This window comes from Paenibacillus marinisediminis (assembly GCF_054343325.1).
This window is the reverse complement of record NZ_JBTGUH010000019.1, coordinates 1-57,671: the sequence shown is the minus strand read 5'-3', so window position 1 is coordinate 57,671 and position 57,671 is coordinate 1. Positions and strand designations below refer to the sequence as shown.

Annotated in this window: 54 protein-coding genes (1 of these 54 running past the window's edge); 19 read left to right on the top strand and 35 right to left on the bottom strand. The window is 49.4% G+C overall.

Going from position 1 to position 57,671, the window contains the following annotated elements; all coding sequences use genetic code 11:
* From ACXX53_RS22600 to gatC, 10 genes are all read right to left on the bottom strand, one after another.
* A protein-coding gene (locus ACXX53_RS22600) for a glycosyl hydrolase family 18 protein (RefSeq protein ID WP_458570956.1) crosses the window boundary here: on the bottom strand, positions 1 to 209 show its beginning. Its footprint begins 1,528 nt before the window's first position; only the first 209 of its 1,737 coding nucleotides appear in the window; its start codon is at positions 207 to 209; its stop codon lies off the left edge, out of view.
* Positions 210 to 345: 136 nt separating this feature from the next.
* A complete protein-coding gene (gene perR, locus ACXX53_RS22595; protein ID WP_458570955.1) occupies positions 346 to 768 on the bottom strand; it encodes a peroxide-responsive transcriptional repressor PerR in 423 nt (140 codons plus the stop codon).
* A 151-nt stretch (positions 769 to 919) separates the two neighbouring features.
* On the bottom strand, positions 920 to 2,104 hold the full coding sequence (locus tag ACXX53_RS22590) for a DUF4097 family beta strand repeat-containing protein (RefSeq protein WP_458570954.1): 1,185 nt from the start codon (positions 2,102 to 2,104) through the stop codon (positions 920 to 922).
* 23 nt (positions 2,105 to 2,127) lie between these two features.
* Positions 2,128 to 2,766 (bottom strand): hypothetical protein, encoded by a 639-nt coding sequence (locus ACXX53_RS22585; protein WP_458570953.1) that lies wholly within the window; start codon positions 2,764 to 2,766, stop codon positions 2,128 to 2,130.
* 93 nt (positions 2,767 to 2,859) lie between these two features.
* Complete coding sequence (locus tag ACXX53_RS22580) at positions 2,860 to 3,468, bottom strand: RNA polymerase sigma factor (RefSeq protein WP_458570952.1); 609 nt, start codon at positions 3,466 to 3,468, stop codon at positions 2,860 to 2,862.
* 143 nt (positions 3,469 to 3,611) lie between these two features.
* Positions 3,612 to 4,334, bottom strand: a complete 723-nt coding sequence (locus tag ACXX53_RS22575) for an MgtC/SapB family protein (protein WP_458570951.1) — start codon at positions 4,332 to 4,334, stop codon at positions 3,612 to 3,614.
* Positions 4,335 to 4,391: 57 nt separating this feature from the next.
* Positions 4,392 to 4,868 (bottom strand): GNAT family N-acetyltransferase, encoded by a 477-nt coding sequence (locus tag ACXX53_RS22570; RefSeq protein WP_458570950.1) that lies wholly within the window; start codon positions 4,866 to 4,868, stop codon positions 4,392 to 4,394.
* A gap of 178 nt (positions 4,869 to 5,046) precedes the next feature.
* The gene (gatB, locus tag ACXX53_RS22565; RefSeq protein ID WP_458570949.1) at positions 5,047 to 6,489 is read right to left on the bottom strand and encodes an Asp-tRNA(Asn)/Glu-tRNA(Gln) amidotransferase subunit GatB; all 1,443 of its coding nucleotides are present in this window, start codon (positions 6,487 to 6,489) and stop codon (positions 5,047 to 5,049) included.
* Positions 6,490 to 6,507: 18 nt separating this feature from the next.
* The gene (gene gatA, locus ACXX53_RS22560) at positions 6,508 to 7,965 is read right to left on the bottom strand and encodes an Asp-tRNA(Asn)/Glu-tRNA(Gln) amidotransferase subunit GatA (RefSeq protein WP_458570948.1); all 1,458 of its coding nucleotides are present in this window, start codon (positions 7,963 to 7,965) and stop codon (positions 6,508 to 6,510) included.
* A 21-nt stretch (positions 7,966 to 7,986) separates the two neighbouring features.
* On the bottom strand, positions 7,987 to 8,274 hold the full coding sequence (gene gatC, locus ACXX53_RS22555) for an Asp-tRNA(Asn)/Glu-tRNA(Gln) amidotransferase subunit GatC (protein ID WP_458570947.1): 288 nt from the start codon (positions 8,272 to 8,274) through the stop codon (positions 7,987 to 7,989).
* Positions 8,275 to 8,463: 189 nt separating this feature from the next.
* On the opposite strand from gatC, the gene ACXX53_RS22550 reads away from it, so the two are divergent.
* Positions 8,464 to 8,703: a DUF3949 domain-containing protein gene (locus ACXX53_RS22550; protein ID WP_458570946.1), complete on the top strand. Its 240-nt coding sequence runs from the start codon at positions 8,464 to 8,466 to the stop codon at positions 8,701 to 8,703.
* Positions 8,704 to 8,778: 75 nt separating this feature from the next.
* On the opposite strand, the gene ACXX53_RS22545 is transcribed toward ACXX53_RS22550, so the two are convergent.
* The 4 genes from ACXX53_RS22545 to ACXX53_RS22530 form a co-directional block, all read right to left on the bottom strand.
* A complete protein-coding gene (locus ACXX53_RS22545) occupies positions 8,779 to 9,249 on the bottom strand; it encodes a threonine/serine exporter family protein (RefSeq protein WP_458570945.1) in 471 nt (156 codons plus the stop codon).
* Positions 9,225 to 9,998, bottom strand: coding sequence for a threonine/serine exporter family protein (locus ACXX53_RS22540; protein WP_458570944.1), 774 nt, complete (start codon positions 9,996 to 9,998; stop codon positions 9,225 to 9,227). Before ACXX53_RS22540 ends, ACXX53_RS22545 begins: the two co-directional genes overlap by 25 nt.
* A 172-nt stretch (positions 9,999 to 10,170) precedes the next feature.
* A complete protein-coding gene (locus ACXX53_RS22535; RefSeq protein ID WP_458570943.1) occupies positions 10,171 to 10,551 on the bottom strand; it encodes an ATPase in 381 nt (126 codons plus the stop codon).
* A gap of 103 nt (positions 10,552 to 10,654) precedes the next feature.
* Positions 10,655 to 11,872: a M24 family metallopeptidase gene (locus ACXX53_RS22530; protein ID WP_458570942.1), complete on the bottom strand. Its 1,218-nt coding sequence runs from the start codon at positions 11,870 to 11,872 to the stop codon at positions 10,655 to 10,657.
* A 333-nt stretch (positions 11,873 to 12,205) separates the two neighbouring features.
* Here ACXX53_RS22530 and ACXX53_RS22525 point away from each other — a divergent pair, with 333 nt between their 5' ends.
* Genes ACXX53_RS22525 through ACXX53_RS22505 form a run of 5 tightly spaced genes read left to right on the top strand, consistent with a single transcriptional unit; the run spans position 12,206 to position 16,685 of the window.
* Entirely contained in the window at positions 12,206 to 12,880 is a 675-nt protein-coding gene (locus ACXX53_RS22525) for a response regulator transcription factor (RefSeq protein WP_458570941.1), read from the top strand.
* A complete protein-coding gene (locus tag ACXX53_RS22520; protein WP_458570940.1) occupies positions 12,877 to 14,265 on the top strand; it encodes a HAMP domain-containing sensor histidine kinase in 1,389 nt (462 codons plus the stop codon). The genes ACXX53_RS22525 and ACXX53_RS22520 overlap by 4 nt, the downstream gene beginning before the upstream one ends.
* Before the next feature lie 59 nt (positions 14,266 to 14,324).
* Positions 14,325 to 15,236, top strand: a complete 912-nt coding sequence (locus ACXX53_RS22515; protein ID WP_458570939.1) for an ABC transporter ATP-binding protein — start codon at positions 14,325 to 14,327, stop codon at positions 15,234 to 15,236.
* Entirely contained in the window at positions 15,236 to 15,952 is a 717-nt protein-coding gene (locus ACXX53_RS22510) for an ABC transporter permease (protein WP_458570938.1), read from the top strand. The genes ACXX53_RS22515 and ACXX53_RS22510 overlap by 1 nt, the downstream gene beginning before the upstream one ends.
* 1 nt (position 15,953) lies before the next feature.
* Positions 15,954 to 16,685, top strand: coding sequence for an ABC transporter permease (locus tag ACXX53_RS22505; RefSeq protein WP_458570937.1), 732 nt, complete (start codon positions 15,954 to 15,956; stop codon positions 16,683 to 16,685).
* Between the two features lie 821 nt (positions 16,686 to 17,506).
* Here ACXX53_RS22505 and ACXX53_RS22500 read toward each other — a convergent pair.
* Both ACXX53_RS22500 and ACXX53_RS22495 read right to left on the bottom strand, forming a co-directional pair.
* A complete protein-coding gene (locus tag ACXX53_RS22500; RefSeq protein WP_458570936.1) occupies positions 17,507 to 18,130 on the bottom strand; it encodes an MBL fold metallo-hydrolase in 624 nt (207 codons plus the stop codon).
* Between the two features lie 39 nt (positions 18,131 to 18,169).
* Positions 18,170 to 18,736, bottom strand: coding sequence for a thioredoxin family protein (locus ACXX53_RS22495; protein ID WP_458570935.1), 567 nt, complete (start codon positions 18,734 to 18,736; stop codon positions 18,170 to 18,172).
* Between the two features lie 232 nt (positions 18,737 to 18,968).
* On the opposite strand from ACXX53_RS22495, the gene ACXX53_RS22490 reads away from it, so the two are divergent.
* Positions 18,969 to 19,424 (top strand): cupredoxin domain-containing protein, encoded by a 456-nt coding sequence (locus ACXX53_RS22490; protein ID WP_458570934.1) that lies wholly within the window; start codon positions 18,969 to 18,971, stop codon positions 19,422 to 19,424.
* A 62-nt stretch (positions 19,425 to 19,486) separates the two neighbouring features.
* Positions 19,487 to 19,798: a dehydrogenase gene (locus ACXX53_RS22485; RefSeq protein WP_458570960.1), complete on the top strand. Its 312-nt coding sequence runs from the start codon at positions 19,487 to 19,489 to the stop codon at positions 19,796 to 19,798.
* Positions 19,799 to 19,858: 60 nt separating this feature from the next.
* Here the strand turns inward: ACXX53_RS22485 and ACXX53_RS22480 are convergent, their stop codons facing one another.
* The 3 genes from ACXX53_RS22480 to ACXX53_RS22470 all read right to left on the bottom strand — a co-directional run bounded on the left by ACXX53_RS22480 (position 19,859) and on the right by ACXX53_RS22470 (position 24,550).
* The gene (locus ACXX53_RS22480; protein ID WP_458570933.1) at positions 19,859 to 21,922 is read right to left on the bottom strand and encodes an O-antigen ligase family protein; all 2,064 of its coding nucleotides are present in this window, start codon (positions 21,920 to 21,922) and stop codon (positions 19,859 to 19,861) included.
* 152 nt (positions 21,923 to 22,074) lie between these two features.
* Positions 22,075 to 22,743, bottom strand: a complete 669-nt coding sequence (locus ACXX53_RS22475; protein WP_458570932.1) for a PilZ domain-containing protein — start codon at positions 22,741 to 22,743, stop codon at positions 22,075 to 22,077.
* Positions 22,744 to 22,870: 127 nt separating this feature from the next.
* Positions 22,871 to 24,550, bottom strand: coding sequence for a diguanylate cyclase (locus tag ACXX53_RS22470; protein ID WP_458570931.1), 1,680 nt, complete (start codon positions 24,548 to 24,550; stop codon positions 22,871 to 22,873).
* A gap of 306 nt (positions 24,551 to 24,856) precedes the next feature.
* Here ACXX53_RS22470 and ACXX53_RS22465 point away from each other — a divergent pair, with 306 nt between their 5' ends.
* Positions 24,857 to 25,324: a GNAT family N-acetyltransferase gene (locus tag ACXX53_RS22465; protein WP_458570959.1), complete on the top strand. Its 468-nt coding sequence runs from the start codon at positions 24,857 to 24,859 to the stop codon at positions 25,322 to 25,324.
* A 55-nt stretch (positions 25,325 to 25,379) separates the two neighbouring features.
* Here the strand turns inward: ACXX53_RS22465 and ACXX53_RS22460 are convergent, their stop codons facing one another.
* The 5 genes from ACXX53_RS22460 to yyaC all read right to left on the bottom strand — a co-directional run bounded on the left by ACXX53_RS22460 (position 25,380) and on the right by yyaC (position 29,690).
* Positions 25,380 to 26,564, bottom strand: a complete 1,185-nt coding sequence (locus tag ACXX53_RS22460; RefSeq protein ID WP_458570930.1) for a class I SAM-dependent methyltransferase — start codon at positions 26,562 to 26,564, stop codon at positions 25,380 to 25,382.
* 27 nt (positions 26,565 to 26,591) lie between these two features.
* Positions 26,592 to 27,290 carry a DUF6483 family protein gene (locus ACXX53_RS22455; RefSeq protein ID WP_458570929.1) on the bottom strand — a complete coding sequence of 233 codons (699 nt, stop codon included), beginning with the start codon at positions 27,288 to 27,290 and terminating at the stop codon, positions 26,592 to 26,594.
* A 291-nt stretch (positions 27,291 to 27,581) separates the two neighbouring features.
* Positions 27,582 to 27,785 (bottom strand): hypothetical protein, encoded by a 204-nt coding sequence (locus tag ACXX53_RS22450; RefSeq protein WP_458570928.1) that lies wholly within the window; start codon positions 27,783 to 27,785, stop codon positions 27,582 to 27,584.
* A 501-nt stretch (positions 27,786 to 28,286) separates the two neighbouring features.
* Complete coding sequence (locus tag ACXX53_RS22445; protein WP_458570927.1) at positions 28,287 to 29,087, bottom strand: alpha/beta fold hydrolase; 801 nt, start codon at positions 29,085 to 29,087, stop codon at positions 28,287 to 28,289.
* Between the two features lie 54 nt (positions 29,088 to 29,141).
* Entirely contained in the window at positions 29,142 to 29,690 is a 549-nt protein-coding gene (yyaC, locus tag ACXX53_RS22440) for a spore protease YyaC (RefSeq protein WP_458570926.1), read from the bottom strand.
* A 145-nt stretch (positions 29,691 to 29,835) separates the two neighbouring features.
* Here yyaC and ACXX53_RS22435 point away from each other — a divergent pair, with 145 nt between their 5' ends.
* Positions 29,836 to 30,057, top strand: coding sequence for a DUF1128 domain-containing protein (locus ACXX53_RS22435; protein WP_458570925.1), 222 nt, complete (start codon positions 29,836 to 29,838; stop codon positions 30,055 to 30,057).
* A 107-nt stretch (positions 30,058 to 30,164) separates the two neighbouring features.
* On the opposite strand, the gene ACXX53_RS22430 is transcribed toward ACXX53_RS22435, so the two are convergent.
* Complete coding sequence (locus ACXX53_RS22430) at positions 30,165 to 30,887, bottom strand: copper homeostasis protein CutC (protein ID WP_458570924.1); 723 nt, start codon at positions 30,885 to 30,887, stop codon at positions 30,165 to 30,167.
* 16 nt (positions 30,888 to 30,903) lie between these two features.
* Positions 30,904 to 31,899: an asparaginase gene (locus ACXX53_RS22425; RefSeq protein WP_458570923.1), complete on the bottom strand. Its 996-nt coding sequence runs from the start codon at positions 31,897 to 31,899 to the stop codon at positions 30,904 to 30,906.
* A 113-nt stretch (positions 31,900 to 32,012) separates the two neighbouring features.
* Between ACXX53_RS22425 and ACXX53_RS22420 the strand changes: the two genes are divergently transcribed.
* On the top strand, positions 32,013 to 32,732 hold the full coding sequence (locus ACXX53_RS22420; protein ID WP_458570922.1) for a phosphatase PAP2 family protein: 720 nt from the start codon (positions 32,013 to 32,015) through the stop codon (positions 32,730 to 32,732).
* A 299-nt stretch (positions 32,733 to 33,031) separates the two neighbouring features.
* A complete protein-coding gene (locus ACXX53_RS22415; RefSeq protein ID WP_458570921.1) occupies positions 33,032 to 34,231 on the top strand; it encodes an MFS transporter in 1,200 nt (399 codons plus the stop codon).
* 60 nt (positions 34,232 to 34,291) lie between these two features.
* On the opposite strand, the gene ACXX53_RS22410 is transcribed toward ACXX53_RS22415, so the two are convergent.
* Together ACXX53_RS22410 and ACXX53_RS22405 are read right to left on the bottom strand one after the other, a co-directional pair.
* A complete protein-coding gene (locus ACXX53_RS22410) occupies positions 34,292 to 35,185 on the bottom strand; it encodes an endonuclease/exonuclease/phosphatase family protein (RefSeq protein WP_458570920.1) in 894 nt (297 codons plus the stop codon).
* A gap of 198 nt (positions 35,186 to 35,383) precedes the next feature.
* A complete protein-coding gene (locus ACXX53_RS22405; RefSeq protein ID WP_458570919.1) occupies positions 35,384 to 36,433 on the bottom strand; it encodes an S-layer homology domain-containing protein in 1,050 nt (349 codons plus the stop codon).
* Positions 36,434 to 36,723: 290 nt separating this feature from the next.
* Here ACXX53_RS22405 and ACXX53_RS22400 point away from each other — a divergent pair, with 290 nt between their 5' ends.
* The 3 genes from ACXX53_RS22400 (at position 36,724) to ACXX53_RS22390 (ending at position 40,593) form a co-directional block, all read left to right on the top strand.
* The gene (locus ACXX53_RS22400; RefSeq protein WP_458570918.1) at positions 36,724 to 37,329 is read left to right on the top strand and encodes an undecaprenyl-diphosphatase; all 606 of its coding nucleotides are present in this window, start codon (positions 36,724 to 36,726) and stop codon (positions 37,327 to 37,329) included.
* Positions 37,330 to 37,690: 361 nt separating this feature from the next.
* A complete protein-coding gene (locus ACXX53_RS22395) occupies positions 37,691 to 39,526 on the top strand; it encodes an HSP90 family protein (RefSeq protein WP_458570917.1) in 1,836 nt (611 codons plus the stop codon).
* Complete coding sequence (locus ACXX53_RS22390; protein ID WP_458570916.1) at positions 39,523 to 40,593, top strand: hypothetical protein; 1,071 nt, start codon at positions 39,523 to 39,525, stop codon at positions 40,591 to 40,593. Before ACXX53_RS22395 ends, ACXX53_RS22390 begins: the two co-directional genes overlap by 4 nt.
* A 440-nt stretch (positions 40,594 to 41,033) precedes the next feature.
* Here ACXX53_RS22390 and ACXX53_RS22385 read toward each other — a convergent pair whose 3' ends face one another.
* From ACXX53_RS22385 to ACXX53_RS22355, 7 genes are all read right to left on the bottom strand, one after another.
* Positions 41,034 to 43,226 carry a DEAD/DEAH box helicase gene (locus tag ACXX53_RS22385; protein WP_458570915.1) on the bottom strand — a complete coding sequence of 731 codons (2,193 nt, stop codon included), beginning with the start codon at positions 43,224 to 43,226 and terminating at the stop codon, positions 41,034 to 41,036.
* On the bottom strand, positions 43,223 to 44,542 hold the full coding sequence (locus ACXX53_RS22380) for an ATP-binding protein (protein ID WP_458570914.1): 1,320 nt from the start codon (positions 44,540 to 44,542) through the stop codon (positions 43,223 to 43,225). The genes ACXX53_RS22385 and ACXX53_RS22380 overlap by 4 nt, the downstream gene beginning before the upstream one ends.
* 7 nt (positions 44,543 to 44,549) lie before the next feature.
* On the bottom strand, positions 44,550 to 46,205 hold the full coding sequence (locus ACXX53_RS22375; protein WP_458570913.1) for a TerB N-terminal domain-containing protein: 1,656 nt from the start codon (positions 46,203 to 46,205) through the stop codon (positions 44,550 to 44,552).
* A gap of 731 nt (positions 46,206 to 46,936) precedes the next feature.
* Positions 46,937 to 48,781 (bottom strand): nuclease domain-containing protein, encoded by a 1,845-nt coding sequence (locus ACXX53_RS22370; RefSeq protein WP_458570912.1) that lies wholly within the window; start codon positions 48,779 to 48,781, stop codon positions 46,937 to 46,939.
* A complete protein-coding gene (locus ACXX53_RS22365; RefSeq protein ID WP_458570911.1) occupies positions 48,765 to 50,792 on the bottom strand; it encodes a hypothetical protein in 2,028 nt (675 codons plus the stop codon). Before ACXX53_RS22365 ends, ACXX53_RS22370 begins: the two co-directional genes overlap by 17 nt.
* Positions 50,782 to 52,176: a hypothetical protein gene (locus ACXX53_RS22360; protein ID WP_458570910.1), complete on the bottom strand. Its 1,395-nt coding sequence runs from the start codon at positions 52,174 to 52,176 to the stop codon at positions 50,782 to 50,784. Before ACXX53_RS22360 ends, ACXX53_RS22365 begins: the two co-directional genes overlap by 11 nt.
* A 109-nt stretch (positions 52,177 to 52,285) precedes the next feature.
* Complete coding sequence (locus ACXX53_RS22355; RefSeq protein WP_458570909.1) at positions 52,286 to 53,071, bottom strand: nucleotidyltransferase domain-containing protein; 786 nt, start codon at positions 53,069 to 53,071, stop codon at positions 52,286 to 52,288.
* Between the two features lie 131 nt (positions 53,072 to 53,202).
* Here ACXX53_RS22355 and ACXX53_RS22350 point away from each other — a divergent pair, with 131 nt between their 5' ends.
* The 4 genes from ACXX53_RS22350 to ACXX53_RS22335 all read left to right on the top strand — a co-directional run bounded on the left by ACXX53_RS22350 (position 53,203) and on the right by ACXX53_RS22335 (position 57,473).
* Positions 53,203 to 54,528, top strand: a complete 1,326-nt coding sequence (locus ACXX53_RS22350; RefSeq protein ID WP_458570908.1) for a helix-turn-helix transcriptional regulator — start codon at positions 53,203 to 53,205, stop codon at positions 54,526 to 54,528.
* A complete protein-coding gene (locus ACXX53_RS22345) occupies positions 54,503 to 55,336 on the top strand; it encodes a WYL domain-containing protein (RefSeq protein ID WP_458570907.1) in 834 nt (277 codons plus the stop codon). The genes ACXX53_RS22350 and ACXX53_RS22345 overlap by 26 nt, the downstream gene beginning before the upstream one ends.
* Before the next feature lie 234 nt (positions 55,337 to 55,570).
* Positions 55,571 to 55,891, top strand: coding sequence for a phasin family protein (locus ACXX53_RS22340; RefSeq protein ID WP_458570906.1), 321 nt, complete (start codon positions 55,571 to 55,573; stop codon positions 55,889 to 55,891).
* Positions 55,848 to 57,473, top strand: a complete 1,626-nt coding sequence (locus tag ACXX53_RS22335; RefSeq protein ID WP_458570905.1) for an ABC1 kinase family protein — start codon at positions 55,848 to 55,850, stop codon at positions 57,471 to 57,473. Before ACXX53_RS22340 ends, ACXX53_RS22335 begins: the two co-directional genes overlap by 44 nt.
* Positions 57,474 to 57,671: the final 198 nt, after the last annotated feature.

The following is a 57,671-nucleotide window of genomic DNA, read 5'->3' as shown; positions in this document are numbered from 1 at the left end:
GTCATTTCACCATTCCAAGAAATCGGTTGTTTGACCGAAGTATCTGGTGCCGCATACTCGAAGTTAGGCATCCACTCTTTCCATCCTTGCCAAGCCGCAACCGTTAGCAGGCATACCCCAAGAAGAATAAGCAGGTAGCCGCGTTTCCGTGAACGCTTCAAACCTTTATTCGACTTCGATCTGCGTTTCTTATCTCTCCCGTGCTTCATGTCATCCTCCTTATTGTCAGGTTCTATCTATTATCGTTTATTGATAGTATCCATACATACCAAGCGAATTACATGAAAAAACGCGCAGCTCACCGCTGCGCGTCCAGTTTCATTAATGAATGACCTGCATGCTGTCTTATTTAGCACACTCCTGACATACTCCATAGACTTCCATTCGATGACCGTGAATATGGTAACCTGTACGTTCAGCTGCCTTCTGCTCGATTTCGCCTAATGCAGGCATTGAGAAGTCTGCAATCTTCCCGCACTTTTCACATATCGCATGGTAATGATCCGACACATTCGCATCAAAACGGCTGGAACTGTCTCCGTATGTCAACTCATGAACTAAACCTGCTTCGATAAACATCTTCAGGTTGTTGTACACAGTAGCAACACTCATGCTTGGAAACTTAGGCTCCAATGCTCGATATATCTCATCTGCAGTCGGATGGGTCATGGATTCCATCAGGTATGCTAATATAGCATGACGCTGCGGTGTGATACGTACGCCGGACATCTTCAGATGTTCCAATGCATGTTGTACCCGAGTCGTCATCCTGACCACCACCTTTATCAATATTATTTCTTAACGTCGGGTAACGTCATTACATTATAACAATTCTCAGGAAATAATTCCTTTACGTCCATTGTACGTCTGTCTTTTAAATTTTGTCAATGTAAACTTCAATAATTGTATTTTTAACTCATCAGGAACGAGAATGGAATGTTATATCCCCATTAGCATCAACATTCAATTCATAAAGACCAGTGCCGAGTACGCCGTTCATAGTGTATTCGCCTATCTCTAATGGGAATGTACTGGTGATTTCCCCGAAGGAATTGCGAGCGTGAACACGTGCATTGATGTCATCTGGAAGCTGGATGGCAACATCACCCGCCAAGGCTGATACGTTCCAGTTGCCTGCCATAATCGTTGAATCACAATCAATGTCTCCATTTAACGACTCCATAGTTACTTCGCTATTAGCTTCATGGAGTGTCAGATCGCCGCTCTTCGTCGACATTTGTACTAAACCAGTGATCTCAGAAGCTGAGATGTCTCCATTTGACGTTGTGAATACGCCGTTTCCTTGAACTCGCTTCATCTCGATATCTCCATCATATGTTTCGAGCTTCGTTGAGCCTTTGACATCAGTTCCTTTGATGTCGCCTTTTGAGGTCTGCGCCTTAACGTCGCCGTGCAGCTCCTGGATGTTGATATCACCATCACTCACCTTAATGTCGATCGGAACAGATAAGTGAGCAGGCACTATAACTTGAATATCAACTCTTATCTTCTCATTCTGCTTAAGCAGTCGATCAAGTCCTTCAGCTTTCACTGTCCACTGATTTGACTCGGCATTCTTAACTACGCGAAGCTCAATCTGATCTGCTAACTGTTGACCACTATCCTTGGACTTATCATACACCGTGACAAGGCTAGTAAGCTCCAATTGCTGCACATTGCCGCTCTTTACATATATATCTCCTTGAGAATGACTTATGTTCAAAGCCGATATATCCGAGGTCATCTGCTCCGTTACAAGAGGACGTTCATACTGGACTCCATCCAGCAGAACCATCTGTTTCATCATCGAGAAATCAAACTGAACACTACGCAGCCAGTCAATAAACATATTAGGTTGTGCTGCTGTAAATACGAATGCTGAGATAAACACAGCCGCAAACATACCGATTACATCAAGCTTCCATTTGCGTCCCGACTTGATCAAGCTAAACCAAATGACCTCCAGTCCCCAGCTGATGAGAACAAGAGGCCACCAAGACAATAGAAGGGTTATATAATTCGTGTGCAGAAACTGATCAAGCAGCAATAGCACACCTACACTTACGAGAAGCAACGCCGCAGTGATACGCCCTACTTTTATCATAGGCACACGTCCCTTCTTATTGATCAAGGTTTCTTGCGCGACTCTTTAAAGAGAACGAACAGCCCGCCGATGATTAGCAGCAGCGCTCCTAGAAATGAGCCTGCATCATTAAACAACCAGCGCAGCCAACTCGGATCAAAAGCAAACAAGAGCAGCATAATACCGATCAGGACAAGGAGTATACCGAGCCATGGTCCTTGTCTAACTGTGCCTGTCGTTCCATACAGCGTCTGCGTGTTCACTTTATCCGTATGCTGCATCGTATCGAATAAGTTGAAGAAATAAATGACCGGCATCAATAAGGAGAGCAGGACGATCAAAGGTACATTAGCCCCCATATTGGAAGTGAAATAAACAATTGCAACGATATCCAGCGCTAAGAGCATCATCATCAACAGCCCGCGCTGCATTAATCCAAGATAAAAATGACCGAGGCCTGGAAATAGCGCTGACAGCATAACCGCAACGAACTTGCTCTTGCGCGGAGGCTTCTGATTCATAAAAGGCGGTTCTTGAACATGATAATACGGCGCATTCGGGTCACCTTGCCAGTTCGGATTGCGTCGTGAATCACGCTGCATGCGCTCCAATTCTCTAAGACGTTCATTCATAAATGGATCGTTCTTATCGTCTGAACTAGAGAATGATCGATAATCGTTCATTTGTGCTCGCCCCTCCTCCACAAATAATATAGTTTCGCTCAAAATATTGCTGCGTCAAGTGTTCCTGCCCATATGCCTAACAACCACTCCGACTCAGCTCAGATCCGCAGTCTGCATCCATGCTCGCTTAAACAACGATTTCGCACGATATAAACGAGTTTCAACTGTCCGAACCGGCATAGCCATTTGCTCCGCGATCTCTGCGTACGAGCGCTCTCGCATATGGTACAGCACCATAATCGAACGATATTTGAGCGGTAATTGATTCAACGTATCCTGCACTTGCTGGCATTGTTCATGCTGAATCGCGCATTCTTCAGGCAGATCGCACCAGTGAGAAACACTTGTCTCAGGCATAAAGTCCGTTACATCGCGGTTGCTCAGATCAACTTGGAGATTAGGCTTCCATTTTCGAATAGAGTCAATGAGTTGATTCCGAGTCAATCGGTACAGCCAAGTTGTAAACTTAGCTTCTCCGCGATACGTATGCAAGGAACGATATACTTTCAACCACACATCCTGTGCAATATCTTCCGCCAGATACTTATCTGTCACAGAACGACAAATACAAGTTAACACAAAATGTCGGTGTCTTTCCACCAATTCGTGAAAAGCATCTTCATTTCCTTGTTGAAATTCGATTACCAAGCTTTGATCCGTTTTCCGAGAACTTATATATACACTATTGTGTTTCACATTCATTGCATCCTTTCCATGACCTATCTATGGTGTCTAATCCGTGCTTTCCTATTGGATAGTCTTATTGTACGGCGGAAAGAAGATGCAAAGAAACCTTCCTGAGTCTAGGAAGGTTTCACAGACTTTAGTCTAGGTGCAGCTGGACTTTATTCTACTATGACCATGCTGATTCCCTTCAATCGTTCCAACTCATCTACTAATGTAAACACTTCCATGCTCTTCGGCAAAATTAACGTCATCTTGACTTCTCTGATCGAATGCGCATCACCATAGTCATGTTCAACGATCTTGTGGAACATCGTCATCTTCTTGACGGCTATCCCATTTAGTTGCATGCAGGTATTGATGTTCTGAATAACGTTAGAGGAGTCGTCCGTTTCCAGCGTTAACATCTTCAGCTTCTTCCCGTTGAAGTAACGCTTCTCCAGCTTACTGAACACAAACAAGTTAACAAGCACTAAAATAGTCGTAATAATAGCAGCATAATAGAATCCTGCACCCACTGCGAGCCCGATGGCAGCAACTACCCATAATGAAGCTGCGGTAGTCAAGCCGGCGATCGATTTACCTGTGAAAATGATAGTTCCCGCACCCAGAAAGCCGATACCTGTAATGACCGCGGTAGCAAGTCGCGCTGGATCTACTCGTACGTTGCCTTCGGATACGAATTGAGAAAAGCCGTATATGGATAGCAGCATAATTAAGGCTGATCCCAGGCAAACCAGAATATGCGTACGGAGACCCGCGGGATGATTCGCCTGTTCCCGCTCCAAGCCAACAAGACCTCCCAGCAGCATAGCTAATAAAAGTCTAAGCGTAAGCGTAACGTTGTCAATAACCCATGGATTTACTGCAGCCTCTGAAACCATAGCACTTCCGGAACCTCCCCCTATAGATAGAAACCTCCAACTATGAATTGTTAATCATTATTCGCTAGCATCCTCTCTGTTGCACTTCATGTCCAGCGTGCGCAAATATACCCCTGGCGCTATTTCTACATCATGCAGCGTCTGAAAGCCCAAGCTTAGATACAGCTTAAGCGCAGGCTCGTTGCGCTCGCCTGTGCTTATGATGAATCGGTCAATACCCGACTCGTTCAATACACTCTTCATCAATGAGCGCGCAATCCCCTGTCTGTAATGATCCTGCCTAACCATTAAGCGGCATATGCGCAATTCTCGCGGCGCTTCCATTTCCACAGCTACAACCCCAACCAATTCCTTGGAAGAATTATACCAGCCGTAGAAGGTCTCCGTACTCTCTCTTAGCTGTTCTATCGTCTCCAATAGTGGGGGGATGTCATAAAACTGCATCAATTCCGCTTCCGCTCGGTATGCTGTCTGCTGGATCTGCCATACGCTCCGCGCGATTTCTTCATCCTGTATACATAGCTGTTCAATCATTGTATTCACCTCTCGCTTGAACTTGCCTATCGTCTTAGTCCTAATGCGTGTAAATATAATAATTCAGTAGTAGATTCAATCCACAGAGAGCAACAGCGATTATCCATAGTAAAAAACGGAGCTAGGTCTCGGAACCATCATCTGGTCTGTTCTTCGACGTTAACTCCGTTCATGATTATTAAGCTTGTTTCAATACTTCTATGAGAAGCTCATTGACGAGTGTAGGGTTCGCTTTCCCCTTCGTCTCGCGCATAACCTGTCCAACCAGGAAGCCGATAGCTTTCTCTTTGCCTGCGCGATAATCCTCCACCGACTGAGGGTTCGCGGCAACGATCTTCTCTACGATCGAGCGAATTGCGCCTTCGTCGCTAATCTGTACAAGACCTTGCTCTTCAACGATCGCTTGCGGGGACTTTCCGCTCTCGATCATCGCCTTGAACACCGTCTTGGCAATCTTATTGCTGATCGTGCCCTTCTCGATCAAGCCGATCATCTCACCCAAGCCGTGACCCGTAAGCGCAACATCCTCTATTTCTTTGCCATTCTGATTCAAGTAGCCGAGCAGGTCGCCCATCACCCAGTTGGCAACAGCTTTAGCATCTGAAGTATGCGCTAAGCTCTCTTCGAATAGATCTGCCAGCTTCTTGGAAGAAGTGATCACTTCCGCATCATAGCTCGGCAGGCCATACTCCGATGTATAACGCGCCTTGCGCGCATCCGGAAGCTCTGGAATAGAAGCGCGTACGCGCTCTTTCCAAGCGTCATCGATATGCAGCGGCACAAGGTCTGGATCTGGGAAATAACGATAATCGTGCGCTTCTTCCTTGCCGCGCATCGTAATCGTGCGCCCTTGGGCGTCATCCCATCTCCGCGTCTCTTGAACGACTTCGCCGCCATCTTCCAGGATGTCCGCTTGACGCTCTTCTTCATATTCCAAGCCGCGCTGGACACCGCGGAAAGAGTTCATGTTCTTCAATTCCGCTCTTGTTCCGAATTCCTTCTGCCCATACGGACGAATACTGATGTTGGCATCACAGCGAAGCGAGCCTTCCTCCATCTTCACATCGGATACTTCACAGTATTGCATAATGGCTTTCAGCTTCTCCAGGTACGCTTTCGCTTCTTCAGGAGAGCGCATATCCGCTTCCGAGACGATCTCGACAAGCGGCATTCCACAACGGTTCAAGTCTACTAAGGACCCGAGGCCGCCATCGATATGTGTTAACTTGCCCGCATCTTCCTCTAGATGAAGGCGGTTGATGCGAATACGCTTCGTTTCGCCGTTCACTTCAATATCGATCCAGCCGTTCTGTCCGATCGGTTGATCGTATTGCGAGATCTGATAGGCATCCGGCGAATCAGGGTAGAAATAGTTCTTGCGGTCAAATTTGCTCACGGATCCAATCTCGCAATTCAGTGCCATTGCCGCCTTCATCGCATATTCAACCGCTTGGCGGTTCAATACGGGAAGTACACCTGGATGACCAAGGCAGATCGGGCAGGTTTGCGAGTTCGCCGGCGCACCGAATGCGGTGGAGCAACCGCAGAAGATCTTGGATTTCGTGTGTAATTCCACATGGACTTCCAAGCCGATGACCGTTTCATATTTTGCATGCGACATGTCTAGGTTCCCCTCCTCTTACAACTGCGGGCGCAGCTTATGATGTTCAGTGTTCTGTTCATAGACGTGCGCCGCCCGGAGTACCGTCGACTCATCGAACGGCTTGCCGATAATTTGCAAGCCGACCGGCAGCCCATCCGCGAAGCCGCAAGGCACACTGATTGCAGGAACGCCTGCTAAACTGACCGGAATCGTCAGAATATCGTTCATGTACATTTGGAGCGGATTATCTACTTGTTCTCCGATCTTGAAGGCCGTCGTCGGCGCTGTTGGCGCCATCAACAGATCGTACTTCTGGAACGCTTCATCGAAGTCGCGTTTAATCAAGGTACGAACCTTCTGTGCTTTCAGATAGAACGCATCATAGTAACCGGAGCTAAGCGCATAGGTGCCGAGCATAATGCGACGCTTCACTTCTTGACCGAAGCCTTCGCTGCGTGAGCGAATGTAGAGATCAAGCAGGTTATCAGGGTCAGCAGTACGAACGCCATAGCGAACGCCGTCAAAGCGCGCTAGGTTAGAGCTCGCTTCCGAGGAGGCGAGGAGATAATAAGCTGCTACGGCGTACTCCGTATGCGGCATGGATACCTCTTCCCACGTCGCGCCTTGAGATTCATACACTCTCAGAGCTTCAAGGATCGCTTCCTTGACTTTAGGGTCTACGCCTTCACCCATGTATTCCTTAGGCACACCAATGCGGAGGCCTTTGATATCACCGGTTAAAGCTTCACTGTAATTCGGGACATCCACCTGTGCGGATGTGCTGTCCATTGCGTCGTAGCCAGCGATCGCTTGCAGCGCGAGCGCGGAATCCTCGACTGTACGGGTAAGCGGCCCAATCTGGTCAAGGGAAGAAGCAAACGCTACTAGGCCGTAACGTGAAACAAGGCCGTATGTAGGCTTCAATCCAACTATGCCGCAGTAAGAGGCTGGCTGGCGAATCGATCCGCCAGTGTCAGATCCAAGCGCGAACGGCACTTGACCTGCTGCTACAGCAGCAGCCGAACCGCCGCTTGATCCACCCGGTACGCGCTCCAGATCCCAAGGATTGCGTGTCACCTGATAAGCGGAGTTCTCATTGGAGCCGCCCATTGCGAACTCATCCATGTTTAATTTGCCGACCGTGATCGCGCCGGCTCGCTTCAATTTGCGAGAAACCGTCGCATCGTATATCGGTAAAAAGTTCGCTAAGAACTTGCTCGCGCAAGTCGTGCGCAGACCTTCCGTTACGATGTTGTCCTTCACTCCAACAGGAATACCAGCCAGAATGCCGGAAGCTTCTCCCTTAGCCAATAGCTCATCCGTCGCGCGAGCCGCTTGGCGGGCACGTTCCTCATCCAATGTTAAGAACGCTTGGACCTTCGATTCAGTCTCGGCAATACGTGTATAGGACGCATTCACCAGCTCCAACGCAGAGAGTGAATGCGATTGCAGTTGCTGTTTCAGTTCAGCTAGCGATAATTGCATCGGTGTCAATTCAGACAGCCTCCTTCTCTTCTATTCCAATACGGCTGGCACACGGAAATGGCCGTCTTCTTCTTCTGGAGCATTGGCCATGACTTGCTCAATTGCTAGAGACTCTTGCACCGTATCATCTCGCATTACATTGCGAATAGGCAGAACATGCGATGTCGGGGGCACGTCATCTGTATTCAATTCATTTAATTTGTCTGCATATTCAAGGATGGCGTTTAGCTGACCTAAAAATTGTTCTTTCTCTTGTTCACTTAGTTGAAGACGCGCTAGTTTAGCTACATGTTCAACATTATCCAGGCTGATGCTCATCGTTATAGGGAACCTCCTTGCTCCAATCGACAAAATGTATCCCTTTATTATAGCCCAGAACAAAAATCATCTCAACGGCGCGATTGAATCGTGTTGCTTGTGGAAACGTTCCCTGCAGAGCATCGTATTAAGGAGTAAAGATATGTCCGAATTGACATTTGTACACTCTCACAGAAAGGATGAACTCGTATGTCTCTATTGGCCATAGCATTTACTGTTGTGTTCATTTATCTCGTTATCATGGTTCCGATCCAATACTCTTACCTCATAGAATTAAGGAAGCAGCAGCAGGCCCGGCAAAATGAGTGCTATGACCAATCGTCCGTGCCTGAACAGATGGCACATGATTCGATCTCGAGCAATTCGTTCTTTAAACCCGCCAATCTGATCGCCAGCTGGATTATTCGGTTAACTCAGGGAAAGCAGTAAAAGAAAAACACCAGGAGCAGGCATGAACCTGTTTCGCTGGTGCTGCGTTCGTTGCGTTTGTAGTTTACAGCATCGTTATTTCTTAGGAAATCTCTTAGGAACAATGCGAATCGGCAGCCTTATGCGAGCCAGACCTAACGTCAGAATGAAGCCAAGTGCGATACTGATAGCTGTAGAGAAGGCATATATCGCGTTACTCCATGCCCCTTCCGGGTTGCCCAACACAAAGTCATACATGGTAGAATAGAGCGCTGCCCCAGGTACGAGGGGGACAAGGCCAGGAACGATAAAGCAGATCGCCGGCATCTTCGCTTTGCGCGCTGTTCCTTCAGCAAATATGTTCAACACACAGGATGCTATAAAGTAGGCCACGAACTCACTGCCTTGCAGTAGTTTAGCTACATCGAAAGTTAACCAGCTAAGCGCGCCAGCTAAGCCAGACAAGAGCATTCCCTTTAAGCGAAGCTGGAATACCCCGCCAAAACACATACTGATGACGAAGGATGAAAGTACTTTCGTTATTATAGCAGCCCGCCTCCCGCCCAATTCATACTAAGCGCGATTACAGTTCCTGAACCAACCGCGATTGCGATCGCAATCAGGAGTGCTTCTGCCGTCCGCGATATCCCAGACATAATATCTCCGGCCATAATATCACGCGAGGCATTCGCTAATATGAGTCCTGGGAACAAGTTCATCAATACCGAGATCAATACCGTGTGCGAATGCGGCCCTAGACCGCTGGACGCAAGCAGTAGAGTGGACAACGCAGCTACAGCTCCGCCGATAACATGAACAAATACGACATTATACTTGCCCCGTTCAAATATGTACATGACCAGCCTCATGATCACCGCACTAATGAACGCATTCAGGATGTTCAAGACCCCTTCTCCGAAGAAAACGGCATATCCCGCCGCAATAAGTGCGTAGAACAAGCTCGATAACCAGAGAGGATAAGGCTTGTCCCTATCGATCTCCTGCAGCCGCGTGTACAGCTCTTCTACCGTGATATGCTCTGAATACAATTTGCGAGAGAGCTCGTTGACACGAACAATCTTCTGTAGATTAAAGCTGCGGTTTGTTACCCGCTTAATGACGGATTCCGCGCTAAAATCATCGCGAACAGCTGATGTGATGATCGCAGTAGGCACGACGAAGCTTTCTACTTCTTCAAATCCATATGCTTGGCATATTCGCCCGATCGTATCTTCGACTCGGTACGTTTCTCCTCCGCTTTCCAGCAGAATCTTGCCCGCATACGTCGCCACGTATACGACGCGATTCAAGTCCACGTCCACTCTCTCCTTTGAGCAAAGATGATGTAGAGCTCCACATGTATAGGATGAACCGATTGACTAAATCTCCATACATTCTAATATGAAATAAAAGAAGGACGTGCAAGGTCACTGCAATCGCAGTATAAATCTTCCTTACACGTCCATTCCTACTTTAATACCTGCCGCTTTATATCCACGCACGTAAATTCACTTGTTTAATAAAATCCTCCGCTGATAGAGTTTCCGGAGCTGTCTCATCCGTTTCCTCCAACGGCTCATCTCCACTCATCAAGCGTCGAAATAACTTCTCATTGTGAGTGGCGAGCGCATAATCGATGAGCGCTTCTCGTTCCACGCGTTCCGCCTCCTGCTGAAGCAACAGCTCTTCGCTCTCTATATCAGATGCAGGTACGAAGAAATTGCGGCCAGCACTCGGTATACGAATAACAAAGTCAAATGCGTTATCCGCATTGCGGTCATATGCAATGATATAGCCATAATCCCCGATAGGCAATTGCTGTTCGAAACGGTCGGCGACAATGACGATCTTATCTCCCAACTGTGGCATTGTCCTAACCTCCCAATCGCTATAGTTATAGTTTAGGTAAACACTATCGTACTAGAAAACGCTGGCCCTGTAAACGATTAGTACTCCATACTTACATTTAAATTTAACAATGTATGACACCTTCAGGGGCTGTTGTCAAATTGATGAAGCCGGATTCCGTAATAAGGTACGTATTCTCGATTCCGACAACACCGCGTCCAGGGAACGTAAACTTCGGCTCCACGGCAACAATCATGCCTGGTTGAAGCTGCTGCTTAAAGCCTCTTGCCAATACCGGCCATTCATCGATCTCCATACCGATGCCGTGACCTAGAAACTTCACTTGATCTTCTCCATAGCCCATAAAATGATCGGCCAAACCAAGGGAATCCGCCATTGCCAGCGCATCGGTATAAAGCGTCTCACAGATCGTTCCCGGCTTCAGCTTCTGCTCGGCAGCGCGAATAATGGCTTCAGCCGCATCATAGGCAATCTGCAACTCCTCTTCCAACCGGCCAATTACAAGCGTGCGCGTCTGGTCGATAACATACCCGTCAATGCAGCAGCCGATATCCACGAGAATTGGTTCATTCCGCTTCATCACCTTGCGGCTGGATCCCTGCGGGCTGGCAGGCGTTAATCCGCGTCCTCCAGCAGGACCGTCAAAATAAGTAGGCTCTGCTGCCGCTTCGCCTGATGCTACCATACCGGTAATAATCTCTTGGTTATAACCGCGCATGCGCATCATCCCGATATGCCCCTGCATGCGAAACATGTGCTCAATGTGAGCGATCAGCTCAAGCTCCATCATACCCTCACGCACATACTGGGCGGCTTGCTCCAGCACGCGATGCGCGGCAACGGCTGCCATGCGAATACGGCTTACTTCAAACGGCGACTTCACCATGCGAAGCTCGCGAAGCATTGCCGAGCCATCCTGCCAAGTCATTGCGGGCAGCACTGCCTGCAGCCGCTCAAACTGCTGCACGGGCAGAACATCGTACTCGGTTACTGCGGTGAGCTTCTCATCACGCTCATAAAGCTTCGCAAAATGAGCTCGCACCGTTTCACCGAACTCTCGGAAAGAGCCGAGCGGTTCCACCTTCACCGTCGATTCTGCCTGCGCACGCTGCAGGCTTCGTTTCACAAAGTACACGGGATCCCCTTCACGAGGGACAACGACATATCCTGTTTGCATCGAACCTGTTAAATAATAAATATCCACATTATGCGTCACAAAGAACAGATCCACGCCGACTTTCTGCATTCTTGATTGTAATCGATTCATTCGCTCGAGATGCTCTCTTGTCTCTATTTCATTGCGGTTATGTCCTGTACTCATGTCAGTTCCATCTCCTTAAATGATGATCCCCTCTGCCGAGAGGACGCAGCAATTGCCTTCGTTATGTGTGAAAAGGCTGTCCTGCAGTAAGCAGGAACAGCCTAATATCCTAGTATTCATCAACATGTATATGAAACGTACGCGGAAACGCCGAACGACCGCTTAATGATAAGCATTGATGTATATGTTAATGATAGCACGAACCTTGAATTAGCGCCATCGATCAGCCTATTACCTGAATGTTAACTCCGAGATGTCATGAAGGGCACTTCTGAGATCATAGACGTCTGATATAATAAATACGATTAGCTACCAAAGATAGGAGCGAGAAGATTGAAACAACGAATTGTGCTAGTAGAGGACGACCGCGAAATCGGAAGTTGGCTTCATAACTTCTTAATCGATAAGCAATACACGGTTGAGTGGCTGACTTCGGGAGAGAGGCTTATCGAAGAGGCTGCTGAAGCTGATCTGATCATTTTAGATGTGATGCTGCCTGGGCTGGATGGATTCTCGCTCGCGCGGCGGCTAAAGAAGGAACATTCAGAGCTCCCTGTGTTAATGTTGTCTGCTCGAACAGCTATTGATGATAAGCTTCAAGGCTTACAGTTTGCTGATGATTACGTGACGAAGCCGTTTCATCCTGATGAGCTGGCCGCACGCATCGAAGTACAGCTTCGACGCTATATGCGAAATGATCCTGAACATATTGAACTTAAGCATTTATCTATATATCCGCAGCAAAATCGAATCATTGATCACCAAACGAGCGAAGAAATATCCCTTACCGGCAAGCAGTTTCATATCTTTATGTACTTATTTCGCAATGCCAATCAGATTCTGACGAAGGAACAGATCTACGAGAGCGTATGGGGAGATCCTTATATCGAGGGAGACAAGACCTTAATGGTACATATTAGACATTTGCGTGAAAAGTTGGAGCGAGATCCAAGTCAGCCCGAGTTGATTGAGACCATTCGCGGCATCGGATATCGGGTGAAGCGATGAGGCAGGAGCTGCGTATCCGTTGGCGTCAGTCACTGCTTATTCGTTATGTTCTCATTGTGTTCATCGCACTCGTACTATGGATTATCATTTACCCTATGATATCAGTGCTTATGATGATCCCTTACAGTCTTGGTGTTGAAGCGGAAAGAGAGCATAATCCCTACACAGTTGGGGCTGATATCGAAGCTCGTTGGCATGCGGAAGCGAAGAAACTGGATGGCGCCAAGCCCGAGCAAATAGACGCCGCGCTGCGTTCGCTGCATCGCGAATATGATCAAGCCAGTCTATTCTGGGTGGACCATACTGGAAGGACTCAGCTCATGTTGCCCGAACAGCCTTCTCTTCACAAGACATGGGACGTTTCAGACACAATTGCCTTTATGAAGAGCAGTTATGGCGGCGATCCGTTCACGGTCGTTGCCTTTATCGGTCAGGATCAGGAGCAGGGCTTCATGGTCATTCAAGTGCCGCGCGAGCTGATGAAAGTAGTAGACGGGGTGCCTAAGTTCGATTACAGAGCCGCGGTCACCCTGCAAATCACGATATGTGTCGGATTTGTGCTGCTGTCGCTCTTGTTCTTCCTAAAAATTCGCAAACGGCTGGTTCAACTTGAGCGGGCGATGACAGCAACCTCCGCGGACGGTTTGCCGCAGCCTACGATAGTACAGCGCGAGGATGAGATCGGCCGAGTGGAGCATGCATTCAATCAGATGGTCCAGCAGTTGAAAGCGGGTCGTGTGCGAGAACAGGAAGAAGAGATGCTGCGCAAAAATCTGATCGCTAATCTGTCGCACGATATTCGGACTCCGCTGACAACGATCAGAGCACATACTCATTCCTTGCATCATGAGAATCTTTCCGTCCAAGGAGCGGTATCACTTAAACTTATAGATCACAAGATCGAGGATCTAGGTCAGCTTGTCGACAATCTGTTGTCCTACACCCTTCTATCCGCCAAGCGGTACGAGCATTCGCCTCAGCAGGTTGATCTGACGCGGCTAGTCCGTCAAAGCGCGGCAACCTGGTACCCTGTATGGGAAAAAGAAGGGATCTCGCCTGATATTAGTTTGCCGGGGCATGCCGTTAATTGGACGCTTGACCCGCAATGGATGAAGCGCGTGCTGGACAACCTCATTCACAACGTGGTCCGACATGCAGGCAGCGGTCAATATATCGGCATATCATTGCGAGCTAAAGAACACGCCTTCCTGCTTGAGATTATGGATCGCGGACCTGGTCTCGAAGGATCGTCAGCGACTCATGGCACAGGCATCGGCTTGACGATCGTTCGCATGATGCTGGAGGAAATGCACATGACGCTGACCATCAATAGTGATGATAAGGGAACCTTGATCCAGATACGGTCAAATTTAAACCAAAATTAAACTTGATACCCCCTCACCTTAACCTTGCTTCAGTATCGTAAAGGCAGAGGTGATAGATAGTGAGTCAAACTATTGTACAAACAGAAGGCTTAACAAAGGCATATGGCAACAGATTAGCAGTTGATTCCTTAAAGCTTGAAGTAAAGCAAGGAGATATCTATGGCTTTCTCGGTCCAAATGGAGCCGGCAAGACGACTACGATACGGATGCTGCTGGGCTTAATTCGACCAACACAGGGGCGTATTCACATATTCGGGAAGGATCTGCGGCGTGAACGGCTTTCCATACTTGGTAAAGTAGGCGCACTCGTAGAGTATCCTTCATATTATGGTCATCTGAATGCGATTGAGAATCTAGAAGCCATACGACGTATTCTGAACGTGCCGCGAAGCCGTATCGATGAGGTTCTATCTATCGTTAGGCTGACCGCAGACGCTAAACGTCAAGTCAAAGGCTATTCTCTAGGGATGAAGCAGCGTCTTGGAATCGCTGCAACGCTGCTGGGCTCTCCCGAGCTGTTGATTCTCGATGAACCGACTAACGGTCTGGATCCGGCAGGTATTCTTGAAATACGTGAGTTGATCAAGAGCTTGCCGAAGGAGTATGGGATGACGGTGCTGCTGTCCAGCCATCTCTTGAGCGAAGTGGAACAGATGGCTTCACACGTCGGCATCATTAATCAAGGCAAGCTTGTATTCCAAGATTCACTTGCTACCTTGAAGAATCAGGCTTCGCATCAGATTCAATTCCATCTGTCTGAGCCGCTGCAGGCGATCCGTACGCTGGAGAAGATGGGGCATAAGGGTGAGCTGGGCAACGACTCCGTGTTCGTCGACGCTCTCTCGAACGAGCAAGTAGCTGCCATCGTTCATATGCTCTCCCAGGACGGACAGAGTATCTATCGGATTACCGATAAGCATCAATCGCTTGAAGATATCTTCCTGCAGTTTACCGGCGGGGTGAGCGTATGATGCTGCTGCGAATGCTATCCTCGGACAGGCTGAAGCTGCGAAGAACGTGGATCTTTGCCCTCGTTTTTCTTGGACCATGCGGCGTAATCGGCCTGCAAGCAGTCAACTGGGGCCGTCGTTATGATTATTTAATAAATAAGTACAAAGATGACCTATGGGGAACGCTGCTGCTGGATGTCAGCTATTTGGCTCTGCCTGCTCTGCTGCTCGGCATTACATTAGTCGCGAGCATTCTATGCAGCATCGAGCATCGGGAGCAGTCCTGGAAGCAGCTGCTGTCACTGCCTGTACGGCGAACAACCGTATTTCTATCAAAGTTCATCTGGATTCAGATCCTGCTGTTTCTAGCATGTACACTGCTAACTGCTGGGACTCTGCTTCTCGGCACCTTGCTCGGATTTCGAGCGGGAGAGATTCCGTGGGCAGATCTATTCGTACTTTGTTACCTGCCGTGGCTAGCCGCGATGCCGATCATCGCTGTTCAGCTCTGGGTATCCTTGGTGATGAAGAATCAAGCGACAGCGCTCACACTGGGAATACTGCTCACCGTTATGAGCCTATATGCTATGCAATTGCCGAATTGGGTGCCTCTTAAGTGGCCGATGCTGCCTGCGGAAATGGGCGGAGCCGGAGTATCGGTAGCCGCAGGGATGATTACCGGACTTGTCATCGCGTGTATGAGCCTCGTCCATTTTGTACGAAAGGATGTGGCTTAAGATGACTAGATTGATCCGTGTCATGCGTTCCGAGCTTATCAAGCTTAAGAGAAATCGACTAATGTCACTGCTTCTTGTCAGCCCGCTGCTTGCTTTAGTCATTGGATACATGTTCCCGGTGGAAACTAATAATCCACATGCTTGGGGCATGATGCTCTCGATGATGGCGGCTGCCCACTCTATCCTGTTCCTGCCGCTGTTATCGGGTATTATCGCATCGTCACTATGCCGTTATGAGCATGCGAACGGAGGCTGGAAACAGACGCTGGCTTTACCCGTCTCTCGAACGCATGTTTATGTGGTGAAGCTGCTCCTTGTTGCAGGATTGCTGCTTGTGATACAGCTGCTATTTCTTGCGGCGGTGCTCGGTGTTGGCTGGTATAAAGGGTTTCCTGGAACGCCATGGGATCTGCTTCTGAGAAGTGTATTGGGAGGGTATGTGACAACATTATCGCTCGCTATGCTCCAGTTGTTCGTCTCAACCGTGTGGGCGAACTTCGCAGCGCCGATGACGATCAATGTTATCTTGACGCTGCCCAACCTGCTTGTCATTCAATCCAAGTATGCTCCGTACTATCCATGGAGCCAGCCTGCTCTAGCCATGCTGCCGCGAGATATCAACGAATTCGGCTTGAATATCCCGCTGGACATGCTGCTTATGGTTTCAGGCACCAGCTTTATCGTATTTTTCGTGCTTGGCCTAGTGTACTTCAACAAGAAGGATATACGCTGAGATAGAAAGGGTCCGTACCGTCTAAGATATGTTGACGGTACGGACCCTGTTTTAATTTGGTGCGGAGCGCGGGAGGCTGAGACGTCGGTTTTCGACGTCTTAGCCTCTGAAAGGCGCGATTTTGAGCCTGAGACGTAGATTTTCGACGTCTCAGGCTTCGTTCGCGCCGCCGCGAGGGCGCTCGAGAGGCTAAGACGTCGGTTTTCGACGTCTTAGCCGCTGAAAGGCGCGATTTTGGGCCTGAGACGTAGATTTTTACGTCTCGGGCTTGGTTCGCGCCGCTACGAGGGCGCTCGGGTGGCTGAGACGTCGGTTTTCGACGTCTTAGCCTCTGAAAGGCGCGATTTTGGGCCTGAGACGTAGATTTTCGACGTCTCGGGCTTCGTTCGCGCCGCTACGAGGGCGCTCGGGTGGCTGAGACGTCGGTTTTCGACGTCTTAGCCTCTGATAGGCGCGATTTTGGGCCTGAGACGTAGATTTTCGACGTCTCGGGCTTGGTTCGCGCCGCTACGAGGGCGCTCGGGTGGCTGAGACGTCGGTTTTCGACGTCTTAGCCTCTGATAGGCGCGATTTTGGGCCTGAGACGTAGATTTTTTCGTCTCGGGCTTGGTTCGCGCCGCCACGAGGGCGCTCGAGAGGCTGAGACGTAGATTTTCGACGTCTCAGACTTCGTTCGCGCCGCTACGAGGGCGCTCGGGTGGCTGAGACGTCGGTTTTCGACGTCTTAGCCTCTGATAGGCGCGATTTTGGGCCTGAGACGTAGATTTTTTACGTCTCGGGCTTGTTCAACGCCGCCGCGTATGCGCTCCGGCAGCTGTGCGTTAGATCATGCGGTTGTATTTTCGCTCCTGGCCGATCGTGGTTGCTGGGCCGTGACCTGGATAGACGTTCACTTCGTCTCCCAATGGCAGCAGCTTCTTATGAATCGAGTCCATCAGCTCTGGATGACTGCCGCCGCGGAGATCGGTACGACCTACCGAGTTCTTGAACAGCACATCGCCAGAGAACAGATGATCATCGATTAAGTAGCTTACGCTTCCCGGCGAATGACCAGGCGTATGCAGCACATCAAAGGTCAAGCCGATTAACTCCAGCTTATCCCCTTGTCTAATAAAATGCTCCGCAGGCTGAGTCGAGATCGGACGCGTCACCTGCGGCCACATCAATGATCCATTCAGCTCTGGCTTTACAAGCCATTGCTCCTCATTGCGGTGCATATAGACCGGGCACTTATAGCGATCCCGCACTTCCTGCAGTCCGCCGATATGGTCAAAGTGAGCGTGCGTCAACAGCACAGCCTGGACCTTCAAATCTCCTAATCCAAACAGCAGTTCCTCTGGCTCTGAGCCCGGATCAATGACGATTGCTTCTTTCGTTTCTTCATTTTCAAGCACATATGCGTTTGTTTCCAGAGCTCCCAGCGGGTAACTTGATATACGATACATAGGTGACTGACACCGCCTTTATCCCATAATAATTAGTCATTAAATTGACGACAGAATGTCTCGCAATTCACGTGTGATGCGCGCCTGATAACCCGTGCCTTCACCGTAAGACTCCATTATTTTCACATAAGCAGCCTTTAAGTTCGACTGGTAATCCTCAGCTTCGCGATCGGTGTTCTCCTGCTTGAACTTGATCATGTGAGCCTGCACATCACTTGGACGAGGACCCCATTGACCTAACACATGTCCACCTGTGTCCGTAATGAGCACAACTGGAACGGATCTCCCACCCATCGTCAGAAATTGATCCATTACCTCAAGAAACTGTTCCATAATGAGCACTTCTGTCGGTATGCCCGCCGTCTTCATCGCCTGAAACACCACTGGCACATTGCGAACGACATCCCCGCACCAGTCAGCCGCCAAGATCATGCAGCGCAGATCGTCACGATACTGCAAGGATTCAAAGAACTCCCGTTCTTCCTCGCTTGACCATTGAAAACGGTCGTACCAGTCTTGGAAAGCATCTTTGTTTTTCGTCATCCCATCCGTAAATGCTTGCGGGCTAATTCCCTGCCCCATGACATTCGCTAATGATTTACTCATTATACACGCCTCACTTTCAATTCATAAATAGTCATATGAATGACACCGACCCAAATGGGTGCCGCCTGCACAATAAGTAGAAGATGCTTCAGTAAACTTATTCTACCATATGGAAGATCATGTCTCTACTAATGGAATGAGCGTACAAGCAGCTGCATATAGATGGACTAGCTGATGGATTAGATGAAAGAGGTATTGTACGTACATTTAAAATGGTGAAGGAGGGTTATGCATGTCCCGTTTCTGGGTAGTGTCACGCAAGCAATGGCGATTGGGCTTAGCCGTACTCTTAGGTATCCTCATTCTCGCCGCCTTCTGGCGGTTCGAGTCGATGAAGGTGGATGAGGAAGAAGCGCTCGCGCTTCCTGCCAAAACGAATGTGCTTCATATGGTAACTGGCGAATTCAAGTCAAAGCTTGATGACGGTCAGGAAATAGAGGCATACGTATTCAGTCCTAGTACGGTGTACGCCAATGACGGTGAGATGGTTGAGCTGCGGATTCGCGGGGTCAACGGCAAGCAGCATGATTTTTTCATAGAAGGCATGGATGTAAAGGGCTCGGTCTATAAGAATAAAGAAACGGTGGTTACGTTCAAGGCAAAAAAGGGCAAATATAAAATCGTCTGCTACACCCATGCAGATGCCGCTCATCATGGACCGATGATCGGACACATTGTAGTCGATTAAGAGTGACAGGCAGCGAACTTCCGCATATGTTATAGCGATCATTCATCTAGAGAGGAGCCTGCCTGTTGAAGCCAAATGAACGTCATGCCTCCCCGCTTCCTTCCGTGCGCAAGATTCGCCGCTCATGTCAGAACGAGCTGTACCGCACAGTTAAGCGAATGAAGGTCTACATCTCTGAGGATCTGCTGAAGCAAGGAGAGCAATTGTATACGAAAAAAGTGATTGGGAATCTCATGTGGATTCATGAGAACAGCAACAACCGCAAGCTGCTGGCCGACTGGTTCGACGAAGCGGTAAGCGAAGATCTTGCGGAGCTGTGGCAGGTCGATCGCGTGCAGCTGAGCGGACATTTTCGCCATACCTTCGGAGGCTAAGCTGCAGTGCGCCGGAACGGAAAAACATCATACGGATGGCGCAGGGGCGGCGAGTGAATACTACTCGCCGCCCAAGCTTATGATGTAGGCGGAAGCCGCAGCGCGCTCGGCTTCCGACGTCAGCGCGAACTGTTTATCGTTCGCGACATGCGGCATAGCCGCGATCTGGCGCACGTCAGCCGCGTAGCGCTGGAAGTGCGCCTGCGCCGCCTGAGCAAGCTCGCTTGCCAGGGCGGCGTCCCCCCGGCTGGCCGCCATGTCGGCCATGCCGGCCAGCCTGACGACCGCTTCGGTGCGCAGCTCCTTGTCGAAGCGGTCGTCCTTCACCGCCGCCTCCCAATAGGCGGCGGCTTCGCGGAGCTGCCGTGCGCGCTCCGCGGCAAGCGCGAGCTCGCGGTGCAGCGCCTTGCCCGCGCGCTCGTAGCGCTCGCCCGCCTGCAGGAGCGCAAGCGCCTCCTGCGGCGGCAGCTGCTTCGACACGGCGATGCGCAGCGCCGTGTCCGCAGGCGCAAGGCTGAGCGCTGCCTGCTGCGCGGCGGCATTCGCTTCGCTTGCGCCAGCGGCGTATAAAGCGTTGGCTCCGACCATGCGGAGCCCCATCGCCGCTGGCACCAACAACGCGGCGGCCACTACAGCCGCCGCCAACCTTCCACCGCGGCGGGGCAGCCCGCGCCGCTCCTCTACTCCCTGCTCCCCCATAATAGGGAACCATCCGTATGCCAACCAAGACATCGCCAATAGCGCAATCGCGCCATAGGACAAGTCGAAGTCGATCAGGCTGTGCCCAATAACAACTCCTGCTGCCAATCCCGCTCCGGGATCACGCTTCCATGCACGTAAGAGAGCGACCGCTGCAAGCGAAACCGTCAACAGTGTCCCGATTAATCCAATATCGAGCAGCAAGTCGGCCAGACTGCTGTGCACTTCCTTGCCGACATACGGCTCAGACTGGATGCTGGCGAACTGCTGTCTCCATGCATCCCCTCCGCTCCCCATCCAAGGGCTTTCCTTCCACAACGTGAATGCGTCTTTGTAAAATAATCCCCGTGCCGACATCGTATCAAAATGCCCGCTCAAGCGACTCCCGGACTCTTCGGGCTGAAGAAGCCACGTAGCACCCAACACCAACACGCCGCATAAAACGATCACAATCGTACTTCTCTTCGATAAGACGAGAGCATCCTGATTGGTGCTCCGCAATCCCAGAACACATGGCAGCCATACACTGCCAGTGCAGGCAATGAGGAAGGGCAGACTAATCCACCATCCCTCTGTAAGCCAAGCTTGTGCGCTTCCGACTGAAGCCAGCACGCCCCACACGACAAACCAGAATCCCCATCCCTTGGCGGAGAAACTACTATATCGGCTCGTTAGAAGCCAGATTGCGACAGCCACGAGCACCACTAACCCAGCTCCGCGCGATTCCGTTAATATAAGTACCATTGTATGAAGCAGAATAGAGGTCCCTGATATCGCCCAGCTATATATGGTCTTTGCAACAGCCACACGGTGCAAGTGATACAGCACATATGCACCTGCAACCGCGCCTAATGCATTAGGATACTGAAACCAGCCGCCTAATCGAAAACCCAAGGCGGTTATTTCAGCATTCGAGCTTAGCATTACACCACCGTCATATGTAAACCAACCGTACAGCATGATGAGCGATCCAAACGATATGAACCAACCTGTCGCAGTCATCACCGCATCCCACCATTGCTTTCCGGTACGCGGTATATCGCACACCATGCCAATTAGCAGATATCCCCACGCGCCATAAGCCGTCCAGCGCAAGCATTGCATCCATGTGCCATGCGTCGAAGCCGGGTCCAACAACAACGCTGCCGCATAACCCATTGCCGCCATCCATGGGAATAGTATGGACAGCCTGTTTTCTACTATCATACCTCTTCGGCCCGTAACGGCATGCTGCAGCAGCTTTACGATCGATGTGGTAATGATCAGTATTTCAGCAGATAAAAAGCCTTTATCATAGAAGCTCCCTTGTCTCCATAAGCTTATACACAACACCACAGCCAACCCCGTTATCCCAGCAGCTGATGCATGGAGTCGCCGCTCAATAACAGGGTAATAGGTTAATTCATTCGAAACAGATCCCTTCAAGCTGTAACCGTCTCCTTTCCTTCTCTACATCATATCCTTTCTATTAACCGGAATAAACCCGCAACCTGCTCCTCACTTTAACAACGAAAAACAGCCACGCATAAGGCATCCCCCCGCTGGCTGTTCTGATTCTTCTTGTATATCAAGCAACATTAGTGATGTGCTTTCTTCTTTGCCTCGACATAGGCTTCGATCTGTTCACGCAAGATGAAAGCTTGCAGTCCCCGCGATCCTTCATCATCCAAGCTACCCATAGCGGCACCACAGAAGCTCTTGCCATCTCGCAGCGCGGATCGAATGATCCTCAGCTCACAAGTCAGCGTAAAGCCGATATGAAGCTCCGCCAACACCCTGCTTGATTGTTCCAGCGGCTGATCGGATAATAACGTGAACCCAACACCATTCAAGCTGATATCGTGCAGATGCATCGGCATCGGTGAACTAAGCTGAATAATCGAGCCGTCCTGCCCATATAGTGCCGTAATAAAGCCGTGCTTGCGAACTTCAATCCGCGGATGCTCGCGTCGTTCCGAAAATCGAGATTGTTGGTTAGGTGGATAAATAAACAGTAGAGAGCCTTGATGACGCGCGATAATGACGGTTGTGAACGTATGAATACCTACTGGCGAATATACAGTTACCTTCACTCGCTCTCCGAGCTGGAACTGATCGTATTCAGGCAGCTGTACATCCATAAGTTCCCCTTCGATGAAGGAGATAACACCTGTTGCAATACATTCTTCTCCTTCTAACACCGTACGGCTGTGCAGCAGTACTCGCAACTGATGTTGTGGAGATTCGTTAGTATAAGTCTCTTGCAACCTGAACGGCCCCTTTCCTAATATGCTGATGCATCTCGCGATCGTTCCCGTTCGGGTACCTCGGATGCATCAGTAACTACATGAAGCAATGCCTGTCCATCATATTATCAAGCTGACAGAGCCAATATCAAGTCATATGACGTGAAGTACTGTACTGATGATCATTCTTCGTTCTTACTGGCATGATACAGTTGCGTCCATTTTCCTTAGCTTGGTACATCAAACGATCCGCTTCATCAAACAGCCCCAATATCCACGGCAGCAGGGGTTCATTAGGATCCGGTTCTTCGATATCATCAGAAGCCAGTATTCCGACGCTGATCGTGACCAAGATTGGATAACCAAAGGCTGATTGCGTAACGGATTGACTCAGTAACGCTGTTAACTGACTTGCAAACTCATGCGCTTCCTCTCCATTCACACCTGGCATGAATACCGCAAACTCCTCACCGCCATAGCGAGCGAGCAGATCGGAATCATGCAACAATGAACGAACACATTCTGACGTCCAACGGAGGGCTTCATCACCGGCAAGATGTCCATAAGTATCATTAATTGCTTTAAAATGATCAATATCAAACATGACCAAACTAAAGGAATGATCTTTGCTCGGATAATGTTCAAAGTATCGTTCCATCTGCTCCATCAGAAATCTGCGGTTGTAGCAGCCAGTGAGCGGATCCGTTACGGCAAGATGCTCCAGCTTGCGGTTAGCGATATAGAGCTCTTCTTGTGCGCGCATCAATTCCTGATTGCGTTCAAGGAGCGCTATGTTCTTATTGTTCATCTCATCGACTAAATATCGCAGCCGTGAAATATCATGGAACGTCAACAATCGACCTACCCATGATTTTTTATCGTCATAAATGGGGGAAATATGAAGAGATACATATTTATTTCGTCCGTCAATTTCATGGTTAACAACGATCTCGACGGCAATTGGCCGATGCCGCTCATGGTTATACGTAGTCTCGATACGCTCTGCTTCCATTCTATCGTGGATAAGGGCGAAGAGGGATTTCATATCTATTCTGAAGCCCTTCTCAACGTGGAAGAACGTCTGAATGCCGCGGTTCACATCCAATACAACATCCCGCTCGTCCACTACAATAATTCCGGAGTCCATCGTATCTATGACTTCGCGTCGAGCAATCGAAGAGATTTCGAATACGCGGTAGCGTTGAATGACGACTACAAATATGATGTCGGACAACAATATACCAAGCGAAGTCATTCCAAACAACCCTCGGTCAGGGTGAAAACGAATAACATTTACGATCAAGTCAGTTAATGCTCCGGCAATGAAGATCAGCATTCCCAGCGACAACAGGATTAGCTGTTTCAATTGAGCGGTAGACGTCTGATTGTTCTTGTAAATCGCACGCAGCATGATAACAGAAGTCGATATGAAATAGCTCCCGATCAAGAGGACATAAGGGATGAACATGGGTCCGAATGGGGCCATCACGGTATCCTGATTCCGATCACTGAACCATAGCTGCGGCAAACAGACCATCGAAAGCGTGACGCCTGCTACAGGAGCAATTGCCAACCATACCGTAGATGCTTTCATATGAAAGGATTGCTGAGTAAACAAGCGCGTGAACAGGAGCCAGCCAGGTCCTAGAGACAAGAGCGAGCATAGCCCCGTGCCCATGGCTGCCTGACGAACGAATGGATCATTCGAGATATGATAAATAAACTGGCTTAATGGCCAAAGCATCATCATAAAATGAAAGGCAAGATATGATTTGTGCAAATTCGATATTTGATTCACAACTAATACGTAAATTAATATACCGAACATTATGGCAAATAGGAAAAAATCGACCCAAGGAAGTCCAAATAGCATAAAACACTTCACACCCTCTATCGAAAGACATGTCGGTAGGCATGCAGCGAAGACTGTAAATTAGGCTGAAAGTCGCATCATCCAATCATTTTATCTCATTTTCCATCATATTACAACGAGTGCGCACCTTTGGGATTAGGTATAAATCCCTATAATATTGTATGCAACCCTCATTCGTGTCAAAATAGGATTAGGAGTTAGTATTCCTTCTTATTGGCTTAGAAATGAGGTGCCAACGTGATAAATTTCGTGGTTTATCCCATGACTGAAGAAGATGGCCGGGCAATATGCGGTTGGATGTATACGCCGCCATATAATCTATATCAGTTTTTGCCGTGGGCGGAGATGAAGGCGCTTGAGATCGAATTCGGCGACCCGGCGCTTCGTCGGCAGCAATATGTTGTTGTTCGAGATGAGAAGGGAGAGCTAAGCGGATTTGCACAGTATTTTCCGATGGAGGGTGTAACACGCCTTGGACTTGGCATGCGTCCGGATCTAACCGGGAAGGGATTTGGCGTATGGTTTGTAAATGCAATCGTGAAGGAAGCCCTGCGCAGAAATCCGAACAATGAGATCGATCTGGAGGTACTCACTTGGAATAAACGTGCTATTGCCGTATATGAACGCTGCGGGTTCCGCATCACGGATACTTACGAGCGACGTACCGCTGCTGGGATGGGTACTTTTCATTGCATGGTGTATGAAGGTGAAGGTTCCTTTCTGACGTAAATAGGCGCTGAACTGCTTTCCCAGCAGTCCAGCGCCTTTTGTATATCCCATGCATTTACACAGATCTCGATAAGCCTCGCTCTTGCAGCATATCCTGAAGCGCCTTTTCGAGGTAAGGATCAATGTGCAAGAAATTGCGGAATGCCTCATACTTAGCCCATGCTGCTGCTGCATCTCCTTCATCAGAGCGAACGGCACGTATTAAAATGTTTTTCGGCGTATGCTCCATATCGATGAATTCCAGCAGTTGCGTCTTGTATCCGACACAATCTAGAAGATTAGAACGAACAGCATCCGTCGCGAGCGCTGAGAAACGCTCTTTTAAGATGCCATGGCTAAGCAGCGGCTCCAGCACGGGCTGCTCCACCTGACGGAAGAGCTCATGCTGACAGCATGGCACAGACAAGATGACGCCCGCGCCCCAACGAACCGCCTTGTCCAGAGCGGCATCTGTCGCGGTATCGCAGGCATGAAGCGTGACTACCATATCCACTGCCGTGACATCCTGGTACTCAGCGATATCTCCTACGGAAAAGGATAATCCGTCGTATTGCAGCTTGCGAGCCAGCGCTTCACAATGCTCGATGACATCCTTCTTCAGATCCAATCCATTAATGCGCACCTCTCGCTCGCATAGGACGTGCAAATAATGATACAGCGCAAAGGTAAGATAGGATTTGCCGCAGCCGAAATCAATGACTCGAATCGGACGGTCGCTTGGGAGATACGGGAGTGTATCCGCCACCATTTCCAGAAAACGATTGATCTGCTTAAACTTATCGTACTTCGACGCCAGCACCTTGCCTGAATCGTTCATAATGCCGAGCTCCACCAGAAATGCGGCGGGAACACCTTCCTCCAGCAAATAGCGCTTCTTCCGATTATGGGATAGATCGGCTGGTGCAAACTGCTTCGCCTGCTTCTTGATATTCACTTTGTGCTTCTTGCTGATCAGGATATGATATTCAGCATCTGCCGCACGGATAAGCGCTTGTCGAAAATTCAATTCGAGCAGTTCAAACAGCTTATCCGCTGCTTCGGACTGTTCCGCATTGACGTGAGTCACCTTATTCGAGAAATGGTACTCGAATTGAATCATAATCTCGCCGCGCAGCTGAATGGGCTTCACGCTTACCTTGGTGCACCCTTCAGCTGGCGCAGTACGGACTTGGCTTAGTATAGCGGAGTGCAGCATTCCTTCTCCGATAATTGAATCTAGCAATGATTTGAGTTGTTCCATCTTAAAGCTTCAACCTTTCACTCTCGTTCATGATGGATCCGATGTCGACGCTTGCGGAAGCTCGCCTATATCGGCTATCGCCTCTTCTACCTCTTCTCGAGATAGTCCACCCTGTTCTAGCTCGTCATCCGTCAGCTTAAGCAGCTTCTGGTACCACGCGAGGACAGCGGACCGGCTTATCGGATCCTGTTCGTTGTTAATTCCATCATAACATGCATTCTCTGCTTCCGCATATCGACCATCCCTGTCATGCCAACGCCACACCCGCTCCAACAATGAAGAAGGGAGGGAATACGGACGCAGCAGCTTTGCCGCATGCTCTGCCTTCTCCATAACCTTAAGCATACGACGGTCGCTGTCATGAAGCATCGCTTCCAGCAGCAGCTCATAGCCTTTCATCACACGTCGAATATAGGAGACCTCGCTTGCTTCTCGCCCTAGCTCTTTCAGCTCAACATCTCGCAACAGATCCGCTCTTTCCAGCAGAATATAGGCAAAGGCTTGGAGCTCGTCCGCTTGTATACGTCCATGCCGATCAAACAAGCGAATCAGATCGTCCACGCTCAATGAATCCGCAAGCGGTCCAGTTAAGCGAAAGCGCCGATCAAGCAGCTCATCCCATTCTTGAAGCAGATCCTTCTTCTCCTTCTGCTGTAAGCCCAGCGCACGGCCGATTAAGGTCGTCATCTCCTGAATCAGGCGAACCAAATAGTCACGCTGATACATGTCATTCCTCCCCGATATATTCAGATTTCACACTATTACTTGGGATCGGTGGACTCGATGCTGACTGCGACGCTTATCTATAACTTTACTATTCTTGGATGCTTCTACATAATCTACCTAAAAATGAGACAGTTCAATGTAAATATAATTGCAGTATAACCAATAAGAACAACCCCCACAATAGGAGCAGTCAGGGGTTTAAGAGAATTGACCCAAGATTGAGGGCACAGGGTTTCCCCTGCACCCTGCTTGTTCTGTTTGCCTATCACCAAGAGATAGTGCTAGCGCTTGTTATTCCGAACGAGCATCATCCTTATCTCCTGTGCTCTCATCGTCCTCTTTATCCCTAACAGTGCCTAGGGGATTAATAAAGACACCCATAGCAGCACCCGCACCGCCTATGGTCCCCATAGTATCTCCAGTGTTAACGCCAACCATAAAGGGCGTTTTGCGATCAAGGCTGTCGTTTTGATTCGGATCAGTTTCTTTAGCCATCCATCTCACTCCCTCGTTCTTGTGATAGGGAACGCTGTTTCGTGCTTGCGCATTCCACAATCTATCTTTCCCTAACGGATGCGAAAGGATGCTTAAAGATACGCTCCATTGCTATGGGGATGTCCCAAAAGTGGATTTTAGCCGGGAGCGGACACACGAGCCGCTATATGCTGCAAACACCAATAATTCGCCATACTAGCGGACCGTAGAGCCGTTATTTGACCTGAATAAGCCGTTTAGTACTAGTTTTGAAGCAAATAGCGTCATCTGTGTCCACAAGCCCTCAAAAAATACCCCGAAATCATGAAATAGCGGCCCCTGTGTCCGTTCAAGCGCGGGTCATATGGCATTGCTAGCACCGTATGTGCTATCGGATAAAAAAACCGCTGTTCCAGACTCATCGACTAGGTAAGCGGTCTCTTTTTGGTGTAGAAACAGAGAAGGGCTGTCCCAAAAGACATGAGAAAAATGACTTTTAGGACAACCCCTTAAATCAATTCCTTATTGTGCTGCAACATACTCGCTCATAAATCTTTCGATTGCAGCCGCCATTAGATCCGGCGTTTCCATCATCCCCATGTGCCCCGCACCCGGAATCACTTCCTGCATCACATTCTCTCCTGAGGCTGTAAATAACCGCTCCTGCGGAACGACAGCATCGCCTTCACCCGCTACGAGCAAGAGAGGCTGCTTCGTCTCGGACATAACCGCCGTGCGGTCTACGCGCTCGCGCATAGCTAATGCAGCGCCGATTGCTCCTTGCGGCGGCGTATTGTAGCCGATCTCTAGGGCTTGCTCGATCAGATGGCTATGCTGAGAAAGCAGTGCAGGATGAAACAGCTTCGGCACAAGTCCGTCCACAAAGGCTTCAATTCCCCCAGCCTGAATGCCCTCAACAGCCTTCAAGCGATTGGCTCTAGCCTCTTCCGAATCGGGATAGCCTGTAGAGTGAACGAGGCCAAAGCCCAGCAGGCGATCGCTGTAACGCTCTGCGAGCGACAAGGTTATGTATCCACCCAGTGAATGACCTAGCAGTACGAAGCGTTCTAGTGACAGCTTCTCAGCTAGATCAACGATATCATCAGCCATCTGCTCGATCGTATAAGCTCCAGACGGGGCATCCGAATGACCGTGACCGCGCAGATCAGGCATAAGGACGCGGAACCGCTTGCTGAGTATCGAAGCTGTCGACTTCCAATAATCAGAGCTGCCGCAGAAGCCATGCAGTAAAATGATCGGTACGCCCTCACCGATATCCTTTACTTCTAATGCGAAATGCTCGTTAATATTTATCTTCGTCATTGTGTTCCCTCGATTCTATATAGGTATAGGTTCTTTATCTATGTTATCGCTTGTCTATTTATGACTGCTAGTGTCCATAAAGCATCGGACAATAGCCTCAGCGACCTTATCAGCTTGGCGCATCACAGCGTAAAGTGAAGTGGTCTGCAGCGTCCAATACGGCTTGGGACTGTTCATGTTAACGACAGCTGCAATGCTGTAATGACCGACTGCAGGCAGCTCTGTGCCGACGGATTGAGCAGGAATTAGCGGCTGATCATGAATCAAATAATCGCCAACTGTAGAAGGATGCCCTAAACAAGCATCGACTGCGATGATAATCCGATCTTCCGGGATATCTGCGATACGACGCTCTAGATTGGATGCGTCACAAGGAGCTTCTAAGGTACCGATCACTTCCGTGATTCCTCTTCTGACCAAGGCTGAGCCTACTAGAGGTCCGAGCGCGTCACCTGTAGAGCGGTCTGTGCCTATACATACAAACACAAGCCTGTCCAATGGAAGATGTCCTACCAATTCATTTAAATATTCGGGCAGTTGATCGGCATTGCACTTCCGCGGCTTACCGTTACTATCTGAATCAGATCTCAACTTATCGTGCATAACCGATCCTCCTCTATGTCCTGCTATGATGCCTTATTGTACTGAAGTTGTGTATGCTTGCCAAGTCTACGGATTGTTCAACCTCCTTGCTCATGGTACAATACGTTCAGTCACGCTGAAGATTCGGAAGAAAGGATGGATTGTGATGGCACAAGAGAAGACACAAGCTCAAGTGGAGATTATGATCGAGGAAATAAAGAGCCGCTTAAAGATGGCTACTGCGCAAGCGATGCAAGCTTCTGCATTTTCAGTAGAGCAGTATGATGATATTAAGGACATCTATGACATCGTTATAGAAAAGACGAGCTTTAGCATCAGTGAGATGGAAGCGCTCGTTTCCGAACTAGGCAAATTACGCCGAGGCTGAGTCCGTAAAATGAACACCTTGTTAAGCAGAATGCCCTATCCACACCTGATGCATCAGGGATGGATAGGGCATTTTTAGATGTAAAGGTTAAGATGGCATTATGATGATTAAAGTGCAGCCAAGCTGGCCCGAAGTGTCTGAATGCGCGCTGTTTCAATTGGATTAAGCGCTTTGCCGTCTACTCTGACAGCAGAACCAAAATGAACGCGTTCCACACCCGTTTCACGCAGGAATGGCATAACATTATCCGCATGGAGTCCACTGCCTGCCAGAATATGAACGCCCTGCGGCTTGGCTGTTTCAACCATGCGGCGTATCGTACTCGCCGCTTGAACGGCATGGTCCGCTCCACCAGAAGTCAATATATCGGTGATGCCTTTATAAGAGATGATGGTTTCTAGAGCCTTCATAATATCGGCAGATTCGTCAATCGCGCGATGGAATGTCATGTCCATCGGCCCCGCTGCATCCAATACACGGCGCAACGCCTCTTCATCGATCTGCCCATCAGCAGTCAGCGCTCCGAATACGATCGCTTTAGCCCCTGCTGAACGCGCCAGCTCCACATCTCTTACGATCGTCAGCATATCATCTCGATCGTACACAAAGGAGCGCGCATGCGGGCGGATCATCACTCGAAAGGGAATTGTCGATTCTGCGGCAGCCTGCTCGATCAGCCCCAAGCTAGGAGTCAAGCCGCCCTCCGCGAACGCTGTTATGAGCTCGATCCGATCCGCGCCTCCTGCTTGCGCGGCTCTTACATCGCTGAGCGTTGTGGCAATAACTTCAATCATTACGGGTGCTGTCGCACTCATGTCTACATGATCCATCGTTCATCACCTTTTCTCATAGTTGGAAGACAGTCCGGGATTCACCTACAAGGAGACCCTGATCATTGAGTATCTGTGAAGGGAACGCCGTTTCAAGACGTTGAATCGTCTCCGTTCGTTTATATCCAAGCTGTTTCAATATCGATAGTATCACATAAGCGCATTCCTCATCAGCGCCATCCGCAATCTTAACGGCGAATCCTAACCGTTCTTCACGCAAAGCGAATCCGAATATCCCTTTGAACCCGCCTTTGGCGAGGATGTTTGGATCCTCCATCATAACCGAATCCAGTCGTCCGGTCCCTCCTACGAGCAGAGGATTGGAGGTCATTGCACCGCCAATACGTTCTACTGCGGCTCTTGTAGACGGATCTGCAATTAAATCTGGACAAGCAAGCTTCAGATATGCCTTAGCTATCGCAGGCATCGGCAATGCATATACTGGAAATCCGCAGCCATCTGTCCCGCTGCCCATATGCTCCGGCTTAACTTCTGACATCTCGATAATAGCAGATGTCATCTCTTGTTGGGCAGGATGCTCCGACTCCAAGTAAGACTCGAGATCGTAGCCTGCAAGCTTGCACCAGGACAGAATGCCAAAGTGCTTGCCTGAACAATTATGGAATCGTCTTGCTGGTTGTCCACCGCTTCTGATCCACTGTTCTTTGGAAGGCTCGTGCAGCGGATAAGAAGCCGCACATTGAAGTGCTGACTCGGACAATCCACTCTGGAGCATAATATGTTCTAATGTCTCCATATGCACGTGTTCTCCTCGATGGGAGGACATCATCAGCGCGAGATCCTGCTCGGATAAGTTGTATTGCTCTAGGACACCGTGCTTTACGGCAGGAATAATCTGCAGCGGCTTGCCTGCTGATCGCAGAAAGCGGGGAGCCTCCATATCGCCGATGGCGTGCTTCAGCGCTCCATTTTCGTCTACCGCGCAGAGTGCGCCATCATGCTCACACTCTATGATTCCATTTCTTAACTCCATAATTAAACGTTCATTCATATTAAAGACTCCTTGATTTCATGGCATATCTACTTTAGATTATAACGAAACCAATCTCTTTTTCCTAACGTAAACTTGTACAGCTAATTTTAACTTAAAGGGGCTTCCAATTCATGTCTGATAAAACACATCAACAATCACCCATCACGAAGGATGAGGTCGTTAATGTTACACTTCATATCGCTTGGGGTGTCGTTCTCGTTCCCGTACTTCTTCTATTGTTTGCCTATATATCCAAGGGAGTATTTGCAGATAAGTTCACCGCGCTGGACTATCAAGTCACAGAGTCGCTGAGACAAGTCGCTTCACCTCCGTTAACGACTATCGTCTCCTGGATCACTCATTTGGCTAACAGCTATATCATTATTCCCTTGGGCCTTATCTTGGCTGCTTGGTTAGCGTATGGAAAGCAGCTGAAAGCACATGCTGTGATGCTGATAGTCTCGCTAGGAGGCTCCTATCTCCTCAATGAAGGCCTAAAGTCCATATTTCATCGTACTCGTCCTGCATGGGAGCATTGGATACAAGCTACTGGCTACAGCTTTCCGAGCGGCCACGCGATGGTGTCCACGGCTTTCTACGGCATGGTCGCTTATCTTCTCTTCCGAATCATGAGAGCGCAAAATCGCCCAACTTGGTACATTCTTCCCTCAGCTGTTATTACGATCGCTGCAATTGGGATGAGCCGTGTTTATCTGGGTGTGCATTACTTTACAGATGTATTGGCTGGCTTTATAGCCGGCGGAGTATGGCTGCTTGCCTGTATGTATACGCTTAGCTGGCTGTGCAGTAGATCTAGTCAGAAGAATAAGGATCGGAAACGAATGGATTAAACAACAAGTTGATAAGCAATTCAATTAACGCCCCCGCTCAGCCGTAAAAAGCGAATCGTGGGTTGTTTTTTTGTCTATTTATAAGCTATGGTGTCGGTTATTTCAATCAATAGGTCGTTTCTATGATTGTTTAGTTCATCCATCATCTGTTAACATAAGCGATAGTGAAATGTTTGGCAACGTACTTTGCATTTACTTAGCTGCTGTAAAGGAGTGATCAATACCGCTGAACATCGGCACAATGATTTCCATAAGTAGTTGTCATACTGAATAAATAGTCATTCTGGAGTGAACTCGACATGGAAAGCTGGAAGAAGAACCTAGTGATACTATGGTTCGGCTGTTTTATCGTATCATCAAGCTTCTCAATGGTAATCCCGTTTCTACCGCTGTTTCTCATTGACTTAGGCGTTACTGAGCATCTTGAATTATGGTCGGGCCTCCTATTCAGCGCCGCTTTTCTAGCAGGGGCCATTTCTTCTCCATTCTGGGGAGCAGTTGGTGACAAGTACGGCCGCAAGCCAATGATCATTCGTGCTGGTCTCGTTCTATTTATCTTGTACTTCTTGATGGCATTCGTCACGAATCAATATCAATTGCTTGCGATTCGACTTCTTCAAGGTCTGCTCTCAGGCTTTATCCCAGGATCAATTGCTATCGTGGGCACGAATACTCCTGAGAAAAAAGTCGGGTATGCGCTGTCCATGATGTCCACTGCAACCGCGACCGGCAGCATCATGGGGCCATTGATCGGCGGTCTGCTATCCCATCTATTCAGCAATCGATTGGCGTTCGCCATTGCAGGCATACTCTGCTTCATCGCGACGATACTGGTCATCTTCTGGGTCAAAGAGGAGAAATTTGTACCGAGCAAGGACAAGGTTTCGGTTATGAATACGATCAGGGTTGCCAGCGGCAACAAAGCACTCATATTCGTCCTGATAATGACGCTGCTGACCCAATTCTCAGTTATGACGATTGAGCCTGTACTCCCGCTGTATATCGTAGAGATCGGCGGATCGAGCGAGAATGCATCGCTGGTTTCCGGCTTCGTCTTCTCCCTCGTGGGGATCGCGAGTATCCTGTTCGCAGCCCGTTGGGGCAAGCTAGCCGACAAGATCGGCTTCCAGAAGGTGTTGCTTATCGGATTGCTGGCAGGCGGACTAGGATCGCTCGCTCAGATTCTGTTCGAGAATATATACAGCTTCTCCATCATACGTTTTGTGTACGGCGCCTTCTTCTGCGCAGTATTCCCTGCGTTGAACGGGATGGTCGTTCGCTCGACAGCACCGGAATTCCGCGGTCGGGCGTTCAGCTTGAACCAGACGGCAAGCCAGATTGGCGGTATGCTGGGACCGCTCGCAGGCGGCATGCTCAGCGGCATGTTCAATGTACATGCCGTATTCTTGGTAACAGGCTTGCTGTTGCTCGGCACGATGTGCCTCGGGTACTGGATTCAACGCAAGCCGAGCTCACACTCGACGTCAGCTGGAGCATAGTCAACATAAAATAGCAGAACCGCTGGAGAAACAGTTCCAGCGGTTCTGCATGTATATGGGCTACAATCGGATATCTGCAATAATCGGAAAATGATCCGAAGGCATCTTGCCCGAGTTATGATCAGCAATAATTCCGTAGCTATCAACTTGAATAGAGTCGCTTACAAAGATGAAGTCAATCGGTGATTCAAACTCTAATCGCTTACTTTCAATGGCAGCTTGTATCATCGGATACGTATGTGCCGCAACCGCCAGGGAATCAAAATCCTGGAATGTAAACGTTGGTCCAAAATGCTTGTACTCCGCTGCCAGGCTTGCATCTCGGAGGGAAACATTAGGCTGTTCAGCAGTTTGCGACGCGGATTCTTGCTGGCACAAGATCTGGTACGTATTCGAATTCGACGTTACATTGAAGTCGCCAGTTAACACGACAGGATGCCCAGCCGCAAGAGTGTTCATACGATTCAGGATGAGATGCGCACTCTGTTCTACCGCCACAACGCCAACATGATCAAAGTGGGTGTTGAAGTGATAGAAGATCTGGTCGTTAAGCACATCATGGAAGCGCGCCCAAGTCACGACACGAGTGCAGGCAGCATCCCATCCCATAGATCCCGGGGTATCCGGCATCTCAGACAACCAGAACGTTCCCTCTTCGAGTGGCTTTAACCGCTTCTTGCGATAGAAGATGCAGGAAAACTCCCCTTCCTTATCTCCATCTTCACGCCCAACTCCGACCCAGCCGTATTCCGGAAGCGCCTGTTCCAGATCGGTAAGCTGCTGATAAAGTACCTCTTGCAATCCTACCATGTCAGGACGATGAAACTTGATCAAGCCTGCTACCATCTCTTTGCGATGAACCCAAACGTTCGGGCCTTCGAGATCATAAGCGTTCTTGATATTAAAGGACATGCAGCGTAATTCATGCTGGTACGAACTCACTTCTTGCTTCAACTGTGATCACTCCATTTCATATTACCTCTACATTGGATACAAAGCTTACCTATTTCATTCTTCTATCATAAACCCCTCAGGAAGAAGAAAACAGACCAAGAACAAATTCATTTTATGACATTCCAGTCGATAAATGTATCAAATTAAAAAGACCGTCCCCGCTAATGCGAGAACAGTCTCCTTTTTCCATCCATATTATTATGAGCGCGCTTCGTCCCACCATTTATAATAGATCGTGACATTCCCTGCTGGGCTCGTAATTTGCGGATCGATCACGAGCGTCTTGCCGCTGACAAGAAGTGTTGCTTCCTTCTTATTCTTCTCTACCTCATCGACCTTCTTCATAAAAGCATCGTCAGCCTTGAATCCGTATAAGTTCAGCACGTCAGCCAGCATCTTGCGCTGGGTACTGTCCGTTATATCTGATACCGACACCCCGCTGAAGGATTGAATCTGCTGTTCGAATTCGACTGCGACCGCATCTTCAGCTTGCCCCTGCTGCTTCGTCTTCGACATCACAATCTTGCTGCTGCCATCGTCGTAGATTCGATATCCTTCATATTTGGAAAATATCTTCTGTCTAATCACCAAATACATCTCATCCCGGTATAGATCCCAATCTGTCGGCAGTCTTGGCAATCTGGCTTCCGAAGTCGGCTCCAATGGACGGTCATATAGATTAGACATGCCATGATCCGTCAAGTTCTTAATCAACTGCAGCACTTCGGCGCGTGTAATCGTCTCATTTCCCATGTACCCTTTGATCGTATTTTCTCCAGGAATGCGACCTAACGCATACTTTTTCCCCAAGACGTATTGAATCGCCTGATCGCCTTCAAAGTTCACACCGTCCGCACTGGACACGATCTCCGCTACATGTTTGCGCGTTACATATTTATTTCTAAGCTGCAGATCAGCGTAACCATCGACCGGATAGTTCTTAAAGTAGAGGAAGTTATAATACTTATCTGACCAGCGATCTGTCAGGTAGGTATCCTCTAAGTCCTTGCCTGTAATCCCAACCACCAGCATGCGAATAAACTCGGCTTCCGTCACATTTTGATTTGGCTTAAATGTGCCATTTTCATAACCCTTAACAATTCCCTTGGATACGCCCCATTCAATAGTCGTCTTCGCCCAGTGATTGTCGATATCGCGAAACATCTGCTCGGCGGAAGCGCTTCCCACACCAACCGTCAGCGAAATCGCTAGAAGCAGCGGTACACATAGTGCTCGTAGCTTAAACATCAATTTACCCCCAGTATATTTTACCTATCAATCACATTCTATAGGCGTCCATTTCGGGCGGTCAAGCGTTTGCGGCGCTATAAGTCGAAAGATGGGATATTACGACTAGATGGCGTTCATTCCTTAAAGACCTAAGGACTAGAACCTGATGATCATACTCTCATCCATTTAGCGCATAGACAAATTCCTACCTTACAGAAATGAAACATTAGTGTCATGTTCATCGATTTCTCACCAAGCACTATCCTAGTATATTGATACTATTAAAAATGTGAAAAGGAGGAATCCTTGTGTCATTGATGGACTTGAATATAGAATGGTTTCGCGCGATCAATAACTTAGGGATTGAACATACATTTCTGAATCCTGTGTTTGTATTCTTTGCTGAATATTTGGTATATATCTTGGCAGCTGCTATGGTCATCTATTGGTTTACGAGAATATCTTCGAATCGGATGATGGTTATTCAGGCTGGATTGTCCTTTCTGTTAGCTGAAGCGCTTGGAAAGGCTGTTGGGCTGTTATATTCGAATCCGCAGCCATTTGCGGTGCTGCCTGATGTCAATAAACTAATCGATAAGGCGGTGGGCAATTCGTTTCCGAGCGACCATACGATCTTGTTTGTGTCGATTTGTGTTTCCTTCTGGCTGGTTCGTAGAAAAAAGAACGTTCTAAGCTACCTCTGGCTCTTAACAGCAGGCTGTGGCGCAATCTCGCGCATCGGCGTAGGTGTGCACTACCCTGCTGACGTGATTGTAGGTGCTCTGCTGGCGATTGCATCGGCGGTTCTCGTCTATTGGATCGTGCCTCGATTACGGTTCATCCAGTCATTGCTAGCCATGTACGAGAGAGGAGAACAGCGAATTCTCCCGGCAAAGGGAAGATTTAGAGCCTGAGTTATGAAGAACGCACACTAGAAAATAGCATCCTTCGGGGTGCTATTTTTGTTTTCTTGAAGCGGTATGCTTCGTGAATCTAATGTGGACCGCTGCCCCTTTCACAGCAAAAGCGACAGAATAGCCGAAATCGTGACGTTCGAAGAAGGATAATTCCTCACAGACATAGAAGGTATATCCACCCTTAGTTTCCTTTATATGTATTACATTTTAAATGATCAGGAGATGAAGCATGACACCGTACCTCTGGAGCTAGCCCAGGATGACTTCTACTCCACTGTGAAATTTCATTTTACGAAGTGATATGCGTATGTCGTGCATCCTTGCTATATGATCCACCTATCTCATAAGGAGGTACAATATGAATAATCGACAGGAATTCCGCTTTCAGGTGAATCTTAGCGGGATGATCAATATCCTATCCAACCATCTATACAGCAGTCCAAGGGTGTACCTTCGCGAGCTGCTTCAAAATGCAACGGATGCCATTCGAGCTCGAGAACAGGTTGATCAATCGTTCAGCAGCCGCATCACAGTTGAAGTTCTGGACGATCCGAACAGCCCTTCCTTAATGATTGAGGATAACGGCATCGGCTTGACTGAAGAGGATATTCATCAATTTCTCGCCATGATCGGCCACTCTTCTAAGACAGACCAAGACTTCATTGGGTCGGAAACATCATTTATCGGAAGATTCGGAATCGGTCTCTTGTCATGCTTCATGGTCAGCGACGAGATCGTCGTCCTGACTCAGTCCATTCATGGCGGTCCATCCCTGCAATGGTCTGGCAAACCAGATGGTACATACATGATAACCAAGCTCGAAACGACGTTATCCCCAGGCACGAGGGTATTTCTGCGCTGCAAGCCGGAGTCAGAGATCTATTTTGATACGGAAATGGTCAAGGATCTGCTCTATTATTATGGAGCGCTGCTGCCTTATCCGATCTCATTCTCGGTTGACGGCAAGAGAGAGCTGATTAATGGGGAGCAGCCGGAATGGATAGAATCCCCGGATCTAGCTCGTACTCGGCGCAGCGAAGTGCTGAATTACGGCCGCAAATTGTTAGGAGAGTCCTTCTACGATTATATTCCGATTCATACAGCGAATGGGCGAACAGCTGGAATTGCCTATATCATCCCTCACCACGTGAGCATGAATATGCGTCGTACCCATAAAGTGTATTTGAAGCAGATGCTCGTATCGGATCAAGCTGAGAACATATTGCCGGAGTGGGCATTCTTCGTAAAATGTATAATCTGGACGGATGAGCTTCAACCGACGGCTTCGCGCGAGCATTTCTATGAAGATGAGCGGCTTGAGCAGGTTCGTGAGGAGCTGGGTCAGTCTATTCGCGATGAATTGATGCGCATGGGACAGTATGAACAGAATCGCTTGCAGCAGATCATTCATCTCCACACCCTTTCGATGAAAGCTCTTGCTATAGAGGACTCACAGTTTCTGAACACCATCTACCGCTGGCTTACATTTGAGAGCACCTATGGCGATACGACACTCGGCGAGCTGCTGCGGGAAAACAAGAATTTGTACTATACCAGAACTGTTGATGAATATAAACAGATTTCGAATGTAGCTTCTGCTCAAGGTCAACTTATCGTGAACGCTGGGTATATCTATGATGCGGATCTGTTGGAGCGCTTATCTTATATTAGATATGAACTCAATCTTGAACAGATCGGTGCTGAAGATATCTCGCTGACGTTCACCGACCTAACACTAGAGGAGCGCAATAAGCATTATGATGCTCTGCATATAGCAGACCAAGTGCTTCAAAAATATCGCTGCAAAGCCGAACTGAAACGGTTCCAGCCTGCAGATCTGCCCGTACTCTTCACGCTGTCGAAAGATTCATCCGTTATGCGATCGCTTGAAAATGCGAAGGAAGTGAGCACATCGCTGTTTGCCTCTGTTCTCAACTCGATTGGAGCAAGCTTCAATGAATCGAGTTACTCAACACTGTATTTGAATCTTAATAATCCTATCGTGGAACGCATCCTGTCAGCTGCTCGTTCCGATATACTCCCTACGACCATAGAGCTGCTATACTGCAACGCGCTTATGATGGGGCGCCATCCGATGACTCGGACGGAAATGTCTGCCTTCAATCAAGGCCTCATGCAGTTCATGAATTGGGGGCTGTCTATCGACTTCAACTCAAAAGGAGGAAGCGCATGAATCCTCTATACTATGAGCTGATGAGCCAAGCTGAAGGTATGCCAGATGGGGTCGCTAAGCTGGAAGTTCTGGAAGAAGCGATTAGAATCCTGGATTCGGATGGTGAGATCGAAGAGGGCTACCGGTTGCGAGACCATTATATTCACATGGCTCAATTAGAGGGGTTTCCTTTAAAGGCGCTGATCGCCTTCGCGTGGCAGCTTGGGCAGTATGACCGCAACCCTGGATTATACAGCAGCAATCAGCTCTTGTGGGCGTACAAGTGGATTGTGTACAATAGCAGCCATTTTCCCGATATATCCTTGCAGCAGATCTATGACTTACTGGAGGATCTCTGGAAAAGGTACAAAGAACATGGGTACAGCGAACGAACCTATCACTATCTTCGTTTCTGTCTTGCCGTTGATATGGGCATGTTGAGCGAGGCTGAACAGTATATGCAGCGATATCTGAAGCTCCCGCGCGATGATTACAGTGATTGCAAAGCATGTGAGCAAGACATGCTCGTGCTCTATTATGCTGCTACCGGGCAGCACAAGCAGGCATTGAAATCCGCAAAGCTGATCACTAACGGACTGTTAAAATGCTCTCAGGTGCCTCATACGACTTTTTCTTATCTGCTCCTGCCTGAGCTCTATGACAAATCGGAGAAGAAAGCTCGCGACCTTCATCTTCGTGGATATTCGCTCATTAAGGGGAAAAGCGACTTCATCTATCATATTGGCAAGCATATTGAATTCTGCGCCATAATCGATCCTGAGAAAGGAATCGAACTGTTTGAGCAGCATATCGCGATGGCGATGAGTAACGAGGACCCCTTCAAGAAAATGAACTTCTTCCTGTACGCTGCGATGCTGCTGCAGAAGCTCGAACGTGAAGGCTCCTCCTACCGCCCGCGTGTTCCCGCTTCGCTGCTGTCGAATTCAGAAGAAGCAACCTTAGCGAATGTGTCCCGTCAAGTGACCGAACGAGCTCGATCCCTGATCCAGCAATTCGACCGGCGCAACGGCAATCACTATTATACCGATCTCTCCGAATCGTTGTGGATCAGCAGGGCTCGGCGGTAAGCATACTCTATCCTATATCCAGCAATTTGCCGCTAGGCTCCACCTCTGGCCGGCACTTGGCAATCAACAGCAGCAAATTTCAAGCTGGAAGCTAGCTGCAGCGCCCGGATGATGCTTCGTTCAGCAGCTGCTGGCGCGACTGCCGACTGCCTTTTGTGTTGAAACGGACACAGAAGACGTTATTTCTACGAAAAAGGCGGATTACGCGAATTTCGCGGACACAGGAGACGCTATTGGCACGATAATCAGCAGTTTGAGGTGAAATGTTCAAGAATAGCGGATCTACGGTCCGTTTGATTAGTAGAATGGTGAATTTTCGGCTAAATAACGGCCTGTGTGTCCGCAAACGCCGCCTACTGGCAGCGCTAGCTATATGACACAAGCTAAGAAGCGCAAAAAAGACGCACAGATAAGTTTCATCCTGTGCGTCTTTTTAATACCTATCGCAGAGTGACACCTGCAATCTCTAGTCCGTCCACCGCGAAGGCTCGGCGCACCAGCTCGGGTGCCACGAACTCGTCGTACTTGCCTAAGTACGGCGCCTCTTCTGGCGCAAGCAGCGAGATCGGATCCTCGCAGTTCGCTAGCTCGTGCTGGATCTCGCGCAGCAACGTGTCGGCGTCGGCGCGGCCGGAGACGACCATGTAGTAAGGCTCCATCGGCACGATGGAGCGAAGTGCGAGCCGCTCGGCGAGACGGTGCTTCAGCACGCGTTCCAGCGTGCGGAACGGCTTCGAGCCGACCCATGGCAGCACGAAGTGCGAGTCCCCGCCTGCTGGGATGACGCTTTGCGTCAGCAGGCCGCTCTCGCGCGCGAGCCGGCGGGCGCGCTCCAGGCGGTTGACCGCACGCGGCGCGAGGTACGGATAGATCGTGCTTTCCGCCAGCACGTCGCGCATCTTGCGCATGACGAGCGTGTGCATGTCGCCGCCTCCTCCGAGCCAGAGCGTATCGACCTTGCCGCGCGTCGCCTTAACGTAGACGGCCTTATGCTTGCTGTCGATCTCGACCACCTTCCACAGCTTGCCGGCCAGCGAGAAGCAATAGCCGGGCGGCGGGACGGTCGTGATCGAGCCGATCTCCTCCGAGCCGTTGTACACGACATGCTCTTCATCGTCCTTAAAGACGGCTAAGAAGCGGAAATTGTTCACGATCTTCTCACCCGTCAGGCCGATGATGAGCGAGCCCTCCTCTGTCAGCTGCAAATGATCGGTCTGCAGCAGATAATTCAAGAACATCCGATACTCTTCCGTTTCAATTGTCTGAAACGGCGGCAAAGTCAGCACTTCGCGCGCTAGCTCCGCAGGAGTTGCTTCGCCCATCCCCTTCAAGATGCTCATCGTCTGATGATACAGCAGACCGATGGGCTTCTTGCGCAGCTGGATCGGCTCAACCCACTTATCGCGCACGTACAGCTCCGTGACCGCGATCGCCCGCAGCAGCGTCCACGGCATGCGCGCGGGCAGCTGCGCCTCTTCGTCCTCCTCTTCCGGGACGACGAAGAGCATCTCCGACACCGCCTCGCCCCGTCGTCCCGAACGGCCGAGGCGCTGTACAAAGCTCGAGCAGCTGTACGGCGCGCCCAGCTGCACCACACGCTCGAGCTCGCCTAAGTCGATGCCGAGCTCGAGCGTCACCGTCGCCGCTGCGACGGCGGGGCCATGCCCCGCTCGCAGCGCGGCCTCCGCTTCCTCGCGCAGCATCGCGGATATGCTGCCGTGGTGCACATAGAACACGTCCGGCTCCTGCCGACGAGCCGCGACTCGTCGCATCTCCAGCGTCGTCACCTCCGCATCGGTGCGGCTGTTCGTGAACACCAGCGCCTTTTTCAAGCGCGTGTGGTCATAAATATAGTCATAATAAGCCTTGCGCGCATTCGCCAGCTGCTCGGCCTCTTCCTCGTTCTTCGCATCCGGGAACGAGAAATGCTCCACACTCAATCGCAACTTACGCCCGCCTTGCGGCGCGACCACCTCCACCGCGCAGGAGGTGCCGGCTCCAAGCCATGCGCAGGCTGTATCATAATCGCTGAGCGTCGCCGACAATCCGACTCGCCGCGGATGACTTCCCGCCATCCGTTCAATCCGCGCCAGCAAGCTCAGCACCTGCGTCCCGCGATCCGCGCCCATAAAAGCGTGGACTTCATCCACCACGACATAGCGCAGATCCGAGAACATCGCTGGAATCGCATTCGGCTTATTCATCAGCAAGCCTTCCAGCGATTCCGGCGTGATCTGCAGCACGCCGGATGGATTGCGCACCAGCTTCGTCTTCTCCGCCTGCGCCACATCCCCATGCCAATGCCACACCGGGATGTGAGCCTCGCGCAGCAGATCATTCAAACGTTCAAATTGATCGTTAATCAACGCCTTCAACGGCCCAATATACAAGATGCCTACTGATTTAGCTGGATTCTCGTATAACTCCGTCAACGCCGGGAAAAACGCCGCTTCAGTCTTGCCTGAAGCCGTTCCCGAGGCGATCAGCAAATGATTCTGCGTTTCAAACAATACCCGGCATGCGCCTAACTGGGCTTCACGCAGCGTATCCCAACGCTTTTTATAAATATACTCCTGGATAAACGGTGCCAGCCGATGAAACGGGTTACCCCCGCCGCTTCCCACTCCGCTCATAGCTCAAACTCCGCCAAGAAGTCGCCAACCTCGTCAGGGTCTTTTTCCGCAGGCTTCACACAGCGCTCCCCGACCAACTCAGCGAAGGATCGATCTGGATACTGATGCAGCGTATGCAGCAGATCCATAAAGTCACGGATGATCTCCCGTGTCGTTAACAGCTCATCCGCTCCAAGTCTGCCGACTGCCTGCTCCATAAACGTGATCAGCTGCTCATCTGTCAGCTTCGCCTCATATCCATAATGCAGCGCATGCACATGACGCAAACGCTGCAGCAAGATCAAGATCTCCTCATGCGACAGCATGTCCAGCTTGATGATCGGTCCCGTATAGTTGCGCAGGCCTTCACCCGTATAGCGACCAGCCACTAACCGCGACCGCAGCGCCTCATACGAGTACAAGCCGCGGCGTTCATCTTCCACAAACTGCGGAGTTCCCCCCAAGAATATGCCCAGATACTCCGCCTTGCCCTGCATCGTGTCGTTGAACATCGTCAGCAGCTTCTCATAATTGCTGTGCCGAGATATGCTGTTCGTGATCTTGTACAGATTGACCCCTTCATCAATAAAGAGCAGCAATCCTTTATATCCGATCTTCGCTGCAAATTCAGCCCATAGCTTCATGTAGTCGTACCAGTTGTCATCATCGATGATGACGCCAACGCCCAGCGCCTTCTTGGCCTCTGTCTTCGTCGCATATTCACCCCGAAGCCAGCGCAGCGCATTTTGCTTCATTTCATCATCCATTGTCCGGTAACCATTCCAATACGCAGCAAGCACCTTCGCAAAGTCAAACCCATGCACCATGCTCTGCATCTCGCCCGTCACAGCCACAATCCGCTGCTCTACTTCTACGTTCAAGGCAGGATCGTTTGGACCGATTCCAAGCTCCGACATAGCCCCTTGTTGAATGACCATGATCCATTTTTGTAAAATGGTTTCCAAAGAACCCCCGTCCGGTCTAGTCCGTGTGGACAGATTCGTCATCAGCTCACGATAAGTCGCCAAGCCCTGTCCCTTGGTCCCGACCAACCTCCGTTCCGGCGATAGATCTCCGTCCGCAACCGCGAAGCCGCGATCCATCGCATAGTTGCGAATCATCTGCAGAAGAAAGCTCTTGCCACTTCCATAACGCCCTGTGATCAGCTTAAATGCCGCTCCGCCCTCAGCGATGTTGTCCAAGTCCTTTAATATCGCCTCTATCTCCGGCTTGCGCCCTACCGCGATATGCTCTAGTCCGATCCGCGGCACAACGCCCGCGGTTAACGAATTCACAAGCGCTGTCGTCATGCGCTTCGGAATCTTCACTTCATTCATGCCACATTCACCCCATCCAATGTTTAATCATCGGTATATATTCATCCGCTATCGCTTCTCCATCAATCAACAGATCACCGATTGTATCCATAGCGGCATTATTGATTTCTTCAACGATCAGCTCCGGCATCGAGCCATATTCAGCCGCCAATTGCATCAAACGCTGTGAACCTGCTCCTTCATACAGCGCAGCCAGCACACGGCGATGCATAGGCTCGAGCATTTCTGCCAACTCAACCCATTCCGCGTCCATTTCCTCAGAGTTCCATGCTTGCTCGCCTGTATACGTCTCATCTTGGCGCTCTTGAATCATCTCATCTCTCTGCGTAAGCTCCGGCCCCTCATCCAGCTCAAGCTCTCGTACCAATCCTTGGTCTTCGCTCTGATCCTGTCCTTGCGGTTGCTTTGGCTCGTGTCCTCCCACGGTTACATGCTCTAGCTCACCTGGCCTGATCCTTCCACGTTCCTGCACTTGATCCGTTACGGGCATTTCCTCTTCTACCGTCAACAGCTCGCGCACACGATCCGAATCGCGCTTTAACTTCGCTAACTTCTCCGCGTCTATGCTTACACTAGGTACGGCCTGCTCAGAAGCATCATCCCCATGTCCAAGCTCCCGCTCCAAATACCGTACGACCAGTGTGTTGATCCCGTCCTCCACCTTAATTCCTCGCAATTGACCTTTGAAGCCGCGCAGACGCCGCAGCGTATTCTCCGTCAATCGAACAAGCTGCGTTATCATCGCGCGCAGGGGTGCGTAATGACTCAATGCAATCACACCAATCGTAACACTGCGGCCAAACTGTGAAGCATCATACAGCGCCCCGCGAAACAAATATCTTTCTCGCCGCTCTACCTCACCCGGGTGGAACATTTCGACTAAGCGCATATCGTATTTTTTCACAATATACCGATCCACCAACGCAATGACCTTCGGGATATACTTCTCAAGATCCGCTCTCCCGCCTTGAGCGTAGAACTTGCTTCCCATCACATTGTAATCCGCCAGCAGGTCTACAGTATCAATCGAGAGGTCCACTGGATCAGCCTTAAAGCGATGCATCAGCTCCAGCTCAAACAGATCGCCCGATATCGCATGCGGCACTCGCTCCGCAATGTCTGCAAATGCAGCATCCAACTGATGAACAAGCACAAAGTCCGCCACCCAGTTGCCCATGTAGCGATCCAATCGTGGAAACTCACTGCGGTAAGCCCCCCACACTTCCATCAGCATGTAGTATCCATCCTGCGGGTCCTTCCATCCGATGCCATTGATCAATTCATACACATACAGGAAGATGTACGACAAGTCCGTCCGCAGATACCTCTCATAACGCACTTCGTTCCGCCAGTAAAAATACCACCCGCGCTGCGCCTCCGACATGCTTTCATATGTAGGCCAATAGGCCGTAAAAGGCACAAAATTCGCATCACGATCCACATGATCCTCCCATTTGCGCGCCTGTTTCACGAATGACTGCTCACCAATACTAATATTGAGAGACTCGATAAACTGCTTGGCATCTCTCCCAACAGATACTGGCGCTGGCCGCGACGGATCTCTCGGCGGGATGACCATCCCTTTGTCCTCGCTGCCGCTCATTTCAATTTCTGCATAATGAAAATGTTCCTTGTCGTTGCCCATCATCCTGTACTTGTTCACCTCACATTCAGAAGCCTGCTGCTAACTTCCTTCTATTCCTGCCGTATCATAATCTGCTTCAATATCTTAATCCAAACATAAGTTCGCTCAAAAAACAAGTTTATTTGCTGAGTATATTGGATTGCGTTGTTCATCTGCAGGATAGGAATATGCCGCTTGCGTTGATTCATCTATTGATGCAATAAACACCAATCGTCACGAACAACGCACACAACAAAAAGAACAGCCATTCCGCGGGATATTGGATCCCCGTTGCTGTTCTTCTCATATTGATTATTTCTCACAATGAATACATTGCTTTTAGTTATCTATCCACATTATCATGCTTGGATATGATCACATCGGAAGTACCTCTCAGAGAGTGTCTCACCATTATCCCTTCCGCTCAGTGCGGCAACTCCTGAGTCCATGGGATAATAGCCAAACGGCGGTTACAGCGGGCCTGCTTATCCCATGCACGATAAGACGGTTTTTGCCCGTTACAGCACGCAAGACCTCGTGCGAATCACCCGTAACGGGGGAAATACCCCTTACGAACCCACCGCGGTGTACGACCCCTGCTACGCTAGCGCGTGGCACCCGTAACGGGGTAAAAACCCTTTACGGACCCTTCGCGATGTGCGAACCCTGCTACGCTAGCACGATAACGGGGTTTTTACCCGTTATCGCACTCGCGCAAATCACCCGTAACGGGGTAATAACCCCTTACGGACCCACCGCGGTGACCTCACCTAGTTGTACAAGCTGTTGTTCCATGCACGGCTTCGATCCAGCCAGCCGCGCAATATGTCTCGCAGCTCGTTTTCGCCTACTGTTTCCGTTAGGCTCCGCGGATACAGTTGCAAAAAGAGTCCCTGCTGCCCCTCATCCAGAATCGGCTGATCCTCTGCGCCAGGAAAGATGCAGATGACCTGGTGCACCGGGTTGCGCACATACTTGCCCTGCTCGGTAATGTAGCCGATCGCCCAGTACTTCGCCATCTGGATCATCGTCTCTGTATTGACGATGGCATGGCGAATCGCGTGCCATGGGCGATATTTGACCTCGCAGATGAGCGAGCTGAGGTATTGATCAGCCTGATACAGATCCAAGCGAATGTCAGGCTTGCGCTTCAGCTCGCTGCTGTAGAAGTAAGTACCTCTGCTTCGCGCCGTGTCCGCATGAGATTCAATCAGCTCGTCATAGATAATGCCGATGCGTTGCTTATCCCGCTCCAGCATCACATAACTGCCATCCTTTAGTCCCTGCATCGACAGTAGATTATCCGCTTGAGAGTATACATTATCTTCAATGACTCTAAACCCCATATTCTTTACGACATCAATCATCTTAAAGAATACATAATACTCATACAGCACAGGTGTCGGGCGTGAGACTGTGCCGGCATGTGCGGCTGTCCCACGAGTGGACTGCCCCCATGCCTGCGATTCCTTGCTGATCTGGTCGACCACTCGCACGCCCCAGTTGCCATCATGTGATGCCATTTTCCGCGACGGCACCCGATCGCTGATCTGCTTCCAGAAGAAGTGCTGTAAAACATGCTGCAGCGCCGCCTTATACTTGACGTACTGCTCCTCAAGCCGCTGCAAAGACTGCAAGCGCTCATCCAGCCGCTTCTTCTGCTGCTGTTGAATCGAGATCGTCGTCTGCAGATTAGCCCTATCTTCCTTCGCAAGCATGCGCGTCTGTTCCCATGCATTCTTCCGATTTCTGCGCGCTTCTAGTTCCTGAACAACGCTGTCTCGTTCTTCCTCAAGGCGGCGGCTCACTTCTCGCAGCGACAGCATAGCCTCTTCCATTTTGCGAACAAGCTGCTTCAACTGCCATTTTACCAGCTGCGCAGATTGCGTATCCTCTTCCAAAACCATGCGTCGGTTCAGAAACTTTGTCTCGTTCACGCGCATCCCTTGCGGGCTGTGCTCCCACATCGCGCTGCGGCGCGTCTGCCGCTTCGGCTGCGACTGCACCACATACCCTTCACGATAAGCGGATTCTTGATGCTGTTGAATGTAGCGAACAGCTTCATGAAGCTGCCGCTCACGCGTCTTGTACCAGTTAAAATAGTTCCAATGGTTATTGCCGCTTAGATCACGAACCTCGGTACCCGCTTGCTTCGTCGCGAATCCATCCTGTACAAGTCCCTGCACATGCTGGTTAATAATCGTATGTATCGTTTCGAGCTGGTTGCCAGTCACATTTTTCGGCACGATATCGAACAGCCCGTTATATACATGACTCCCGTACCTCAGCTGATAAGCGTATCTGCCGCATGTCCACGGATATAATTCATCACGTTCATACGAATACAGCACCTTGTGGCAGTTCTGCACGCTCAGTTCAAAGGCATCCTCATGACCATCCTCTTCGTCCAAATGGGCTATGCCTCCCCATGCAATCCCGACCTGCAGTTCCGGTTCGGCTGCGATCAGCTCTATCGTCAAGCGCAGCGACTCCTTGATCGGCAGTGGCTCTGCAATTTGACCAGGCACGATGTTGAATACTTCGGCGTCGCGCCCCTCTCCAACCTGGATACGCAATGAAAATAGCGCTGGCACCGGCTCAACGAATATAGCCATGCATCATCAACTCTTTTGCTTTATGTTTTAACAGTTGAATGGACTGCTTAAATGTGCTTATTTGTTGAGCGGAGTCTGATTGGAGCAGTCTGACTAAAGTTCCGGTCTCGTATTGAGAGCCGAGGTAGCTTCCTACTAAGGCTCCAATATCCGTCTCGGAGCCGGAAATCTTCGTCAATACACGCTGTGCCAGCTGCAGATCCAATGCCACCCCGCGTTCAATGATGCCTTTACCGTTTGCATCCATCGGTATGTTGGCTACATAACGGGCAATAGCGCGAACAACGCGGAACGAAATACCCTGCTGGCGGTCGTGTTCATGGATCGCTTCGTGAACACTGTCGAGCAGCAGTACCTCCTGCTCGGTTAATTGATCAAGCGAACCATGCTTGTGAACCGTCCATATGTCACGCATCAATTCCGTATTGACGGGATAAGGCAAAATATCCCCATCTGTATCATCTTGAACCTGGCGGTCCCGAACCTCCATAAATGATAGCTTGCGAGGAATAATGATGTTGGCTCGATCCAACAAGCGGTCAGAGAAGTCCTTCGTCGTCTCGTCAAAATTAACGGTCCCCACGAAGATCACATTATCTCCGATATGAAGCGTCGAGCTGTAGGCTGCATCGCTGCAATTCGCGCCAGCATGGTACAAGGTCAGCATGCGCTTATCCGACTCCAACTCTAACAAAGAGATGAAGGGACTGAACCAGTGCTCCACCTGCGACAGGTTCATTTCGTCAAATATGACCATATACAAGCCCTCAGGATACTTCTCGGCCTCAAGCAGCAGGCTGACCAATCCCGTCTCACTTTCGTGATAGGCGCCTGTTGAAGGATTGAGATATCCGAGAATATCGTTCGGCTCCCGATAAGCGGGCGATATCGGAATCATCAGCATATTATGGCCCAAGGTCAGGCCAATCGTCTCGCCGTACAGCCTTGCCAATTGGGACTTTCCTGTACCTGACAGCCCGCCGACAATCGTCAGATTGTTCGTTTTCACGCTGACATGGAAGTTGTAGAGGTCAATCTCGTCATAATACAATCCGCGCTTCTGCGCGTTATAATTAAGCTGCTCTAACAGATGAATCTCATCCTCATGGAATGGAAATTCTCTTAGCGCATGATGTTCATGGTCCACGTCTATCATTCCGCTCTGACTAGCGGACAGCTCATTCTGAACAACCAACTCTCCATTAGGAGGAAGCTGCAGCGTACGCTGCCAGTCAAGCATTTTCACGCCGTCAGCGTTCATCTCATGGCGCAGCTCGCTTAGCACATCGTCAGTAACGACTAGCAAATGGCTGTCCAATCTAGCTGTGATTCGGTCATAGAAGTTGTGTGTTACATCCATAATGCGTACATCGTCTGGATTCGTAACATAGTAGGTTGTTGGGATATCTGCCCGTTTGAACGATAGATTGGTATATAATCGATTGCCATAGAATACGAATTCAGGATCAGAGAATAGATTAGGGTACATATCAAATGGAATCGGTTGACTGGTCCATATCCGCTGCTCAAAATCCTCCCGCGACTGATGCATCGTCAGATGCGGCATCGGGATAAACGTGTATGATGTCGCATCGCGATCCAGCAGCGGCTCGACTCGAATAATCTCGATGTTCAGATGCATGCTCGAATGATTCAACGAGAATAGAATCAGCTTGTCTTCCAGCACTTCTATCAACTTCATTTTCCGATCAATAGGCAGCAAACGGTCATAATTCGGAATCATCGCGCGCAGCTTCTGTAAATTCGCGATACTTCGCGTACTTCCTCTTAGAACACGATTCGGGTAATAGAAGGCATTCTCCAGCTCTATTGGAATAGGCGATACACACACTACATTAAAAAATAGATGCTCGTTATACTCATCCGCAAAAGTGATGGGAGCATCAATAGTGGTATGTGCCAGATCATCTTCAGTAGCCAGCTTGCCTGCAAATACCGCCTTCTTTAGCTTAATATCCGTTGCTCGATCCAATTCATGCTTAAGCTTCATATGCCATTGCTCCTTCAAGATTATAGATGACCTTACAAGTTAAGGAGGCTGGCGAACCGCTGACAAGTCGGAACGGGATGTTCAATTGACGCAGCTCCTGTTCAAGGTGAAAGCTTTGGGCAGTCGTCAACTGTTCCATATCAATAAACCAATAGATTTCATTATAATTAGGCCTTGATTGAATAAAGCGCCCGATCTGCTCCACTTGGGGTACGTGGCAGACACAGGTCTTCGCGATATAGGTATGAAATGAAACAGCTGGACGCATCGTAATGAGTCTTACTCGCTCATCTGCAACAAGAGGCTCCCTCTTCTCAAGCTCACTCGTCAGCTTCCGGCGCTCTTTATTCAGCTCTTCGTTATCATGGCACAGCTTAATTTCACGAATCTGCAGCTCCTTCAGCTGCTGTTCCAGCTGCTGGTACTCCGTTGTGATCTGATCGAGCTTGCGGCTGTACTCTCCCTGCTTCTTCTTGGACTTCGTTTGTTCAGCCTTCAGCTTCTTCTCCAACTGCTCAAGCTGCTGCGCCCGCTGTTCGTGAACCTGCTTCTCATCCATCGCTTCAGTCGCCAGCTGCAACGAGTATTGGATGGCATCATAATGGACCAGCTCCAGCAAGGCCTGACGCTCTTCGTCGTTCCAAGTGTTCCATTCTTCTCGATACAGCATGGATAACAGGAGATATCCGCCGTACTCGAAGTCACTAGCCGCATTCAATATGTAATCTTTCAAAGTCTGATCAGGGTTCTGCATGGTTTCGATCCAGACCTTCTTCTCTGCGTCTGACTTCACGAACTTCAGCAGCAGATCTTCGATCTGATCTAATTTATCTTTATTCACAAGCGCGCGAATCGCCGATGAGAAGGATAGCTCCGCTTCCATGCCTCCGCATACATCCCGACCCGCTTCAATATTAGCTCGTATCATCTGTTCGTGTTCTATAAAATAATCAGGAAACAATTGTCCTATTAGATAGATCTGTTCACCGGCTGAGCATTCCTCCTTCTTCATCTTCCATATTAGCTCTTCGACGGTTGCTGTTCGCTTATATTCACGCAAAGTATGCTTATACAGGCTATTGTGCAGCAGCTCATCAGGCTTCATCAGCTTCTGCAGCTTCTGCATAGTCTTCCTGCGCAGCATACTTTTAGGTACCTTCTCATAGCTCTTGCCTCGACCTAGTGCGAATCCATCGATATCCGGTTTAATGGAATGGGCAACATTAACCATCTCTTGATCTGTCAGCAGCTTGAATATTTCTTTCGACCAGGTGATCCAATCTATACTAGAATTCTGTTCTTGATCCTCATCCCTATCTATAGGAATCTCATTATCGTGTAACATTTCTAGATCTACCTGCTTGATCGCAGCCTGTGATCGCATATATCGCCCTCCCCCATTTCCATAATGTGATCATTAGTACTAGCAGAATCCATTAGCGCTTGTTAATAATTTCTAGATTATTAGTAAGAAAACCTTCTAATGCATTCAGCTACTGCCACACTTCTTGCAGCGCACAGCGGAACAAGTGATCAAGCTCATCCTGATCCTGCATTCCCGCAGCACTCGTCAAATTTCCGGCTATCTGCTCGAAATAGACGATCCGTTCCTCCAAATATTCATTGATGGGGTTCAATCTTGGCTCTATATCGAGCTCCTCGCCGGCTATTTTACGAGCAAGCAGAAGTCCTATGACTTCATTCAGCTTGCTGTCAGCGGGAATAAGCGCATCAACCAGTTGGCTAAATTCCGTAGGCGGCATGCTATTATATTTCTCGATCCAACCGCAAGCCAGTATCGGCCGCAGCACATAGAAATACTTTTTAATCCGGACCCGCTCCCCCTGCAAATAGTCGCGGTAGTTGCCTCTGGCCATGTTGAGATAATGATACATACAGGACTTCGGCGAGAAAGTTAACGGAGATATCCCTCGGATCTGCTCCGTGACCGAGTACCGCTCGAGGTACTGGATGGGCGATTGCAGCCATTCCATAAGCGGCGGGTTTGATTTGCGGAATAGCTGAAGCGCTTTTCTCAGATCCCAGCCGCTCAGGTCGAGCATGTTGTTGATGGGACGCTCGATGACATCCCGTTTATCGAATATCGACAGATACCACTCCACAGGACGAACATATATAAATCGAACATCATAGTCGCTGTTGCGGGAAGGGAATCCCCATGCCCGGCTTCCGGATTCGCAGGCATATAGAATTCGAACCTGCTCCTCCTGTTCAATTCGTTCCAACTCATTTTTAATCATGTACGTATAATCCGGCATGAATATCACTCCTTTTAAATCCACACCCTTATTATCTTCATTGTGATCGAGAATGAACATGGCGAAAGTATTACGAGTACCTGTTACAATAAGAGAATATGGATTACTAGAAAAGAGATGGGGGCTGCCACGTGGCTAAAGAAAGCTTCGATAAGGAAATTCAATTCCTTCGTATGCTTGTGTTGACAAGCGGAGCGTACAACCGGCAGCAATTTGCCGAAAGGTTAGGCATCTCCGTACATACCTTTGACAAGACGATCCGTCGACTAAAAGACATTGCCAACGCGATAGCGCCTTCCATCCCTGAGGATCAAGGGCGGCAATTAGCGGATTCCTTACGATTCAGCTACTACGACTCGAGTGATCCGATGCTCTTATTTTTATTCCGCGCAAAATCTGTCAAAGAATCAGAAAGCATCCGGATTTCACTTCTGATCGCAGGGATGAACGAGCGTGCCATGACAGCGATGGAGCTGTTAGACTTCTGTATCAGCAGCATGCCTGTCGATGCAGCCGTTACAGACGAGAAAACGATTCGTGCTGATCTGAAATACCTTGAAGAAGTTGGCGTCATTAAGAAGGTAGCTTCAACGCGTCCCTATCGCTACCGACTCCATAATGACTTGGTTGCCGACCTGACAGAAGACGAATTGATCGATCTGTACGACTTCGTGGATGTCATGGCCAACACACAGGTCCCTTCTGTTCAGGGCTATTTGCTGCGAGACGGACTTAAGAAGCTGCTGCTGCGGAGCGATATGGAGACGGATGCTACAGAACCTTTTTTATATAAGTATCACTACTATTCTCGGATTCTAGATGAAGCGCATCTATACACGTTGCTCGACGCGATCCGCAATCGACGCAAGATCAAGTTTGTGTATTACTCTCCGAAGACGGATAAGAGCTACTCCTCCAGAAATACGAATCCGTTGTTCGAGCGCGATGCGGAAGGCAAAGAGCATCATACGCTGCCGCTTCAGATAGTCTACGATCACCAGTATGGACGTTGGTATCTGCTCGCTTACAATCGAGTCGGAGGAATCTTCAAATTCCGCATGGAAGGCATCACTCAACTGGAACAGACTGAGACTGTTTCCGAGGAAGCTTGGACCGAGAGAAAGCAAGCGCTGGAGAAGAAGCTTCAGCAGAGCTGGCTTATTGACACTGGGGAGCCCGTGACGATTCGCGCTCGCTTCTACAATCCGAACGTCTCGAATCATAATTTCGTGAAAGAGCGTGTACTGCAGCAAGGGCAATGGGGACGCATTATCGAGGAAAATGAAGAATACTTCGTCTACGAGATCACGGTAAACGGAATGACGGAGATCAAGCCATGGCTGCGCAGCTTCGGATCGAGCTGCGAGGTGCTGGAGCCGCAACGCCTGCGCCAACAATTGATCGAGGAGTGGAAGGAGATTCAAGCCTACTATGAATCTATTCGAGAAGATATTTAACTATCAGATCATATCCCGGCTCGAAGACAGCGGCACCTTCATCGTAACCGCTCACGAGCGGGCTTGGCTGAAAAATGTGCTGCAGCATCCAGCCGCCGCTGCAGCGTTCACGCCTGCGACGCTCGATAAGCTGAGCGTCCTGCTTGAACAAGAGGATACCATGAACACAGCCGAGCACTTGATCGAAAAAGCGCGCAGCGTGGAGCATCAGGTCTACCACCCGCTGCTGCGCACACTGCGCCGCCTAATCATGAACAAGAACGCCTTCCAACTGTCTTATCGCAACAAGTCAGGAGAGCTGAATGCATTTCAATACGGGTATCCCTATAAGCTGGAATACTCGATGGTGAAACGAGAATGGTATCTGCTGTGGTACCATCTCAAGCGGCATTCATTTATGAGCATTAAGCTCAAGCAGATCGAATCCGTAACGGAGAAGCCGATCCCTCAGGATCGCGCCGACCATATTCTTAAACGAATTGACCGTATTCTCGATTCGAGAAGAACCGATACCGTCATCGAGATTGTTCCCGCTTACATTGTCGAGCTGTCACGTATTCTGTACGCATTTGCCTGCTTCGAGAAGGATGTAACCTATAATGCAGAACAAGATATCTACCGCGTTCGGATATGCTATATGGCTGACGAGGCGGAATATCTGCTGTCCAAGATTCGCTTTCTCGGCCTGCGTGTTCGTGTGATCGAGGGCGATTATCTCAAGAAGCGCATGCTTGAGGCTACGACGAAATCCCTTGCCCGTTACGAAGCCGATGCCGCTGCAGCAAGGGAAGAGCAGCCCGCGCATTAAAAAATAAGCTTACATGAACTACATTTTGCGAGTGCGTATCATTTAGCCATTTGAATGGAATAATTAACTAGAATTAACTGTACATTAATGAAGCCTTAAGCTTGGGTAATCATTATATAAAATAAGGTCATGATTACTATAATCACAGCAATTTATAACCATATTCCCTACAATAGATAGTGAGAACTTCTTGCTACGCACAATTACGTTAAGTATTCATGAGGAGGAGACACGATGAGTATCCAAGACGACATGAAGAAAGTATTGCTGGTAGGTATCGGAGCAGTCGCCACCACGGCGGAAAAATCTATGGAGCTGGTTGATACCTTTTTGAAAAAGGGGCAAATCACGCTGGATCAAGCGAAAGTTCTGAACGAAGAGCTGAAGAGAACGGCTGGCACTAAGCCTGCTGCTGACAGCTCTGTCAATGTACTGGATAAGCTGAACGCAATGAGCAAGGATGAATTAGCGGCTCTCAAAGCAAAGCTTGCTGAAATGGAGAACATGGAACATGAAGCTGAGGCGTCTGAACAGAAGCAGTACGAGACAGAATAAAGATTCATCTGTTTCGAGAGTGAAGGAAATGCTCAGTGTGTTAAGGGCGCACGATATCGTTCATGGCTTGACTCCTGTGAAGCTGCGGATGATCTTGGAGGAGCTCGGTCCTACCTTTATCAAGCTAGGCCAGATGGTATCCATGCGGCATGATCTGCTCCCGCCCAGCTACTGCGACGAACTCGCTCGACTGCGTGCGGACGTGTCACCAATGGGCTATCCAGATGTGCTATCGATCTTACAGCAAGAATACGGCGCGCCGATCCGAGAGGTTTTTGCTCATATTGAGCAAGAGCCTCTTGGTTCTGCTTCTATAGCACAAGTTCATCCTGCCACTCTGAAAAATGGCTCCAAGGTCGTCATCAAGGTGCAGCGTCCCGACATTCGTGAGAAGATGGCACAAGATATTGCCCTCATGAAACGGACAACCCGGTTGTTAAAGTTTATTGGCAACACTGGCGATGCGATTGATTTCAATACGGTGTTGGAAGAAATGTGGTTGGTGGCGCAGGAGGAGATGAACTTTCTGCTCGAGGCCAGCAATAATCGAGAGTTCACCAAGCTGAACGAGGATGTTCAATATGTCAGATGCCCGAAGATTGAGAAGAACCTGACAACATCACGTATTCTTGTGATGGAGTACATTAACGGTATCCAGATTGATCAGCTCGACCGTCTGAGAGAACTCGGCTACGACATTAATGACATCGGTATGAAGCTCGCAGACAACTATGTGAAGCAGATTGTTGACGATGCCTTCTTTCATGCGGATCCCCATCCAGGGAACATCTGGATCAGTGAAGGGAAGATCGTCTGGCTCGATCTTGGGATGATGGGCAGACTGTCCAATCGCGATCGTACGCTGCTGCGGAACGCAGTTGTTGCAATTGCTAATAATGACATCCATGAGCTGAAAAATGTGGTGATCACGCTAGGCGTCGTCAAGGGGCGCATTGATCACTCCAGACTGTACACGGATATCGACGTTATGCTTACGAAGTATGGCAGCTTGGATCTATCCAGTCTCAATCTGGGGCAGATGCTGCAAGATATGATAGAGCTGTCCAAGCAGCACGGTATCACCATGCCGCAGGGAATAACGATGCTCGGCCGCGGTATTATGACGATTGAAGGCTTGCTGCGCGCATGCTGTCCAGAAGTTAACTTTGTTCAGATCATGGCCAACCATCTGTCCGGAGAGGCTTTTTCTAATTTCGATCTAAAGGAAGAATTGCGTCAAGGCGGTAAAGCTTTATACAACTTTTCTAAGAAAACAGTCGAGCTGCCTTCGCAGCTGTCAGAGCTGTTGAAGATCGTCATCAAAGGCCAATCAAAAGTGAATATAGAGCTGGTAGGCTCTGAGGAGCCCCTTAAGCAAGTCAACAGTATGGTCGACAAGATGGTCGTCTGCATGATAACCGCAGCCTTGCTCGTGAGCTCCAGTTTAATCTGTTTAACCGATATGAAGCCGAAGGTTCTCGGCATACCGCTGCTTGGCATTATCGGCTTTGTGAATGCCTTCTTCCCAGGGGGCTGGCTGCTGTATCAAGTCATGTTTAAAAATAAGAAGCGTAAAAAGTGATCATGTGTGTCGACACTTACATATACAACGCGCTGCGGGCGCGCTCGAGGGGCTGAGACGTTCATTTTCGCCGTCTCAGCCCCTCGAGCGCGGTTTTGAGCCTGAGACGTCGATTTTCTACGTCTCGGGCTCAGTTTGACCCGCCGCGGGGGCGCGCGTTGGTCTGAGACGTTTATTTTCGACGTCTCAGCCCTTTTG

What these genes read in the sequence shown, in the direction of transcription:
- perR (WP_458570955.1), bottom strand. Translation starts at nt 768, where the DNA reads ATGACGACTCGGGTACAACATGCATTGGAACATCTGAAGATGTCCGGC.
- ACXX53_RS22590 (WP_458570954.1), bottom strand. Translation starts at nt 2,104, where the DNA reads ATGATAAAAGTAGGGCGTATCACTGCGGCGTTGCTTCTCGTAAGTGTA.
- ACXX53_RS22585 (WP_458570953.1), bottom strand. Translation starts at nt 2,766, where the DNA reads ATGAACGATTATCGATCATTCTCTAGTTCAGACGATAAGAACGATCCA.
- ACXX53_RS22580 (WP_458570952.1), bottom strand. Translation starts at nt 3,468, where the DNA reads ATGAATGTGAAACACAATAGTGTATATATAAGTTCTCGGAAAACGGAT.
- ACXX53_RS22575 (WP_458570951.1), bottom strand. Translation starts at nt 4,334, where the DNA reads ATGGTTTCAGAGGCTGCAGTAAATCCATGGGTTATTGACAACGTTACG.
- ACXX53_RS22570 (WP_458570950.1), bottom strand. Translation starts at nt 4,868, where the DNA reads ATGATTGAACAGCTATGTATACAGGATGAAGAAATCGCGCGGAGCGTA.
- gatB (WP_458570949.1), bottom strand. Translation starts at nt 6,489, where the DNA reads ATGTCGCATGCAAAATATGAAACGGTCATCGGCTTGGAAGTCCATGTG.
- gatC (WP_458570947.1), bottom strand. Translation starts at nt 8,274, where the DNA reads ATGAGCATCAGCCTGGATAATGTTGAACATGTAGCTAAACTAGCGCGT.
- ACXX53_RS22550 (WP_458570946.1), top strand. Translation starts at nt 8,464, where the DNA reads ATGTCTCTATTGGCCATAGCATTTACTGTTGTGTTCATTTATCTCGTT.
- ACXX53_RS22535 (WP_458570943.1), bottom strand. Translation starts at nt 10,551, where the DNA reads ATGCCACAGTTGGGAGATAAGATCGTCATTGTCGCCGACCGTTTCGAA.
- ACXX53_RS22530 (WP_458570942.1), bottom strand. Translation starts at nt 11,872, where the DNA reads ATGAGTACAGGACATAACCGCAATGAAATAGAGACAAGAGAGCATCTC.
- ACXX53_RS22520 (WP_458570940.1), top strand. Translation starts at nt 12,877, where the DNA reads ATGAGGCAGGAGCTGCGTATCCGTTGGCGTCAGTCACTGCTTATTCGT.
- ACXX53_RS22510 (WP_458570938.1), top strand. Translation starts at nt 15,236, where the DNA reads ATGCTGCTGCGAATGCTATCCTCGGACAGGCTGAAGCTGCGAAGAACG.
- ACXX53_RS22505 (WP_458570937.1), top strand. Translation starts at nt 15,954, where the DNA reads ATGACTAGATTGATCCGTGTCATGCGTTCCGAGCTTATCAAGCTTAAG.
- ACXX53_RS22500 (WP_458570936.1), bottom strand. Translation starts at nt 18,130, where the DNA reads ATGTATCGTATATCAAGTTACCCGCTGGGAGCTCTGGAAACAAACGCA.
- ACXX53_RS22495 (WP_458570935.1), bottom strand. Translation starts at nt 18,736, where the DNA reads ATGAGTAAATCATTAGCGAATGTCATGGGGCAGGGAATTAGCCCGCAA.
- ACXX53_RS22490 (WP_458570934.1), top strand. Translation starts at nt 18,969, where the DNA reads ATGTCCCGTTTCTGGGTAGTGTCACGCAAGCAATGGCGATTGGGCTTA.
- ACXX53_RS22470 (WP_458570931.1), bottom strand. Translation starts at nt 24,550, where the DNA reads ATGTTCGGTATATTAATTTACGTATTAGTTGTGAATCAAATATCGAAT.
- ACXX53_RS22465 (WP_458570959.1), top strand. Translation starts at nt 24,857, where the DNA reads ATGACTGAAGAAGATGGCCGGGCAATATGCGGTTGGATGTATACGCCG.
- ACXX53_RS22460 (WP_458570930.1), bottom strand. Translation starts at nt 26,564, where the DNA reads ATGGAACAACTCAAATCATTGCTAGATTCAATTATCGGAGAAGGAATG.
- ACXX53_RS22455 (WP_458570929.1), bottom strand. Translation starts at nt 27,290, where the DNA reads ATGTATCAGCGTGACTATTTGGTTCGCCTGATTCAGGAGATGACGACC.
- ACXX53_RS22450 (WP_458570928.1), bottom strand. Translation starts at nt 27,785, where the DNA reads ATGGCTAAAGAAACTGATCCGAATCAAAACGACAGCCTTGATCGCAAA.
- ACXX53_RS22445 (WP_458570927.1), bottom strand. Translation starts at nt 29,087, where the DNA reads ATGACGAAGATAAATATTAACGAGCATTTCGCATTAGAAGTAAAGGAT.
- yyaC (WP_458570926.1), bottom strand. Translation starts at nt 29,690, where the DNA reads ATGCACGATAAGTTGAGATCTGATTCAGATAGTAACGGTAAGCCGCGG.
- ACXX53_RS22435 (WP_458570925.1), top strand. Translation starts at nt 29,836, where the DNA reads ATGGCACAAGAGAAGACACAAGCTCAAGTGGAGATTATGATCGAGGAA.
- ACXX53_RS22430 (WP_458570924.1), bottom strand. Translation starts at nt 30,887, where the DNA reads ATGGATCATGTAGACATGAGTGCGACAGCACCCGTAATGATTGAAGTT.
- ACXX53_RS22425 (WP_458570923.1), bottom strand. Translation starts at nt 31,899, where the DNA reads ATGAATGAACGTTTAATTATGGAGTTAAGAAATGGAATCATAGAGTGT.
- ACXX53_RS22420 (WP_458570922.1), top strand. Translation starts at nt 32,013, where the DNA reads ATGTCTGATAAAACACATCAACAATCACCCATCACGAAGGATGAGGTC.
- ACXX53_RS22415 (WP_458570921.1), top strand. Translation starts at nt 33,032, where the DNA reads ATGGAAAGCTGGAAGAAGAACCTAGTGATACTATGGTTCGGCTGTTTT.
- ACXX53_RS22405 (WP_458570919.1), bottom strand. Translation starts at nt 36,433, where the DNA reads ATGTTTAAGCTACGAGCACTATGTGTACCGCTGCTTCTAGCGATTTCG.
- ACXX53_RS22395 (WP_458570917.1), top strand. Translation starts at nt 37,691, where the DNA reads ATGAATAATCGACAGGAATTCCGCTTTCAGGTGAATCTTAGCGGGATG.
- ACXX53_RS22390 (WP_458570916.1), top strand. Translation starts at nt 39,523, where the DNA reads ATGAATCCTCTATACTATGAGCTGATGAGCCAAGCTGAAGGTATGCCA.
- ACXX53_RS22385 (WP_458570915.1), bottom strand. Translation starts at nt 43,226, where the DNA reads ATGAGCGGAGTGGGAAGCGGCGGGGGTAACCCGTTTCATCGGCTGGCA.
- ACXX53_RS22380 (WP_458570914.1), bottom strand. Translation starts at nt 44,542, where the DNA reads ATGAATGAAGTGAAGATTCCGAAGCGCATGACGACAGCGCTTGTGAAT.
- ACXX53_RS22370 (WP_458570912.1), bottom strand. Translation starts at nt 48,781, where the DNA reads ATGGCTATATTCGTTGAGCCGGTGCCAGCGCTATTTTCATTGCGTATC.
- ACXX53_RS22365 (WP_458570911.1), bottom strand. Translation starts at nt 50,792, where the DNA reads ATGAAGCTTAAGCATGAATTGGATCGAGCAACGGATATTAAGCTAAAG.
- ACXX53_RS22360 (WP_458570910.1), bottom strand. Translation starts at nt 52,176, where the DNA reads ATGCGATCACAGGCTGCGATCAAGCAGGTAGATCTAGAAATGTTACAC.
- ACXX53_RS22355 (WP_458570909.1), bottom strand. Translation starts at nt 53,071, where the DNA reads ATGCCGGATTATACGTACATGATTAAAAATGAGTTGGAACGAATTGAA.
- ACXX53_RS22345 (WP_458570907.1), top strand. Translation starts at nt 54,503, where the DNA reads ATGAATCTATTCGAGAAGATATTTAACTATCAGATCATATCCCGGCTC.
- ACXX53_RS22340 (WP_458570906.1), top strand. Translation starts at nt 55,571, where the DNA reads ATGAGTATCCAAGACGACATGAAGAAAGTATTGCTGGTAGGTATCGGA.
- ACXX53_RS22335 (WP_458570905.1), top strand. Translation starts at nt 55,848, where the DNA reads ATGAAGCTGAGGCGTCTGAACAGAAGCAGTACGAGACAGAATAAAGAT.